This window comes from Deinococcus humi (assembly GCF_014201875.1).
Lineage (GTDB): Bacteria > Deinococcota > Deinococci > Deinococcales > Deinococcaceae > Deinococcus > Deinococcus humi.
In genome coordinates, this window is sequence record NZ_JACHFL010000001.1 from 56,310 (window position 1) to 111,397 (window position 55,088).

General features: G+C 66.4%; 55 protein-coding genes and 1 pseudogene (2 of these 56 cut by a window edge). 29 read left to right on the plus strand and 27 right to left on the minus strand.

Going from position 1 to position 55,088, the window contains the following annotated elements; all coding sequences use genetic code 11:
• On the minus strand, positions 1-13 hold the 5' portion of the coding sequence (locus HNQ08_RS00270; RefSeq protein WP_184126918.1) for an undecaprenyl-diphosphate phosphatase. It extends 824 nt beyond the left edge of the window; the window shows 13 of its 837 coding nt (coding positions 1-13); it begins with the start codon at positions 11-13; its stop codon lies beyond the left edge, outside the window.
• A 65-nt stretch (positions 14-78) separates the two neighbouring features.
• Here HNQ08_RS00270 and HNQ08_RS00275 point away from each other — a divergent pair, with 65 nt between their 5' ends.
• Positions 79-882 (plus strand): aminoglycoside phosphotransferase family protein, encoded by an 804-nt coding sequence (locus HNQ08_RS00275; RefSeq protein ID WP_184126920.1) that lies wholly within the window; start codon positions 79-81, stop codon positions 880-882.
• A gap of 91 nt (positions 883-973) precedes the next feature.
• Here the strand turns inward: HNQ08_RS00275 and HNQ08_RS00280 are convergent, their stop codons facing one another.
• Positions 974-1,897 carry a ferritin-like domain-containing protein gene (locus HNQ08_RS00280; protein ID WP_184126922.1) on the minus strand — a complete coding sequence of 308 codons (924 nt, stop codon included), beginning with the start codon at positions 1,895-1,897 and terminating at the stop codon, positions 974-976.
• A gap of 203 nt (positions 1,898-2,100) precedes the next feature.
• Here HNQ08_RS00280 and HNQ08_RS00285 point away from each other — a divergent pair, with 203 nt between their 5' ends.
• The 5 genes from HNQ08_RS00285 to HNQ08_RS00305 all read left to right on the plus strand — a co-directional run bounded on the left by HNQ08_RS00285 (position 2,101) and on the right by HNQ08_RS00305 (position 6,905).
• A complete protein-coding gene (locus HNQ08_RS00285; RefSeq protein WP_184126924.1) occupies positions 2,101-2,439 on the plus strand; it encodes a histidine triad nucleotide-binding protein in 339 nt (112 codons plus the stop codon).
• The gene (locus HNQ08_RS00290) at positions 2,439-3,134 is read left to right on the plus strand and encodes an HAD family hydrolase (protein ID WP_184126926.1); all 696 of its coding nucleotides are present in this window, start codon (positions 2,439-2,441) and stop codon (positions 3,132-3,134) included. The genes HNQ08_RS00285 and HNQ08_RS00290 overlap by 1 nt, the downstream gene beginning before the upstream one ends.
• 164 nt (positions 3,135-3,298) lie before the next feature.
• The gene (gene cax / locus HNQ08_RS00295) at positions 3,299-4,477 is read left to right on the plus strand and encodes a calcium/proton exchanger (RefSeq protein ID WP_184127701.1); all 1,179 of its coding nucleotides are present in this window, start codon (positions 3,299-3,301) and stop codon (positions 4,475-4,477) included.
• Positions 4,478-4,487: 10 nt separating this feature from the next.
• Entirely contained in the window at positions 4,488-5,849 is a 1,362-nt protein-coding gene (locus HNQ08_RS00300) for an FAD-dependent oxidoreductase (RefSeq protein ID WP_184126928.1), read from the plus strand.
• Positions 5,850-5,912: 63 nt separating this feature from the next.
• Entirely contained in the window at positions 5,913-6,905 is a 993-nt protein-coding gene (locus tag HNQ08_RS00305) for an NAD(P)/FAD-dependent oxidoreductase (protein WP_184126930.1), read from the plus strand.
• On the opposite strand, the gene HNQ08_RS00310 is transcribed toward HNQ08_RS00305, so the two are convergent.
• The gene (locus tag HNQ08_RS00310; RefSeq protein WP_184126932.1) at positions 6,902-7,615 is read right to left on the minus strand and encodes an HAD family hydrolase; all 714 of its coding nucleotides are present in this window, start codon (positions 7,613-7,615) and stop codon (positions 6,902-6,904) included. The genes HNQ08_RS00305 and HNQ08_RS00310 overlap by 4 nt on opposite strands.
• Before the next feature lie 93 nt (positions 7,616-7,708).
• On the opposite strand from HNQ08_RS00310, the gene HNQ08_RS00315 reads away from it, so the two are divergent.
• The 3 genes from HNQ08_RS00315 to HNQ08_RS00325 all read left to right on the plus strand — a co-directional run bounded on the left by HNQ08_RS00315 (position 7,709) and on the right by HNQ08_RS00325 (position 11,039).
• Entirely contained in the window at positions 7,709-8,656 is a 948-nt protein-coding gene (locus HNQ08_RS00315) for a serine/threonine protein kinase (RefSeq protein WP_184126934.1), read from the plus strand.
• Positions 8,653-9,555: a DNA polymerase III subunit delta gene (holA, locus tag HNQ08_RS00320; RefSeq protein ID WP_184126936.1), complete on the plus strand. Its 903-nt coding sequence runs from the start codon at positions 8,653-8,655 to the stop codon at positions 9,553-9,555. The genes HNQ08_RS00315 and holA overlap by 4 nt, the downstream gene beginning before the upstream one ends.
• 347 nt (positions 9,556-9,902) lie before the next feature.
• Positions 9,903-11,039, plus strand: a complete 1,137-nt coding sequence (locus HNQ08_RS00325) for an acyl-CoA dehydrogenase family protein (RefSeq protein WP_184126938.1) — start codon at positions 9,903-9,905, stop codon at positions 11,037-11,039.
• A 48-nt stretch (positions 11,040-11,087) separates the two neighbouring features.
• Here the strand turns inward: HNQ08_RS00325 and HNQ08_RS00330 are convergent, their stop codons facing one another.
• The 5 genes from HNQ08_RS00330 to icd form a co-directional block, all read right to left on the minus strand.
• On the minus strand, positions 11,088-11,531 hold the full coding sequence (locus HNQ08_RS00330; RefSeq protein WP_229789515.1) for a hypothetical protein: 444 nt from the start codon (positions 11,529-11,531) through the stop codon (positions 11,088-11,090).
• Positions 11,524-12,012: a Panacea domain-containing protein gene (locus HNQ08_RS00335; RefSeq protein ID WP_184126940.1), complete on the minus strand. Its 489-nt coding sequence runs from the start codon at positions 12,010-12,012 to the stop codon at positions 11,524-11,526. Before HNQ08_RS00335 ends, HNQ08_RS00330 begins: the two co-directional genes overlap by 8 nt.
• Before the next feature lie 77 nt (positions 12,013-12,089).
• Positions 12,090-12,857 carry a class I SAM-dependent methyltransferase gene (locus HNQ08_RS00340; RefSeq protein ID WP_184126942.1) on the minus strand — a complete coding sequence of 256 codons (768 nt, stop codon included), beginning with the start codon at positions 12,855-12,857 and terminating at the stop codon, positions 12,090-12,092.
• Positions 12,854-13,123, minus strand: coding sequence for a hypothetical protein (locus HNQ08_RS00345; RefSeq protein ID WP_184126944.1), 270 nt, complete (start codon positions 13,121-13,123; stop codon positions 12,854-12,856). Before HNQ08_RS00345 ends, HNQ08_RS00340 begins: the two co-directional genes overlap by 4 nt.
• 223 nt (positions 13,124-13,346) lie before the next feature.
• Positions 13,347-14,591, minus strand: a complete 1,245-nt coding sequence (gene icd, locus HNQ08_RS00350) for an NADP-dependent isocitrate dehydrogenase (protein WP_184126946.1) — start codon at positions 14,589-14,591, stop codon at positions 13,347-13,349.
• A 214-nt stretch (positions 14,592-14,805) separates the two neighbouring features.
• Here icd and HNQ08_RS00355 point away from each other — a divergent pair, with 214 nt between their 5' ends.
• The 11 genes from HNQ08_RS00355 to deoD all read left to right on the plus strand — a co-directional run bounded on the left by HNQ08_RS00355 (position 14,806) and on the right by deoD (position 23,887).
• A complete protein-coding gene (locus tag HNQ08_RS00355) occupies positions 14,806-15,054 on the plus strand; it encodes a hypothetical protein (RefSeq protein WP_184126948.1) in 249 nt (82 codons plus the stop codon).
• 145 nt (positions 15,055-15,199) lie between these two features.
• A complete protein-coding gene (locus tag HNQ08_RS00360) occupies positions 15,200-16,132 on the plus strand; it encodes a carbohydrate ABC transporter permease (RefSeq protein WP_184126951.1) in 933 nt (310 codons plus the stop codon).
• Positions 16,125-17,051 (plus strand): carbohydrate ABC transporter permease, encoded by a 927-nt coding sequence (locus tag HNQ08_RS00365; RefSeq protein ID WP_184126953.1) that lies wholly within the window; start codon positions 16,125-16,127, stop codon positions 17,049-17,051. The genes HNQ08_RS00360 and HNQ08_RS00365 overlap by 8 nt, the downstream gene beginning before the upstream one ends.
• Before the next feature lie 34 nt (positions 17,052-17,085).
• Positions 17,086-17,475 carry a hypothetical protein gene (locus HNQ08_RS00370; RefSeq protein ID WP_184126955.1) on the plus strand — a complete coding sequence of 130 codons (390 nt, stop codon included), beginning with the start codon at positions 17,086-17,088 and terminating at the stop codon, positions 17,473-17,475.
• A complete protein-coding gene (locus tag HNQ08_RS00375; protein ID WP_184126957.1) occupies positions 17,472-18,857 on the plus strand; it encodes an FAD-dependent oxidoreductase in 1,386 nt (461 codons plus the stop codon). Before HNQ08_RS00370 ends, HNQ08_RS00375 begins: the two co-directional genes overlap by 4 nt.
• Before the next feature lie 252 nt (positions 18,858-19,109).
• Positions 19,110-19,658: a DinB family protein gene (locus HNQ08_RS00380; RefSeq protein ID WP_184126959.1), complete on the plus strand. Its 549-nt coding sequence runs from the start codon at positions 19,110-19,112 to the stop codon at positions 19,656-19,658.
• Complete coding sequence (locus HNQ08_RS00385) at positions 19,655-20,173, plus strand: histidine phosphatase family protein (protein ID WP_184126961.1); 519 nt, start codon at positions 19,655-19,657, stop codon at positions 20,171-20,173. The genes HNQ08_RS00380 and HNQ08_RS00385 overlap by 4 nt, the downstream gene beginning before the upstream one ends.
• Positions 20,170-20,949, plus strand: coding sequence for an alpha/beta hydrolase family protein (locus tag HNQ08_RS00390; RefSeq protein WP_184126964.1), 780 nt, complete (start codon positions 20,170-20,172; stop codon positions 20,947-20,949). The genes HNQ08_RS00385 and HNQ08_RS00390 overlap by 4 nt, the downstream gene beginning before the upstream one ends.
• Before the next feature lie 10 nt (positions 20,950-20,959).
• Complete coding sequence (locus HNQ08_RS00395) at positions 20,960-21,964, plus strand: DsbA family protein (RefSeq protein ID WP_184126966.1); 1,005 nt, start codon at positions 20,960-20,962, stop codon at positions 21,962-21,964.
• Positions 21,961-23,148 (plus strand): alanyl-tRNA editing protein, encoded by a 1,188-nt coding sequence (locus HNQ08_RS00400; protein WP_184126968.1) that lies wholly within the window; start codon positions 21,961-21,963, stop codon positions 23,146-23,148. The genes HNQ08_RS00395 and HNQ08_RS00400 overlap by 4 nt, the downstream gene beginning before the upstream one ends.
• A gap of 28 nt (positions 23,149-23,176) precedes the next feature.
• On the plus strand, positions 23,177-23,887 hold the full coding sequence (gene deoD / locus HNQ08_RS00405) for a purine-nucleoside phosphorylase (RefSeq protein WP_184126970.1): 711 nt from the start codon (positions 23,177-23,179) through the stop codon (positions 23,885-23,887).
• 66 nt (positions 23,888-23,953) lie between these two features.
• Here the strand turns inward: deoD and HNQ08_RS00410 are convergent, their stop codons facing one another.
• Together HNQ08_RS00410 and HNQ08_RS00415 are read right to left on the minus strand one after the other, a co-directional pair.
• Complete coding sequence (locus HNQ08_RS00410; protein ID WP_184126972.1) at positions 23,954-24,622, minus strand: hypothetical protein; 669 nt, start codon at positions 24,620-24,622, stop codon at positions 23,954-23,956.
• A gap of 8 nt (positions 24,623-24,630) precedes the next feature.
• Complete coding sequence (locus HNQ08_RS00415; RefSeq protein ID WP_184126974.1) at positions 24,631-25,911, minus strand: RsmB/NOP family class I SAM-dependent RNA methyltransferase; 1,281 nt, start codon at positions 25,909-25,911, stop codon at positions 24,631-24,633.
• A 333-nt stretch (positions 25,912-26,244) separates the two neighbouring features.
• Between HNQ08_RS00415 and HNQ08_RS00420 the strand changes: the two genes are divergently transcribed.
• The 4 genes from HNQ08_RS00420 to HNQ08_RS00435 all read left to right on the plus strand — a co-directional run bounded on the left by HNQ08_RS00420 (position 26,245) and on the right by HNQ08_RS00435 (position 31,900).
• Positions 26,245-27,303 carry an HD domain-containing phosphohydrolase gene (locus tag HNQ08_RS00420; RefSeq protein ID WP_229789520.1) on the plus strand — a complete coding sequence of 353 codons (1,059 nt, stop codon included), beginning with the start codon at positions 26,245-26,247 and terminating at the stop codon, positions 27,301-27,303.
• A gap of 54 nt (positions 27,304-27,357) precedes the next feature.
• Complete coding sequence (locus HNQ08_RS00425; RefSeq protein ID WP_229789523.1) at positions 27,358-28,254, plus strand: phosphotransferase; 897 nt, start codon at positions 27,358-27,360, stop codon at positions 28,252-28,254.
• Positions 28,255-28,364: 110 nt separating this feature from the next.
• Positions 28,365-30,710, plus strand: a complete 2,346-nt coding sequence (gene recG, locus HNQ08_RS00430) for an ATP-dependent DNA helicase RecG (RefSeq protein WP_184126978.1) — start codon at positions 28,365-28,367, stop codon at positions 30,708-30,710.
• A 347-nt stretch (positions 30,711-31,057) separates the two neighbouring features.
• Positions 31,058-31,900 carry an SDR family oxidoreductase gene (locus tag HNQ08_RS00435; protein WP_184126980.1) on the plus strand — a complete coding sequence of 281 codons (843 nt, stop codon included), beginning with the start codon at positions 31,058-31,060 and terminating at the stop codon, positions 31,898-31,900.
• Between the two features lie 61 nt (positions 31,901-31,961).
• Here HNQ08_RS00435 and HNQ08_RS00440 read toward each other — a convergent pair whose 3' ends face one another.
• Positions 31,962-32,876 carry a hypothetical protein gene (locus HNQ08_RS00440; RefSeq protein ID WP_229789525.1) on the minus strand — a complete coding sequence of 305 codons (915 nt, stop codon included), beginning with the start codon at positions 32,874-32,876 and terminating at the stop codon, positions 31,962-31,964.
• Positions 32,877-33,250: 374 nt separating this feature from the next.
• A complete protein-coding gene (locus HNQ08_RS00445) occupies positions 33,251-33,814 on the minus strand; it encodes a gamma carbonic anhydrase family protein (protein ID WP_184126983.1) in 564 nt (187 codons plus the stop codon).
• A gap of 351 nt (positions 33,815-34,165) precedes the next feature.
• Between HNQ08_RS00445 and HNQ08_RS00450 the strand changes: the two genes are divergently transcribed.
• Complete coding sequence (locus HNQ08_RS00450; RefSeq protein ID WP_039684733.1) at positions 34,166-34,441, plus strand: cold-shock protein; 276 nt, start codon at positions 34,166-34,168, stop codon at positions 34,439-34,441.
• Between the two features lie 153 nt (positions 34,442-34,594).
• On the opposite strand, the gene HNQ08_RS00455 is transcribed toward HNQ08_RS00450, so the two are convergent.
• The 9 genes and pseudogenes from HNQ08_RS00455 to gluQRS form a co-directional block, all read right to left on the minus strand.
• The gene (locus HNQ08_RS00455) at positions 34,595-36,172 is read right to left on the minus strand and encodes an L-glutamate gamma-semialdehyde dehydrogenase (RefSeq protein ID WP_184126985.1); all 1,578 of its coding nucleotides are present in this window, start codon (positions 36,170-36,172) and stop codon (positions 34,595-34,597) included.
• 193 nt (positions 36,173-36,365) lie between these two features.
• Complete coding sequence (locus HNQ08_RS00460; protein WP_184126987.1) at positions 36,366-36,539, minus strand: hypothetical protein; 174 nt, start codon at positions 36,537-36,539, stop codon at positions 36,366-36,368.
• Positions 36,540-36,717: 178 nt separating this feature from the next.
• Positions 36,718-37,068 carry a hypothetical protein gene (locus tag HNQ08_RS00465; protein WP_184126989.1) on the minus strand — a complete coding sequence of 117 codons (351 nt, stop codon included), beginning with the start codon at positions 37,066-37,068 and terminating at the stop codon, positions 36,718-36,720.
• A 71-nt stretch (positions 37,069-37,139) separates the two neighbouring features.
• Positions 37,140-38,657 (minus strand): DUF4127 family protein, encoded by a 1,518-nt coding sequence (locus HNQ08_RS00470; RefSeq protein ID WP_184126991.1) that lies wholly within the window; start codon positions 38,655-38,657, stop codon positions 37,140-37,142.
• A 98-nt stretch (positions 38,658-38,755) separates the two neighbouring features.
• Positions 38,756-39,622 (minus strand): DUF2167 domain-containing protein, encoded by an 867-nt coding sequence (locus tag HNQ08_RS00475; RefSeq protein ID WP_184126993.1) that lies wholly within the window; start codon positions 39,620-39,622, stop codon positions 38,756-38,758.
• Positions 39,623-39,700: 78 nt separating this feature from the next.
• A pseudogene (locus HNQ08_RS00485) lies at positions 39,701-41,488 on the minus strand (diguanylate cyclase).
• A gap of 62 nt (positions 41,489-41,550) precedes the next feature.
• Positions 41,551-42,351: a tryptophan synthase subunit alpha gene (gene trpA, locus HNQ08_RS00490; protein WP_184127005.1), complete on the minus strand. Its 801-nt coding sequence runs from the start codon at positions 42,349-42,351 to the stop codon at positions 41,551-41,553.
• Complete coding sequence (gene trpB, locus HNQ08_RS00495; protein WP_184127007.1) at positions 42,348-43,610, minus strand: tryptophan synthase subunit beta; 1,263 nt, start codon at positions 43,608-43,610, stop codon at positions 42,348-42,350. The genes trpA and trpB overlap by 4 nt, the downstream gene beginning before the upstream one ends.
• A 71-nt stretch (positions 43,611-43,681) precedes the next feature.
• Positions 43,682-44,596: a tRNA glutamyl-Q(34) synthetase GluQRS gene (gene gluQRS / locus HNQ08_RS00500; RefSeq protein WP_184127009.1), complete on the minus strand. Its 915-nt coding sequence runs from the start codon at positions 44,594-44,596 to the stop codon at positions 43,682-43,684.
• A gap of 58 nt (positions 44,597-44,654) precedes the next feature.
• Here gluQRS and HNQ08_RS00505 point away from each other — a divergent pair, with 58 nt between their 5' ends.
• From HNQ08_RS00505 to HNQ08_RS00520, 4 genes are all read left to right on the plus strand, one after another.
• On the plus strand, positions 44,655-45,407 hold the full coding sequence (locus HNQ08_RS00505; RefSeq protein WP_184127011.1) for a TSUP family transporter: 753 nt from the start codon (positions 44,655-44,657) through the stop codon (positions 45,405-45,407).
• A gap of 107 nt (positions 45,408-45,514) precedes the next feature.
• Positions 45,515-46,102, plus strand: coding sequence for a peptide-methionine (S)-S-oxide reductase MsrA (msrA, locus tag HNQ08_RS00510; protein WP_184127013.1), 588 nt, complete (start codon positions 45,515-45,517; stop codon positions 46,100-46,102).
• 127 nt (positions 46,103-46,229) lie between these two features.
• Positions 46,230-47,120 carry a UbiA family prenyltransferase gene (locus HNQ08_RS00515; protein WP_184127015.1) on the plus strand — a complete coding sequence of 297 codons (891 nt, stop codon included), beginning with the start codon at positions 46,230-46,232 and terminating at the stop codon, positions 47,118-47,120.
• Positions 47,105-48,469, plus strand: coding sequence for a phytoene desaturase family protein (locus tag HNQ08_RS00520; RefSeq protein WP_229789528.1), 1,365 nt, complete (start codon positions 47,105-47,107; stop codon positions 48,467-48,469). Before HNQ08_RS00515 ends, HNQ08_RS00520 begins: the two co-directional genes overlap by 16 nt.
• A 61-nt stretch (positions 48,470-48,530) precedes the next feature.
• On the opposite strand, the gene HNQ08_RS00525 is transcribed toward HNQ08_RS00520, so the two are convergent.
• The 6 genes from HNQ08_RS00525 to HNQ08_RS00550 form a co-directional block, all read right to left on the minus strand.
• The gene (locus HNQ08_RS00525; protein WP_184127017.1) at positions 48,531-50,282 is read right to left on the minus strand and encodes a S8 family serine peptidase; all 1,752 of its coding nucleotides are present in this window, start codon (positions 50,280-50,282) and stop codon (positions 48,531-48,533) included.
• A gap of 469 nt (positions 50,283-50,751) precedes the next feature.
• Positions 50,752-52,323 carry an L-glutamate gamma-semialdehyde dehydrogenase gene (pruA, locus tag HNQ08_RS00530; protein ID WP_184127019.1) on the minus strand — a complete coding sequence of 524 codons (1,572 nt, stop codon included), beginning with the start codon at positions 52,321-52,323 and terminating at the stop codon, positions 50,752-50,754.
• Positions 52,316-53,215 (minus strand): SDR family oxidoreductase, encoded by a 900-nt coding sequence (locus HNQ08_RS00535; RefSeq protein WP_184127021.1) that lies wholly within the window; start codon positions 53,213-53,215, stop codon positions 52,316-52,318. The genes pruA and HNQ08_RS00535 overlap by 8 nt, the downstream gene beginning before the upstream one ends.
• Positions 53,212-54,144 carry a proline dehydrogenase family protein gene (locus tag HNQ08_RS00540; protein ID WP_184127023.1) on the minus strand — a complete coding sequence of 311 codons (933 nt, stop codon included), beginning with the start codon at positions 54,142-54,144 and terminating at the stop codon, positions 53,212-53,214. The genes HNQ08_RS00535 and HNQ08_RS00540 overlap by 4 nt, the downstream gene beginning before the upstream one ends.
• A gap of 58 nt (positions 54,145-54,202) precedes the next feature.
• Positions 54,203-54,880: a GntR family transcriptional regulator gene (locus HNQ08_RS00545; RefSeq protein WP_184127025.1), complete on the minus strand. Its 678-nt coding sequence runs from the start codon at positions 54,878-54,880 to the stop codon at positions 54,203-54,205.
• A 60-nt stretch (positions 54,881-54,940) separates the two neighbouring features.
• Positions 54,941-55,088, minus strand: the 3' end of a protein-coding gene (locus HNQ08_RS00550; protein WP_184127027.1) for an MgtC/SapB family protein. Its footprint extends 323 nt past the window's final position; only the last 148 of its 471 coding nucleotides appear in the window; its start codon lies beyond the right edge, outside the window — the gene reads right to left on this strand; the stop codon is at positions 54,941-54,943.

Consider the following 55,088-nt stretch of genomic DNA (forward strand, 5'->3'; position numbering starts at 1 on the left):
AAAGGGCGTCCATAACCGACAGAGTGTAAGGCCTGTCACGCGGGACAAGGCGTCCTCCGAAAGGTGCAGACTGGGAGAATGTCGTTCGGGCCGTACCTGACCTACTGGGGTCTGCAGCCGGATGGCCCGGCGATCCAGACCCCCAGCAGCGACCTCCTGCCCGTGAGCTATGGTGCGATGGCGGCCATGCTCAAGATCGCCCACGACGACGAGGAACGGCGCGGAAACGGCGTGATGGTCTGGTGGGCCGGCCGGGGCGCCGCCCGGGTCTACCAGCACGACGGCGCGGCCCTGCTGATGGAGCGACTGGACGTTCACCCGTCCTTGCTGGAGATGGTGGCCGCTGGGCAGGATGACGAGGCGACGCGCATCCTGTGCCGGGCCGCGGCAAGCTTGCCCCGCGCGCGGCCCTGGCCTGAACTGCCCACGCTGCGGCGCTGGTTCAGGTCCCTGGAAGCCGTGGCCCCGGCGACAGGTGGGGTCTTCGCCACGGCCCTCGCCACGGCGCACGAACTGCTGGACGCGCCGCAGGAGGTGGGTGTGCTGCACGGCGATATCCACCATCAGAACCTGCTGCACAGTTCCTTTGGGGGCTGGCGGTTCATCGATCCCAAGGGCATCCTCGGCGAGCGCGGCTTCGACTCCGCCAACATCCTGTGCAATCCCGACCTGGGGACGGCCACCGTACCGGGACGGCTGGCCCGGCAGGCCCGGGTCATCGCGAACACGGCAAACCTGGAACTGGAACGCGTACTGGGGTGGGCGCTGGCCTACGCCGGCCTGTCTGCCGCGTGGCATCTGGAGGCCGGCGAGAGCGAGCTGGCTCAGACCACGCTGGAAGTGGCCCGGATCGCTGCGGCAGAACTGGGCCGGACCATCTGAGGCGGGTGCCATCAGAAACGGCCCACGTTGCGCGCAGGCCGCCCCTCAGTTCGGTGATTTGCAGGCAGGGCGGTGCCCCGCGTCCCCAGCCTTACTTGATGGCGCCGTTCAGGCCGTTGGGGTAGAAGCCCCCCTTGCCTGCGCCAGGAGCCAGGTAAACGATGTTCAGCACTTCACGGGTACTGCGGCCGTAAGCCACGCCATTCTTGTCGGCGGGAGCAATCACGGCGTTCCCGGCGTTGTCGGTCAGGCCCATGTCCTTGCCGCCGCCCACCTTGCCGCGCAGGTTGCTGATGGCCTGCACGACCTGGCCCACGTACAGCCCCGCCGCCGCCGTGATCTGGCGCTGCTGGTACAGCATGGTGCGGATCGCGCCGCCGTGGTAGGCCTCGACGGCCAGAATGCCGGCGGCGGCCTGCAGGTAGGCGGGGTTGGTGATCAGCGTGGCCGCACCGGCGTAGGCGGTGACACCCACGTCCTCGAAGATGAACGCGCCGTGCAGGAAGAACAGGTCGTTGGCGTAGGGGTTGAAGCCCGTGATGGCTCCACCGCTGGCCGCGCTGCCCGCCGCCTTGAACGCGGCGTCGAGGTCAATCACCGGACGCATCACCGCACCCTTGCCCAGCGCGCCGTGCAGGAACTTGACGTGCGACAGCTCGTCCTCGGCAATGTCTTTGGCCAGCGCCTGCACGTTGCTGTCCTTGAACTGCATGCCGCGCGCCATGTCAAGGCCGGCAGGCAGGCGGATGGCCGCGTCGCCGCCAATCTTCTTCAGTTCACCCAGACGGCCCACTGCGGCCAGGTAGAAGGCCGCTTCCAGGTATTCCAGGTTCAGGGCGAAGTTCAGCACGTCGCCGTCGATGTCCTTGGCGGGGGCGGCCAGGGCAGGAGCGGCGAGGCCCATCGCGGCCATGCCCAGGCCCGCTTTGCCCAGGAAGCCCAGGGCGGCGCGGCGGTTGAGGTTGGATTCGGTGGTCTGACTGTTGGTGGTCTGGCTGGGGTTGGTGTCGGTCATGGCAGTGCTCCTTGGGGACAAGAGGGCGGGACGGGACAGCGCGCCGGGGCGTGTCCTGGACGGGTTGGAGCGCGGGAGGAATGCAGAAGTGCAGCTGGTCTCTCCTGACTCATCCGGATATATGCAGCGGCCCCACAACTGGATCAGGCAGCGTCAGAACATGAACGGCGCATAAAGGTCTGCCGCCTCGCTAGAGTGGGCGCATGACCGCCTCCCCCACCTTGTTCGAGCGCATCATCGCCCGTGAGATTCCCAGCGACATCGTGTACGAGGACGACGATTACATTGCCATCCGTGACATCGCGCCCAAGGCCCCGGTCCATCTGCTGGTCATCCCCAAGAGGGTCAGTGCCCGCCTCGACGAGATCACCGACGCCGGGGAAATGGGAGCCCTGTGGCTGACCGCCGTGAAGGTGGCCCGGCAGCACGCCGAGGACTACCGCCTGCTGGTCAACTCCGGTGAGAAGGGCGGTCAGGTGGTGTTCCACACCCATATTCACATTCTGGCGGGCTGGGAGAACGGCCCCGAGAGCGACACCTGATGCCCCAATTTGATGCCATCCTCTTTGACCTCGACGGCGTTCTGGTGGACAGCGAACTGCAGGCCAACACCGTCTGGGTGCAGCTCCTGGCCGAGCAGGGACTGGATATCGATCTGCCCACGTTCATGGCGAACGCGGTGGGCGGCACGCATGTGGTGCTGTTCGAGTGGCTGAAGAACAGTTATGGCTGGACGCGCCCCGAAACCTTCGTGCCTGAACTGGATGCCCGCCTGCATGAGGCTTTTGGCAGCACACAGGCCATTGAGGGCGCGGCCCGGACGCTGGCACTGCTACGAGAGGCGGGGCTGCCCTTCGCTGTCGCCAGCAACAGCCTGCGCAGCCGCCTGAAGCGCAAGCTGGAAGCGTCGGGCCTTGCCCCGCTGGTTGGGGAGCACGCCTACGACCCGGCCCATGTCGGCGGACGCGGCAAACCCGCCCCGGACCTGTACGCCTACGCCGCAGCTCAACTGGGCGCGGACATCACCCGCTGCCTGGTGATTGAGGACAGCGTGACCGGCCTGAGCGCGGGTGTTGCAGCTGGCGCAACAGCTTGGGGGCTGCTGGCCGGAGGCCATGTCCATCCGGACAACGCTGCCCATCTGACCGGGGCAGGGGCGAAGAGGATCCTCAGAACACATAAGGAATTGCAGGGAGCGCTAGGGTTGGTAGGAGCGTCCCTGACTCAGCCCGGCTGACTGCCACAGTCCCTGGGCGGCCACTCCGGCACGGCAAGGGCGCATGAGAGGTCTGTTTAGGAGGCTTGCTGACCAGTCCGGCGGGCTCTCCTCTGAAGCAATTCTCAACCTTTTTCGCCCCCGTCCCCAGACGCGCCTACACTGCGCCCCATGTGGTGCGCGCCGTGTGGATGAACCTGTTGCTGGCCTTCATTCCCATCAGTCTGCTGCTGGAGTGGGTCTTTAAAGCCCCCCCACTGTGGATTTTCGCCACAGCAGTGATTGCCATCATCCCGCTGGCGGACCTGCTGCGGCAGGGCACCGAGCAGATCGCAGCGAGGGCCGGGCAGACCATCGGCGGTCTTCTGAATGTGACCTTCGGGAATCTGGCCGAACTGATCATCGCCGTCTTCGTGCTGCTGGGCGGCAACACGGTGGTGGTTAAGGCGCAGATCACGGGCAGCATCATCGGGAACGCGCTGCTGGGACTGGGTCTTGCCATCCTGATCGGCAGTTTCGGGCGCAACCGGCAGAAATTCAACCGCGAGAATGCCGGGCAGCTCAATTCCATGCTGTTCCTGGTGGTCATCGCCCTGCTGATTCCGGCCCTGTTCGACTACACCGAGCGCCTGCCCGATTTCCTGGCGGGCAGCACGCAGGCGCGCGGCAATCTGGACGAGTACCTCAGTCTGGGCGTGGCCGTCGTCCTGATCACGGTCTACGCCCTCAATCTGGTCTACACCCTGGTCACGCACAAGGACGTGTTTGCGCTGGAGGGCGGAGAGGAAGGCCACGGCGGCGCGTCCCCCTGGCCCGTGTGGAAGGCTGCCGCCGTGATGGTGGGGGCCACCGTGTTCATCGCCGTGGAATCCGAAATGCTCTCCGGCGCCCTGGAGGCCACCAGCACGCAGCTGGGCCTCAGCCCGTTCTTTCTGGGGATCATCGTGCTGGCGGTGGTGGGCAACTTCGCCGAGTACATCGCGGGCAGCTACTTCGCCCGCCAGGGCAAGCTGGGGCTGGCCATCAACATTGCCGTGGGGGCCACCATTCAGGTGGCGCTGTTTACCGCGCCAGTGCTGGTGATCATCTCCTACCTGATCGGCAAGCCGATGAATCTGGTCTTTTCCAGTCCGCTGGAGCTGGCCGCCATCGTGGCGGTGGCCCTGACCGTGACCACCGTGACCAAGGACGGCGAGGCCACCTGGTTCGAGGGCGTGCTGTTGCTGAGCGTGTACCTGTTGCTGGCGCTGGCCTTCTTCTTCGTCACGCCCAGAATCGGGGGGGAGGAGACCGCCCTGCCCGCACCTGCGCGCACCCTCATTTCGTCCAGCCTTCCTGTCCACCCCCCGCTCCTCAGGCTCTAAACTCGCGCCCATGAGCCATTCCTTTACCCCCGAACGTCCGCTGCGCGTCGCCGTGATCGGCAGCGGCCCCAGCGGCGTGTACGCTGCCGAGGCGCTGATCAAGCAGAGCCAGATTCCCACCGAGGTGGACGTCTTCGACCGCCTGCCCACCCCCTACGGCCTGGTGCGCTACGGCGTCGCGCCGGATCACCTGACCATCAAGAGCGTGACCAAGGGCTTCGAAAAAACCTTCAGCGATCCGCGCGTGCGTTTTCTGGGCAATGTGGAGTTCGGCACGGACCTGACGCACGACGACCTGAAGGCACATTACGACGCCATCATGTACACCGTGGGCGCCAGCGGGGACCGCCGCCTGGGCATTCCCGGCGAGGATCTGAGCGGCTCGATGAGCGCCACCGAATTCGTCGCGTGGTACAACGGCCACCCCGATGCCGCCGCCCGCGAGATGGTCCTGAGTGCCACGGGCGTGGCGGTGGTGGGCGTGGGCAACGTGGCTCTGGACGTCAGCCGTATCCTCTTGAAGACGGTGGAGGAGCTGCGGGCGTCGGACATCGCTCCGCATGCGCTGGACGTACTGGAGCACAGCCCGGTGACGGACGTGTGGATTTTGGGACGGCGCGGCGCAGCGCAGGCCAAGTTCACCACCAAGGAGCTGCGCGAATTTGGCGAGCTGTCCGACGCCGAGCCGGTGGTGCGGCCCGAGGAGGTGACGGTGGACGAGCACGCCGAGGCTGCCATCACCGACAACGTGGTCAAGAAGAATCTGGAAGTGATCCGCGACTTTGCGGGGCGCACGCCGGAGGCCAAGCCGCGCCGCGTTCACCTGCGCTTCCTGGTGTCCCCGGTGGAAATCCTGGGCGACGAGGACGGCAACGTGGCGGGGCTGAAGATCGAGCGCAACACGCTGGACGACGCGGGCAACGCGGTGGGGACCGGCGAGACCGAGGTGCTGCCGGTGCAGATGGTGCTGCGCTCGGTGGGTTACCGGGGCGTGGCCTTGCCCGGCGTCCCCTTCGACGAGAAACGCGGCGTGATTCCCAACGAGGGCGGGCGGGTGCTCGGTCGCAGCGGCGAGTACACCTCCGGCTGGATCAAGCGCGGCCCCAGCGGCGTGATCGGCACCAACCGCAAGGACGCCACCGATACCGTGGCGCACCTGCTCGCGGACGCCGGGGCCGGAATGCTGCCCGCCGCCGCGCAGGCCACCCGCGCCGAGATTGACGCCCTGCTGGGCGAACGCGGTGTGGACGTGTACACCTTCGCTGACTGGCAGGCCCTGGACACCCACGAGCAGACGCAGGGCCAGGCACAGGGCCGTCCCCGCGCGAAGGTGGTTCACAGGCACGAGATGCTGGGCCACCGGCGCAAGTAAAGCCTCGGGCGGACACCGAGCGTGGGCATTCGTCTCCGCCAGCTTTGTCATACTTTTCCCCTGATGACATCCCAGCATTCCGACATCGTGGTGATCGGCGCTGGCCCCGCCGGTCTCCACGCTGCCTTTTACGCGGCGTGGCGCGGCCTGCGGGTACGCGTGCTGGAAGCGCGGAGCGAGCTGGGCGGCCAGCTCAGCGCGCTGTATCCCGACAAACGCGTCTACGATGTTCCGGGCCTCCCAGGAGCACGCGGGGCTGAAGTGGTGGCGCATCTGCGGCGGCAACTGGATGGGCTGGACGTGGACGTGCGGATTAACACCGTGGCTCGGACACTCACCAGCGACGGAACAGGCTGGAAGATCGGCACGGACCGGGAGGTTTTCACGGCGGGCGCGGTCATTCTGGCGGCGGGCCTGGGCGCTCTGCTGTCCCGTGCGCCACGCATCCCAGGCGCGGACTCGCATCCGGATGTCCGGACCGATCTTCCCGACTTCGAGGAGCTGAGTGGACGGCGCGTGCTGATCGTGGGCGGTGTCCCGCAGGCAGCCAGGGCAGCACTGAGGCTCATGGAAGCTGGCGCGAGGGTGACGCTGACCCACAGCCGGGCCGGCTTCCGGGGCGATCCAGGGTCCTTGGCCCAGCTGGAAGAGGCGAGAACCGCTGGACGACTTGAAGTCCTGGCTCCCGCTCGCCTAATTGCGCTCACGCCGCAGGGGGCCGAGTTGGAGGTGGAGGGTGAACGGCGTGACCTTCAGGTCGAGACTGTCCTCAGCCTGGGCGGCTACCTGCCTGACCTCTCCCCCATTCAGTCGTGGCCGCTGGACTGGCACGGCGAGTACGTCCCGGACGGCCCCGGCGGGAGCACCGTGCTGGAAGGCGTGTATGTGGCGGGCGATCTGGCGGGGTCGGGCGGCGACTTCAAACTGATCTCGGTGGGGCTGGCGCAGGCCGCCGTTGCCGCCAACCACGCCGCGCACCACGTGCGGCCCGAACTGAAGATCAGACCAGGGCACAGCAGCGACAGACGCCCCCCAGGGGGAGCGGACGAGCCCTAGGAGCGGTTCTCAAGCAACTGCCCGGCTTCGTCCACCCCTGCCGCTTCCAGCAGGCCCACCAGGCCCAGCGAAAAGCCGTCGTTCAATCTGGGCCATTCTGGCGGAAAGGGCTGAGTCTGGGTCACGTCGTTGGGCACCATCACCAACTTGAACCCGGCGGCGACGGCGGCGGTTCCACCGTTCAGGCTGTCCTCGACTGCCAGACACTCCCCGGCACGCAGCCCCAGACGCCGGGCGGCCAGCACGTACAGTTCGGGGTCCGGCTTGACGCGCTGCACATCGTCGCGTGTGCACAGCACTGTGAACAGGTTCAGCAGGCCGTGCTGCTCCAGCCAGCGCGTCACCCAACGGCGGTCGCTGCTGGTCGCCAGGGCCAGCGGCCATCCGGCGGCATGCAGGCCCTCGAGCACCCCCCGCACGCCGGGGCGCAGTTCCTGCTCGCCGATGTCGGCCACGATGCGGGCATGCAGATCCAGGTGGACGTTCTCACGGTCAGCCTGCACCTCCTCGGGGAGACCGGCCCAGGGATCGAAGGCGTCCCAGGTGCCGATGCCGCGCTGCCAGTCGGCCAGCGCCAGCTCACGCCCGTGTTGCCGGTACAGCTCCTGCCAGTGGTGAAACTCGCGAGTCTCGGTGTCCAGGATAGTGCCGTCGAAATCGAACACGACGGCCCGCAACACGTCGGAAGAGCGGGCAGAGGAAGGAGACATGCGCAGCAGTCTAGTGGGGAACCGCTCGGCGCGGCTTGAACGTCACTTCAGAACCGCCAGGGCAGTGGCCGGAGCTGCCAGGGGGCAGGTTGAATGATCCCGGGCCAAAGCATCCGGACGATCCTACTGACTTTTGGAAAGCATTTAACCTACAGTGGGACGGTGCAGGAGTTGACCATTTTCCAGGAGCTTGAATCGCGGACGCCGCTGGCTGAACGGGCCGGCGTCCTGAGCGAGTCGGCCCAGTGGCGTGGCCTGCCGGTGTTCGTGAAAACATTGATGGTGGACGATCCCGACGCCCAGGCCCGCTTTCACCACGAGGGCCGGGTGGCTGCCTCCCTGAATCATCCGGGGATCGTGCCCTTGTTGGCAGTCTCGCCCAGGCAGCTGATTTTCCCGTTCGTGGAGGGCGGGACCCTGCGTGAGCGGCTTGAGTGCGGCGTCCTGGACGTGCAGGAGGCCACCGAAGTCGTCATGGGCCTGCTGCACGCCGTCGTGTACCTGCACCGCCAGGGAGTGACCCACCAGGACCTGAAGCCGGAAAATGTGCTGCTGCAGAGCGGGCGCGCGGGCCAGGACACGGTGAGGATCATCGACTTCGGCATGAGCCACGCCCGGCACATGCCGCTGGACATTCACAGCGGCACGCGCATGGGCACGCCGCATTTCATGGCCCCGGAGCAGTTCTATGGCATGCGCGGCGACATTCGCAGCGACCTGTACTCGGTGGGCGTGCTGCTGTTCGACTGCCTTGCTGGGGGGCCGCCCTACGCCGATGCCCTGGGCTGGCTGGCCGGAATCCACACCGACCGGGCCGAATTGCCCGGTCCGGCGGCGCTGCACCCGCTGCTGCGCTCCGCACTGTCACGCGATCCGGCCCAGCGGCCCCACAGCGCGGGCGCCATGCTGCGCCTCCTGTGCTTGGCCCGCCAGGAACTGGGCCTGTCAGACCTGGAAAATCCAGGGCCAGCAGACCGGGCCACGCCGGATGGCGAAGATCTGGTTCTCCCGGGCACGGCGAAAGGCAGCAGCAAGCCATGACCCTGCTCGCCTTCACAGGCAACCGTTTTCTAGCTGAGGAAGCCCTGCGCGAGACGCTGACCAGCCGGGGCCTGAATCCGCGCGAACTGCCCCGGCTGGGCGGCGAGGACGTGACGGCCCAGACCCTGGGGCCTCACCTGTCGCCCGGTCTGTTCGGGGACGGCGGCGTGATTGTGGACTTTGAAGGGGTGAAGCCCGACAAGGCGCTGCTGGAACTGCTGGCGGGCGCGGCGGTGACGGTGGCCGTGCTTGACGAAACCGCCCCCGCCACGCGCACCAAGCTGTACCAGTCACGCGGCGAGCAGATCGTGTCTGCCGCGCCCAGCAAGCCTGGCGAGGTCACCGGCTGGGTGGTGCAATACGCCAGAAAACAGAAGCTGCCGCTAGACAGGGAAGCCGCCGCCTACCTGGCCGAAGTGTTCGGAGCCGATCTGGCAGGCATCGCGGGCGAGCTGACCAAGCTGGCTCTGCTGGACGGACCTCATACCAGAGAAGCCGTGCAGCGCGTGGTGGGCCGCGAGCCGCCGGGGGACAGTTTCGCCATGCTGGGCGCGGCCACGGCGGGCCGCCCCGGCGAGGCGGTGGGACAGCTCCGCCGCCTGCTGGCCTCCGGCGAGGACCCCTTTAAACTGATGGGCGCGGTGGTCTGGCAGTACAGCCTGGTTGCCCGCTGCGTGGCCCTGTTGCAGGAAGAAGGCCGCGTCACCGAAGCCGCGGCGGCCCAGCGCCTGGGCGTCAAACCGTATCCAGCCAAAAAAGCCCTCGATGTGGCCCGCAGGCTCAATGAGGCCAAAATTCGCGCCCATCTGGGCCGGATCCTGGACGCGGATCTGGCGATGAAACGTGGCCTGGACGCCGGAGTCACACTGGAACGCCTGATTGTGCAACTGAGCGTTTGAAGGCTCTATGTGATCCCGCACTCTCCACTCTGAAGAGCATTCAGCGTCTTTGCCCCTCCAGCGATGCCGCCACGCACCTCTATCGTGGGCCAGATCGTGGGTGCCCGTGGCGGCTGCCCTTGCCGGGGAAGGGATCTCTGACGCTGTGAATGTTCAGTCCTGGCTGGAGTCCCCCACCGTACCCTGGGCGTGTCCCGGTAGGCCATCGTGACCGAGTGGTGATCGGCAGAAATGGACATGCTCTGGGCGGCGGCCCACACCAGTGGGCTCCCGAGATGATAGAATTGAACCGAGTCTAATTAAGCTCTACCCCCTCTCAATCCGGTCCTTTCCAAGGAGTGTCCAGCATGGATTTCACCCTGAATGACGAACAGCGCCAGCTTCAGCAACTCGCCCGCGACTTTGCGCGCAGGGAGATCATTCCGATTGCCGCAGAATACGATCAGAAGGAAGATCTGCCGTGGCAGGTGGTGGAAAAGGCATTTGAGGTCGGCCTGCTCAATCCCAGCATCCCCGAACACGCGGGGGGCCTGGGCCTGGGCATGTTCGACGAGTGCCTGATCGGCGAGGAGTTGGCCTACGGCTGCATGGGCATCTACACCGTGCTGATGGCCTCAGAGCTGGGTATTGCGCCCATCCTGATTGGCGGCACTGAGGAGCAGCAGGCCCGCTTTCTGGGGCCCCTGACCGAGAAAGCCGGGCTGGCGGCGTTCGCGCTGTCCGAACCCGGCAACGGCTCGGATGCGGCGGGGATGGCCACGATGGCCCGCGACGACGGTGACGCCTGGATTCTGAACGGCACCAAGATGTGGATCAGCAACGGCGGTGTGGCCGAGTTCAACGTGGTCTTCGCCACCACTGACAAGGCAGGCGGGCACCGCGCCACGGTGGCGCTGGTGGTCCCGAAAGATGCCCCCGGCTTCAGCCACAACAAGATCAAGCACAAGATGGGCCAGCGCGCCAGCCTGACCAGTGAACTGGTTTTCGAGGACGTGCGCGTGCCCAAGGAAAATCAACTCGGCGGCCTGGGCGACGGCTTCAAGATCGCCATGAAGACGCTGGACAAGACCCGCATTCCGGTGGCCGCCGGGTCCGTGGGGATCGCCCGCCGCGCCATGGAAGAGAGCATCAAGTACGCCAAGGAGCGCGAGGCCTTCGGCAAGCCGATCACCGAATTTCAGGCCATCCAGTTCAAGTTGGCCGAGATGGCGATGGGCATCGAGACGGGCCGGTTGATGTACCAGAAAGCCGCGTGGCTGGTGGACCAGGGCAAGCCGCACGGTTTCGAGAGCGCCATTGCCAAGGCATACTGCTCGGAAATGGCCTTCAGCGCCGCCAACGAGGGGATTCAGGTCCACGGCGGCTACGGCTACGTCGGCGAGTATCCGGTAGAAAAGCTGCTGCGCGACGTGAAGCTGAACATGATCTACGAGGGCACCAACGAGATTCAGCGTGTGGTGATCGCACGCAACTTGCTGAAATAAGCACTTCTCACCCGGTGCTCTGTTCCCCGTCTTACGGCGGGGGCTTTTTTATCGCCGGTCCACTTCCGGTTCCCGTTCCTCGGCCCGGTTGGTCTGCGGGTACAGCCAGCGCAGGAAGACCAGGAAAAGTCCGATCACCGTCGCCGTGCTGGTGGTCAGGAAGGCCACCAACACGCTGCTGTCCAGACGGAAAGGCCGCCCGCCCAGTTCGCCCCAGCCCGCGGCCAGGGTCAGGGTCACGTCCGCAATCAACCAGCCCGCAGACAGGATGAACACGATGGCCCCCACACCCAGCCGCAGGAGGCGCTGATCCACTGCCTCGCGGTAACGCAGCTGGCGGGTCATCCTCTCCAGATCAGCGTTGGAGGCCGGAGTGCGGCGTTCGCTTTCCAGGCCCTGCTGCACGGCCCGCTCAATGGCGGACTGAACGGTTGTGGACGGGGCTGGTGGGGGTGCTGGCGCGTCGCCGAGCCGCTCCAGTGGTTCAGGCACTGCGCGCCAAGCTGGTGTAGTACTCGCGGGTGATCTCATCGGGAATCAGGTTGTCCTGCAGCCCGTAGGTCTGGGACCACGGGCTGCCCGCACGGTGGGTCAGGCGCGAGAGTTCGCCGCCCTCCATGCCGCCGTAACCGCTCCAGACGCTGCGGATCACCTCCAGCGCCTCGCTGTCTTGTGTCAGGTCAGGTTCGCCGGGCGCGACGGGCAACGGCTCGGAGATCGGCACCCGGCCGCGCTCACCCCAGTGCTGCCACAGCCTCCGCACCACCGGACCGCGTTGCCAGGCATGCACCGTGTTGTACATCAGCGGACGGCCCAGCAACGCCAGCGTGTAACCGTGGGCGATATACACCAGCTTGTGCACCTGCATCTGCGTCAGAGCGCGGCCCTCGGCGCGGGCCAGCTCCAGAAAGGTGTTCGCCACCACCTCGGCAGCGTATCCGGTGCGTTTGGGATCGTCGATGGCGATAGTCATGGTGTCTGTCCTCCCTCCTTTCTGATCAACTCGTTCTGACCACAGCGTAACACTGCCGGTGGAAAGAGGCCAGAGCTTCAGTCCAGGCGACCCAGGTAGGCGTAGGTACGGTAGGTCAGTGTGACGTGACCCTCCTCCGCATAGGCCTCGAAGGCGCTGTCCAGTTGCCGCGCCACCACCGCAAACTGGGGATCGCTGGGTGCAGGCAGATAGCTGACGCTGCCGGCCAGAGCATGCAGGCGCTCACGGGTGAAGCGAACCGGATTATCAAAAACCTGCACCGCGAAGCCGCCCGGCATCAGCAGGGGCAGCTCGTGCTCTGGCACACGCGAGAGCAGCTCGCCGTCCTCGCGGCTGAAGGCGGTCACGACTTCGCGGTAGGCGGCGTTGAACCCGGTGTCCACCCCGCGCCAGTCGTTCCAGACCAGCAACACCTGCCCGCCGGGGGCCAGCACGCGCCGGAACTCCCGAACGGTGGGGGTGGGAGCAAACCAGTGCGCGGCCTGGGCAGCGGTGATCAGCCGGACGGAGGCAGACTCCAGAGCGGTGGCCTCGGAGGTGCCATTATACACGGCCAGACGGCCCGCCGTCACTTCCCCAGCCAGCGCCACTTCGAGCTGGCCACGCATCTCTGGATTAGGTTCCACAGCGTCCAGGGCAAAAGCTGGCCCCATAGCGTGAGCCAGCAGCAGACGGGTGAACAATCCTGTCCCAGCGCCCACATCCGCCACACGGCCAGAAAGCAGACCGAGGCCCGCCAGCCACTCTCCCAGCGCTGAAGGATACGTCGGACGGGCGGAGGCGTAAACCTCGGCGCGGCCCAGAAAGCGGTCCGGGTTGGTCACGCCCTGACCTTCGGCTTCTTCACCCGGATCTGTTCAACAGGGGCGGTCACTTGCGACGATGGCCGCCAGGCACTTGCCAGAAAGTAGGCCAGTCCACCCAGCGTTCCCGCAAGGATCAGGAAGCCCAGCAGACGCCACAGCACCGCTGCCGTTCCCACCACGAAGGCGCCCAGCCCCACCAGCAGTTGCCCCAGCAGCCATACCAGCGAGAGCGCCGCTACAGCCAGCAGCACGACGCCGATGATCGCCAGAATCAGTCTTGCCATGGAAGCAGAATAGGGCAACAGGGAACGGTGAGTTGCTGTAAGGAGAGGGCTTTCTGTCGCGGTTCCACGGGCGAACGGTCCGGTTCAAGCCCTCCGCCCGCCTCAACTGAGGAACAGACCTTGCTGCAAAGCGACGGAGTTTGCGTTCCATCCCAGCCGTCGCACAGACAGCAATAAAAAGAGGCCGGGAGCTTCACGCCCCGGCCTCCCCATCGCTGTGACTTTATGCCATGTTTCCAATGATCGCGTCGGCAAATTCACTGGTCTTGACTTCCTTCGCGCCTTCCATGTTGCGGGCGAAGTCGTAGGTCACGACCTTCTGGGCGATGGTGGCGTCCAGCCCCTTGAGGATCATGTCGGCCGCTTCTGTCCAGCCCATGTAACGCAGCATCATCTCGCCGGACAGGATCACGGAGCTAGGGTTGATGACGTTCTTGCCCGCGTACTTGGGCGCGGTACCGTGGGTGGCCTCGAAGATGGCGTGGCCAGTCACGTAGTTGATGTTCGCCCCCGGCGCGATGCCGATCCCGCCCACCTGGGCAGCCAGCGCGTCGCTGATGTAGTCGCCGTTCAGGTTCAGGGTGGCGATCACGTCGTATTCCTTAGGGCGCAGCAGGATCTGCTGCAGGAAGTTGTCGGCGATCACGTCCTTGATCACGATGCCGTTGGGCAGCTCGCACCACGGGCCGCCGTCGATTTCCTTGGCGCCGAATTCGTTCTTGGCGAGTTCGTAGCCCCAGTCGCGGAACGCGCCCTCGGTGAACTTCATGATGTTGCCCTTGTGCACCAGGGACACGCTCTTGCGGTCATTGTCGATGGCGTACTGGATGGCGGCACGCACCAGACGTTCGGTGCCCTCCCTGGACACGGGCTTGATGCCGAACGAGCTGCTTTCGGGGAAACGGATCTTGGTCACACCCATCTCGTTCACCAGGAAATCGCGCATCTTGGCGGCTTCAGGGGTGCCGGCCATGTACTCGATGCCAGCGTAGATGTCCTCGGTGTTCTCGCGGAAGATGGTCATGTTGACGTACTCCGGGTGAACGAGGGGGCTGGGCACCCCTGCGAAGTACTGCACCGGACGCACGCAGGCGTAGAGATCCAGCTCCTGGCGCAGCGCCACGTTGATGCTGCGGATGCCGCCGCCGACGGGGGTGGTCAACGGTCCCTTGATCCCGAAGAGGTATTCGTTGAAGGTATCAACGGTTTCCTGCGGCAGCCACTGGCCCTCGCCGTAGACCTCCACACTCTTCTCGCCCGCGTAGACTTCCATCCATTCGATCTTGCGCTCACCGCCGTAAGCCTTCTCGACGGCAGCGTCCAGCACCCGCACGCTGGCCTTCCAGATGTCGGCCCCGGTGCCGTCGCCTTCCACGAAAGGAATGATGGGATGATTGGGGACGTTCAGTTTGTCACCCTGCATGCTGATCTTCTCGCCCTGCTCGGGCCGCTGGATATGGCTGCTCATAACCTGCAATCTAGCGCCTCGCGGTCATGAGGAGAGGAAATCCCACTGTTACCCTCTAAGTTTGAGCCGAGTACAGGACCGGAAATGAGAGCATGTCCCCAACAAGCATTGGGGACAGATATCGGCCTCTGAAGGTTGATCTCACACCGCCCAGGCAGAAGGGGAGCATGGTTAAGGGACCTTAACGGGAATCCATTTTCAGGAGGTCCTTTGCATGAGTGACGACAAAAGCGCGGCTGGCAACATGCTCGACGCGGCCAAGGCCAAGATCAATGAGGGGGCAGACCGCGCCCGTGCCGCCGCACACGATCTGCAATCCAAGGTAGGTGGCAGCACCCTGGAGAACATGGGCGACAAGGCCAAAGCGACCGAGGACCGGGCCAAGGCCGAAGTCCACAACGCCGAGGCGAATGCCCATTACAGCGAGGGCAAACGTGAGGCCAAGGACGGCGACGGCCATTAAAGCCTGAAGCCCCGCTTCAGAGTTCAGCCCCTACCCCACGCGGGTGGGGGCTTTTCCGTGAGCAGACATGGGTGGCCTGAACGGCATGAGACCCAGACGACCGGAAAGCATCTCCCCTGCCCCCACACCGTTTATTCTTGCCCCCATGACCACAACTCCCCGGCGGGTGTCGCGCCGAGAACAGCACCGTGTCGGCGGCACGGGCGCGAAAGTCACCGCGCGCAACACGCTGATTGCCTACGCGTTTCTGCTGCCCTTCCTGATTCTGCTGGTGATCTACCACACCTGGCCGGTCATTTTCGGGACGTATCTGGCGTTCACGAAGTACAACATCATCTCGCCTCCACAGTGGGTGGGACTGGCGAATTTCCGGGAGCTGATGGCCGACGAACAGTTCTGGTCAGGGCTGACCAACAGCCTCAAGTACATTCTGATCGTGCCAGTCATTCAGATCGTGGCACTGCTGGTGGCGCTGCTGGTCAATCGACCCATGAAAGGAATCGGCTTTTTTCGCACGGCGTTTTACGTGCCTGTCGTGACCAGTTTCGCCGTGGTGGGACTGATCTGGAACTGGATGTACCAGCAGGAGGGACCAGTGAACGCGGTGCTGGGGTTCCTGGGGCTGCACCGGGGCGGCAGCTTTCTCAACAATCCGGCCACCGCGCTGTACGCCGTGATGTTCGTGACGCTGTGGAAGGGCATCGGCTATTACATGGTGCTGTACCTGGCGGGGCTGCAGAGCATCAGCCCGGAGCTGGAAGAAGCCGCCACCATTGACGGCGCGTCCCGCCCCCAGGTCTTCTGGAACATCACGCTGCCGGGGCTGAGGCCCACCATCCTGGTATGCAGCCTGCTGTCCACCATCAGCGCCATCAAGGTCTTCGAGGAGATCTACGTGATGACCCAGGGCGGCCCCGCCGGAAGCACCTACTCGGCGCTGTTCTACACATACTCACGGGCCTTTCAGGATTTTCAGTACGGGCTGGCCGCCGCCGCCGGGATCATCATCGCCGTCATTTCCATCATTTTCGGGCTGATTAACTTCCGGCTGACGCGTGGGGGGAAAGCCGATGCTTGAGACGCGCCCCGCCCCCGCCCAGCCCGATTCGTTTGCCGCCACCGCTGCCCGGCTGAAAGCCAGACGTCAGCAGCGCCGCCGCCTGACCGATTTGCTGGCCTACGCCGTGCTGATCGTCATCGCACTGATCATGCTGTATCCGTTCTACTGGACCCTGATCACCAGTTTCGAGCCGACGGGCAACATCTACGAGGCCAAGATTCTGCCCAGAGCAGTCGGCATCCGCAACTACGCCGAGATGTGGAAGGGCACCACCGTTCCGTTCTGGCGGCTGATCCTGAACAGCCTGATCATCTGCACGCTGGGCGTTTCTCTGACCGTGACGCTGGCGACGCTGGCCGCCTACCCACTGGCGAAGATGCGTTTTCCGGGCCGTGACCTGATCTTCTACGCGATCCTGGCGCTGATGGTGCTGCCCAACGAGTCCGGGCTGATCGTCAATTACATCACCACCATCAAGCTGGGGCTGCTGCAACAGACCAACCCGGTGATCGACGCCATCCGGCAGTACATGGCGGTGGTGCTGCCCGGTCTGGCGAGCATCGTGGGGCTGTTTCTGCTGCGGCAGGCGTACCTGGGCATTCCGCTGGAGCTGATCGAGGCCGCCCGCATCGACGGCGCCTCCGAGCTAACCATCTGGCGGCGCATCATGTTGCCGCTGGCGACCCCCACCATTGCCGCCTTCGCCATTCTGGAATTCGTGGCGTACTGGAACTCGTTCCTGTGGGCTCGGATCATGCTGCCCGACAAGAACCTGCTGCCGCTGTCGGCGGGCCTGCTGGAACTCAGCGGGACCTTCTCCACCAACAGCCGAGCGGTCATGGCGGGAGCGGTCATCACGATCATTCCCATCCTGATCGTGTTTGCCTTCGGACAGAAGTACTTCCTGAAGGGCCTGGAGGGGGCGGTGAAAGGATGAGGATAGGACTAAACTGGCATGTCACAATTCGGGGATGAAGCTAGTTCTGATGGGTGTAGCGGTGACCGCCCTGCTTGGCGCGTGCGGGCAGGTTCAACAGCGCATGGACCTGATGGATGTCAGAACGGTTGAGTTTCCGGCCAGCGTCGCCGCCGACGCTCCGATAGACATCGTTGTAGAACTCGGCTGGGGCTGTACCCCCGACTCACCTTTTGGCCAATTCACAGCCACCCGCACGGCCAAAGAATTGAAGTTGCAGGCGTTTACTAGGACCTATACAAAACCCGCGACCAACCCCCCGCCCTGCCCGCCCGTTTATTTCTACGGGAAACGCACCTACACGGACCCCGGCACCCCCGCCCGCAGTGACCCTTTTGAAGTCATCGTGAACGGCAAATCCTACGGAACCGTCCGCATTCAATGACCCTTTCCTACCAGACTCTCTCCCAGACCTGGGATGTGATCGTCGCTGGGGGCGGCACTGCTGGCGCCATCGCCGGAATTGCCGCCGCCAGGGCCGGAGCACGGGTGCTGGTGGTGGAGGCCCAGGGCAGCCTGGGCGGCACCGGCACCAACGCTTGGGTCACGCCGCTGATGCGAAACGTCTCGGCCGGCGAGAACCTGAACCGAGGCCTAACCGACGACTTGAAAGCCCGCCTGCTGGCACGCGGCGACGGCGCCATTGACCCTGGCGGCAACGACAACTGGTTCAATCCCGAAGGCATGAAATTCGTGCTGGAGGGGATGTTGCTGGTGGCGGGCGGCGAGGTGCTGTACCACACGCACATCGTTCAACCACTGATGGCTGAAGGCGGGGAATTCCGACAAATCACTTCTCTCGTCATTCACAACAAGGGCGGCCTGCAGGCGCTGAATGCCGCCGTCTTCATCGACGCCACCGGGGACGCCGACCTGGCCATCCGCGCGGGCGTCCCCTTTCACGCGGGCGATGAGGACGGCGTGCATCAGGCCATGAGCCTGCGCTTCACGCTGGCGGGGGTGGACACGGCGCGGCTGTGCGCCTTCCTGAACAGCAACGGGCAGGGGCAGACCGGTGAGCACTTCATGCATTTCTGGATGGTCTGGGGCAAAAACAGCACGCTGGAGCCGCTGTTCCGGCAGGCGGTGACGGACGGCGTGCTGCTGGAACGTGACGGCGACTACTTCCAGGGTTTCAGCATTCCGGGCAGGCCGGGCGAGATCAGTTTCAACTGCCCGCGGATCCGCGCTGATCTCCATGACGGAGCCGATCCCTGGCAACTCAGCGCGGCGCAGACCGACGGGCGGGAGGCGATTGACCGCCTAACCGCCTTTTGCCGTGCTTCCCTGCCCGGTTGCGAGACCGCCTTTGTTGGCGTGGTGGCCCCGATGGTGGGCGTGCGCGAGTCGCGGCGCATCGTGGGCGAGTACACGCTGACGCTGGAGGACATTCTGGACTGTGCCCGCTTTCCAGATTCGATCTGCCGCAACCACTACCCGGTGGACATTCACAGTGTCCGGGGCAGCACGAAGCTGCTGCACGAGCGCGACGGCACCGCGCCGTATTTTGCGAAGGACGCCTACCACGAGCTGCCGTACCGCGCCATCGTCCCCGTCGGGGTCTCCAATCTTCTGGTGCCGGGGCGGGCGGCGAGCAGTACCTTTGAAGCCCAGTCGGCCATCCGCGTGCAGCAAAACTGCCACAGCATGGGTGAGGCTGCCGGAATCGCCGCTGCCTGGGCCGCACGCGACCACGACGGACAAGTGCGCGGCATCGATACGAACGCGCTTCAGACGGAACTGAGGAGGCTGGGAGGAAACATCTGAGCGGCGCCAGGATGGACTGACGCTCATGGATCAAGAGCAGATGCGTCGGTGGACCAGCGCTGGAGTGCCAGAACATCCCAACAACTGGACACGGCGGACACGGACACTGCTGCCCTGTTCCGGTGGCCCCGTGAAGACCCAGGAGTGACGCCAAACGTTATCCAGAGGGGCATGCCGGCGCGAATTTCCGTTCAAGCACGCTACGCCGCAAAGCTGATGCCGCACCTCAAGGCGGCTCTCTACACTTCGTCCATGAGTCGAGCTGAAACCCTGAAGTCCGAGCGTGCCTACCGCATTGAACCCGAAGCCCGGTACACACCGCAGATCGGTGCACTGGCCGAGATGATGAACTACGCCCGCCTGACCACACTGCAGGCGGTGGAGGGCCTGACCACGGAGCAACTCGACGCCGTGCCGGAGGGCTTTTCCAACTCTATCGGGATGCTGCTGTCACATATCGCCGCCGTGGACTGGGTCTACCAGATGATGTCGTTCGAGGGCCGCGACATTGGAGAGGGGGACGGGGCGATTCTGGGAGGGCTCACCCTGGGCAAGGAAGGCACTCCGCCACCTACTGGGCAGAGCCTCGAAACCCTGCTGAACGAGCTGGCAGCCTCCCGCACCCTCACGCTGGAGACCTTTGCGGCCAAAGACGACGGGTGGCTGGCCTCCCGCCTGCCCGTCCCGTACGACGATATGAACCAGCACTGGGCCTGGTTTCATGTCATGGAGGACGAGTTCAGTCACCGGGGCCAGATCAGGCTTCTGCGCAAGCATGTCGCGCCGGGCAGGAAAACATGAGCCCAGGATTTTTGCTCATCCGACACGCCAGAGCGGCGGGTCAGGCTCCCGACGCGCCACTCACTGAAGAAGGCCAGAGGGCCGCGCAAAACTTGATCGTCCAACTTGGGCACCGCAACATCACCCGCATCGTCAGCAGTCCGTGGGTGCGGGCGGTGGACACGGCGCGGCCTCTGGCAGAGGCGCTGGGCCTGAGCCTCGAAACCGACGGGCGGCTGACCGAACGGGTCTTGAGCGGGCAGGATCTTCCCCATTGGCAGACCGCTTTGAAAGCGAGCTTTGCCGTTCCTGCCCTGAAACTGCCCGGCGGTGAATCCGGCAAGGCCGCCAGGTCACGTGGACTGGCCGCCCTGCATGATGCCCAGCAACGGGACGGCCTGAGCGCCGTCTTCACCCACGGCAACCTGCTGGCGCTGCTACTGGGTCTGGATTACGAAGGCTGGGCGGGATTAAGAAACCCGGATGTGTGGCAGTTCAGCCTGGACGGACAGGCTTCGCGTATACCCTTGGAATGACCCGCCCCTTCCATCCCGCCGATCCGCCCGCCGCGCCCATGGCCAATGGCCTGCCCTACCGCACCGAACGCCACCTGCTGGCCGGAGTTCCCGCGCTGCTGGAGCTGCCCCCGGAAGGTCAGGACGTGCTCGCGGTGTGCCTCGTCTACCATGGGGCCTGGGCCGCCAAGGAAGGCAAGCTGGGCGTGTATTCCACGCTGGCCACCCAGGGGACGGCGGTGGTCATTCCCGACGCCCCGCTGCACGGTGAACGGCAGGCCGACACCCCCACTGGCCTGAATGCCCGTGAATACGTCTGGGACAGTGTCTGCCGCTCGGTGGCAGAGGCCGGGGCCCTGCTGGACGCGCTGGCAGAGCTGTACGGCCCGCTGCCCGCCGTCGTCGTCGGCTCCAGCATGGGCGGCTACGTGGCCCTCACGCTGGCCCGCCAGGAGCGGCGCGTCAAACGGGCGGCGGCGCTGATCACCTCCGGCGTGTGGGACGAGCCGGAAGTCAGGAGGCCAGAACTCCAGGCGTTCTTGAATGAACATCGCCCTGTGACCCACGCCGACGATTTTCCCCCCACGCCACTGCTGCTGGCGAGCGGTGACAGCGATCCCACCTTTCCGCTGGACGCGCACCACGTGCCGACGGCACAGGCCCTGGGTGCGGCGTATGAACGGGCGGGGCAGGCCGATCTCTTCCAGCAACAGCTCTTCGCCGGCGTGGGCCATTACACCAGCGGGCGCATGCGGGACGCGGCGGTCGCATTCCTGACCCGGACAGGTGTGCCGTAGCATGGGCACCATGCCACTGCACACAACGTTCGACGGCCTGAAACTGGCCCTCCTGCTGACGGCGCTGGGCCTGGGCGGGGCGGCAGCACAGGTGGGCCAGCCCCTGGCGCCGTTCCTGAAGAGCCCGCAACTGGCCGCTGCCAAACAGGGGGCCGGGGGCCTGTTGACCTTCGCTGACGGCTCCAGCGCCGTCCTCCAGAGCCAGGGCGGCTATCTGACGGGCGCGAAGATTAGCGTGGCGAACCCGGACTCACAGAAAGCAGCGGTGCGGGCCGCCGAGCTGACTGGCCTGCTGAGCGGTTTCGGGGCCGGTCTGGCCGAGCCCATGCTGGGGTTTCTTACCCGCGACGATGTGGTCAAGGAGCTTTCGACCGGTCTGACCGTCGGCGCGGAGCCCTTCGCCATCACAGTCAAAACGGACGCCCGGCTCCTCACGGTGGACCTGAAACTGGAGCGCGTACCGGACGGGACCTTCGCACCCACCACCAACGCCCTGCCCGCCCGCACAGCTGGAGAGGCCAATGTCGTGCTGCGCGTGTACAGCGACTTTCAGTGCCCGTACTGCCACCAGTTCGAGAGCGAGGCGCTGCCCGCCTTGCTGCGCGCGCTGCCGGATGACGTTCGCATCGAATTCCACCAGTTTCCGCTGGAGAGCATCCACCCGCTGGCCCGCCCCGCTGCCGAGGCCAGCGAATGCGCCGCCCAGCAGGGCAAGTTCTGGGCCTACAAGGACGCGCTGTTTCGTGATCGTTCGTGGCTGGCAGGCAGTGCAAACCAGGTGTTCACCGCCCTGGCCGCCGACACGGGGCTGAAAGCCGAAGCCTTCAAGACGTGTCTGGCGATGCGCGGTGGTCGGGCGGCGGTGGACGCCGGACTGGCAGAGGCCGAACGCCTGGGCCTGGATGGTACGCCCAGCGTGTTTGTCGGCCCCTATAAGGCAGCGGACCCCTACGACGCGGCAGCTCTGCTCGACCTGATCAGCTTTACCCGCGCGGTGGAGGGCCGCCGGCCTTGACCCGGCCCCTCTACCATCAGGATCCGGCGTCGCTGTCGTTCTCGGCCACCGTTCAGGCTGCAGGTGGCTCAGAACTCGCGCTGGACGCTACCGCCTTCTACCCGGCGGGCGGCGGGCAGAGCGCCGATCACGGCGTCCTGCGCTGGCTGGACGGAGAGGCCCGCGTCACCGACACCCGTAAGGACAAGGCGACAGGGTTGATCTGGCACACCCTGGACGGTTCCCCTCCCAGCGTCGGCACGCAGGTGACCGGTGGGGTGGACGCGGCGAGGCGCTGGCGGCACATGGCGCGGCACAGCGGCGAGCATCTGCTGGCCCAGGCGTTCGTGCGGATCAACCCCGCCTTTGCCGTGGACGCGGTCAACATGACCCATCCCGAATGCACGCTGGATCTGCGCGGCGATCCCACCGAAGCCGACGTGCGCGCCGCCGAGACGCTGCTGCGCGAGACGCTGGCCCGCCAGCACCTGACCCTGGACACGCCCACCGTATCCGAGGAACAGTTGACCCATTACCCCCTGCGGCGCGAAACGAAGGTGCGCGGGCAGGTCCGGCTGGTGATTTTCCGGGACGGGGATGGCCAGCCCTTCGACGTCAGCGCCTGCGGCGGCACGCACGTTCCGCAGGCCAGTCTGGCGGCGCCGGTGGTGGTGCTGCGCACCGAGCGCATCCGGGGCGGGGTGACCCGTGTGGTCTTCATGGCGGGCGAGGAGGCCAGCGAATACCTGGGCGGCGTCTACCGCGAAGCCCGCGCACTGGCCCAAACCTTCAGCGTGCCGGTGGAGCGGCTGGCCGAGCGGGTGGAGGCGCTGCGGAGTGACCTCGCCGAGTCGAAGGCAGGGACGCTGGACCTGCGCGAGCGGCTGGCCCATGCCCTGACGAACGCCACGCCGCCCGATGCCTGGGGTCTGCGAATGCTGGAACTTCATGACCCGGCCCTGCTGCTGCCTGTCCTGACCGATCTCTCTGCCGGAGAGGTGCGGGTGGCCCTGGCGGAGGGCGGACGCTGCGGCGTCGCCAGCGCACGGCAGGACATTCACGCGGGCGAGGTGTTGCGGGCGGCGCTGGCCGTGACCGGGGGCAAGGGGGGCGGACGGTCCGATCTGGCGCAGGGCAACACGCTGAAGCCGGACGAGTTCCTGGCAGCCGTGCGCGCCGCCTTGGCCCCCTCGCCCTCCTCCTGATCGCCCGGCCCTGCTAACCTGTGTCCCCATGAGTATTCACCTGAACGCCGAACCCGGTCAGATTGCCGAAACCGTCCTGCTGCCCGGCGACCCGCTGCGCGCCCAGCACATCGCGCAGACCTTTTTCGAGAATCCCGTCCAGCACAATAACGTGCGCGGCATGCTGGGCTTTACCGGCACCTACAAGGGCCAGCGCGTCAGCGTGCAGGGCACCGGCATGGGCATCGCCAGCTCGATGATCTACGTCAGCGAATTGATCACCGACTACGGCTGCAAGAATCTGGTGCGTGTCGGCACGGCGGGCAGCTACCAGGAGGACGTGCATGTGCGCGACATCGTGCTGGCCCAGGCCGCCAGCACCGACAGCAACATCAACCGCATCCGTTTCGGCGAGAAGACCTTTGCGCCCATCGCAGATTTCGGGCTGCTGATGCGCGCCTACCAGATCGCCCAGGCGCGCGGCTTCACCACCCATGTCGGCAACATCATGAGCAGCGACACCTTCTACCACGACAATTTTGACCAGTACAAGATCTGGGCTGACTACGGCATTCTGGCCGTGGAGATGGAAGCCGCCGGACTGTACACCCTGGCCGCCAAACACGGCGTGAAGGCGCTGACCATCCTGACCATCAGCGATCATCTGATTACGCACGAGGTGACCACCTCCGAGGAGCGGCAGCAGACCTTCGATCAGATGATCGAGGTGGCGCTGGATGCGGCGCTGGGCCTGGAATAGGTTCCGGGAGTCACAAGAGAACGGGGCCACCGCTTGAGGCGGTGGCCCCGTTCTCTTGCAGCAAGCTCAGTACAGGTCATCGGCCCCGAAGGTCGTGCTGTTCAGGATGCTGTAGCCCAGGGCCGTCGCCGCGTCATTGCGGCTGCCCAGCGTGGTCATGACCGCGCGGCCCAGCGCCTCGTAGCGGTCCACCAGCGCCTTCCATTCCTGCGGTTTGTACAGGCTGGACTGTTCGTCAGGGGCTGGTTTGTAAGCGCGCAGGGTGGCGACGAACGTGAGGTGATCGGCGGTGGCCTGCGCGATCTTCTGACCGTAAAGTTGCCCGGTCCGGGCCCCCAGCGAACTGCGGGCGAGGGCCGACAGACCCTGCAACTGCCCTTCAAGTTCAGGATACATACGCGGAACAGCGTGGCTGTACAGCGTGCCGCCGCCCGCGCGGATGCCTGCCAGCTGGCCCTCCAGCGCCCGCATTTCGCGGTATTGCTGGCGCAGACCGTCAATCCGGGCGCTGAGTTTGGGGAAGGCCGTCAGCTCTTTTCTCAACCGGGCCGCGCGGCACTCGGCCCAGTTGAACGAAGCATTGTCCTGATCGGCCTCACTCCACTGGCCGATGGTCAGGGTGGCATACCCCCCGTCGTCCACCAGATTCGCCAGGGCGCAGTTCGGCGCGGTCTGAGCGTGGGCGGCGAGGCTCAGGGTCAGCAGGGCGGGCAGCAACCAGCGGGCAGGGGTCATGGCCCAGCTTAGCCGACAGACGAATCGGCGCGTCTACGCAGGCGGGCAATAAAGAAGCCGTCAATACCCCCCTCTGGCACGGTCAGGAGACCATTTCCGGCGGGAAGATGCGGTACCTCTACCTCCGGCACCTCCTCGGCGACAAAGTCGGGGTGCGCGGCAAGGAATCCGGCCACCACCTCCGGTCCTTCCTGCGGCGTGACCGAGCAGACCGAGTAGACCAGCGTCCCGCCTGGGGCCACCAGCGCGGCGGCATTGGGCAGCATCCGCGCCTGTAAGGCCGCCGCCGCCGTCACCGCGTTCTGGGTCAGGCGCAGCTTGATCTCGGGATGACTGCGCAGGGTGCCGCTGCCCGTGCACGGGGCGTCCAGCAGGACATGGGCGGCGGGCGGCAGGTCCAGTGGCGTGGTCAGGTCATGGGTCAGGAATTCGGCCTGCAGCCCCAGGCGACTCAGATTGGCGCGGGCCTGCTCGTGTTTGTGGGGCAGCAGGTCCACACTGGTCACCTGCGCTCCGCGCGCGGCCAGCATGGCGGCCTTGATTCCCGCGCCGCCCGCCAGATCCAGGACACGCTCGCCCTCCACCTCGCCCAGCGCGTCCACGCAGGCCAGGCTCGCCGGGTTGATGGGCTGGGCCCAGCCGCGCCCGAAGGCCTCGGTTTCTCGCAGGGGGCGGGACAGTTCCACCCGGTCCGTGCCCTGCGGACCAGGCGTGAGCCGGCTGCCCTCGGCCTCCAGGGACTTCAGGCCCGCGTCGGACACGCTCAGCCACAGCGGTTGTGGGGTGAGCAGATCGGCGAACACCGTCTCGGCAGCCGCGCCGTACACCGAACGATAGGTATCGGCCAGCCAGCCGGGCAGTTCGGTGCGTGTCAGCTGCGACGGCGCGGGGGCCTCGATGCGGCGCAGCACGGCATTGACCAGCGCCGGCGGGGCCAGCCGTGCACCGCGCGCCAGATTGACGTACTCGCTGACCACTGCGTGCGGCGGCGTGTCCAGGTACAGCTTTTCAAAGGCCCCGGCCAGCAGAAGCGTCCGGATCTTGGGGTGGGTGTCCCCGGTCAGCATGGGGGTCAGGGCCGTGTCCAGGCTGGGGAAGTGGCGCAGCGTGCCGTACACGATATGCGTTGCCAGCCCCGAGTCACGGCCTGGCAGGTGGGCCTGCTGCAGGGCGGCGTCCAGCGCGGGGGCGGCAAAAGTCTCGCCCGCCAGCACACGCAGCAGCACCCGCACGGCCAGTTCGCGGGCAGGGTTGAAGGATTCGGGTCTGGGCCGGGGCGTAAAGGTCATCCAGGGCCAGCATACGGGCTACGGCGGGGAGCAATGCCGGACGGGGGCGCAGGGCCCCAGCAGGCAGCGACCAACAGAACAGCCCTCCCGTCTTCACTTGGGCGGGAGGGCCAGAACTTTACGGGCGGGTTGTCGATGCTCCCGCTTCTGGAAGGCCCCGCCCGAAAGTGATCCCAGTGTGGACCCCTGCCGGAGACAGCACATCAGCCGAAAGTCGCAGGCCAGCTAGGTCGAATGGCCGATCCACAGGCGCCATCCCCGGCCTTCCAGGCAGAGAGAGCGCCTGCACAGGGGCGCCGCCATCCCCCGATCAACGGCTATACTGTCCGCAACGTGTTCCGACGCCCCCGCACCCCACAGCCGCCCCCGCTCGCGTCCGCCGAGGCGCGCGCTCCGTCGTCCAGCGCTCCTGCCGGTGATATGGAGGCCGTGCGCGTCCTGAATGAACTGCTGGCACGGCCCACGCATGAGGGCGTGCTGGAAGGCGCGCTGAGCTACGCCAGCTTTCTGCTGGGCGGCAACCTGCGTGGCTACGCCCTGACGCACCGCGCGCAGGGCCAGGACCGGGCGGCACCGGACCGGGTGGCGGCCGTGTTCGGGTATCCCAAGGCGCTGGTCGGAACACCACTGTCGGGTCCCTGGGCGTCGCTGCGCACGCGCGTGCTCAGCGACGGGTCACGCGAGTTGTACGAGGCCAATCCGCCAGAGCTGCACGGCGTGCTGGACACCTGCGGAATGCGCGACGTGGCGCTGTCGCTGGTGGTGCCCATCAATGACCGGGGGCGCAACATGGGGGCGCTGGTGCTGGACCGCAACTCTTCCGAGGACATCGGCCATGCCGCCCAGGAGCTGGTGACCCGCTGGGCCACGGCGGTTGCGCCGCTGCTGGGGCTGCTGGAGAGCCGCGAGAACTGGCGACTGGCCGCACGGCAGGTCAGCAGCGCGGTGGTGGAGGCTTTTGAGAGTCAGGAATTCGACGCGCTGGGTCACGGCCAGGCCGTCGCCGAGGCCAGTGTGAAGCTCGGCCGCGCGGTGGGGCTGGCGGAGCGCGAACTGGACGAGTTGTGGTTCGCGGCCACACTGCACGATCTGGGCAAGATCCACGGGGAGAAGGGACACGCCCAGGTCGGCGCGAACTTCCTGCACGGCGTGCCGCATCTGGCCCAGGCGCAGAAGGCCATCCGTCACCACCACGAACGCTGGGACGGTCAGGGTGAACCCGACAAGCTGGTCGGCGAGGACATTCCACTGTACGCGCGGATTCTGGCCGTCGCCAACGCCTACGTGCGCCTGGGCGACATCGAGCGCCTGCGTGGTCAGGCCGGCAAGGGGCTGGACGCCCGTCTGGTCGGCCTCATGGAAAAGGTCAGCGCCGAGCCACCTGCAAAATGAACTGCGTGTCCGGGACCAGTGTGCTCGCGGCTGGACGGCCCGGGTGAGGTGGACGTGACCCTGCGCCCCACCTCACCCGGCACAGCGCGGCCCCAGCACTTCCCGGAACTGGAAGCCCGTTACGGCCCCCTGACCCCGATGGATTCGGGCATGCAGAGCCGCGTGTACCTCACCCCCGACGGCGCAGCGGTGGTCAAGGTGTACCGCAATCAGAGGGGGCAGCACCGCACTGAGGCGCAGAACATGGTGCGGGCGGGCATGGGTGACTGGCTGCTGGACGTCACCGAGGCCGATGGCGTGGAGGTGCTGGTGATGCGCCGCTTCGCGGGCCATCCCCTGCGCGCCGCCGACGTGCCGCGCGCCCTGCCACAGCTGGGTCAGATCGTGGCCACGCTCCACACCCAGCAGGAGGGCCGCGTCAATCTGGACACGGTGCGCGAGCGGCTGACCCGCTTTCGCCGCGCCCTGGCCGCCTACCCGTTGGCTGACCTCTTTGACGCCGTGGAAGTGCCCCTGGAAGGCGGCCTGCTGGATCAGCCTGCCGCGTTTTGCCACCTGGACATGTGGCACGACAACATCCTGATCTCCAATCCGCCCGGCGCGCAGGAGACAGGTCAGGAGGCTGCGGACCAGAACGGGGCGGGTCAGGACACGGTGCTGCTGATCGACTGGACACGCGCTGACTGGGACGATCCTCTGCGCGATCTGGCGCTGCTCAAGACCGGCACGCTGGACCTGCTGGGGGCCGAACGCAGCCTGGAGGCGGCCCTGAGCTTTCTGCCGGACCGCGCCCCGTCCACCCTGACCCGTTACCGCGCGTACCTGGCCCTGACCACCCTGCATGACCTGTACTGGTTCTTGATGAACGAGCCCTATGAATTTGACGCCCAGAAGGAGTTCAAGGTGCCGCGCGCGCGCCACGCGCTGGCGCGGCTGCCGGAAGGGAGCTGAGCCCACGGGCGCGCTTACCGCCCCCACAGTTCACCGCGAAGCCCATCACCGAACCCCAGCCGCGCCTCTGCTAGCCTGCGGCCCAGCGGTTTGATGGGGGGTGAAGCAAAGTGGCAACAGTGGCAGAATTGCGTGAACGGCTGAGGCGGCCCCTGGCCGCCGAGCTGGCGGGTGGGTGCCAGAACCGCGTGGTGGCGGGCGGTGTGGACAAACTGCTGGCCTCGCCCCTGGGCAATCCCTTTCCCAAGGTGCGCGAGGTGCTGGGCGGCTACGGCGAACTGGGCGTGGCCGAGCGAGAGGCGGCGTTAAAAACGGCGCTGGCGGCGCTCTCGGACGAGGAGAAGAGCAAGCCCGCACGCACCCCACGCCCCGCCGCCCGTCAGGCCGTTCCCACCGCCGCGCCCGGCGAACGCCTGCCCATCGATGCCCCGCTCTCGAGGCTGGACACCGGCCCTGGCGGCGCACGCAAACTGCAGACGCTGGGCCTTCATACCCTCAGAGACGTGCTGCACGCCTACCCGCACCGCCATGAGGACCGCCGCGCCCTGCCCGATCTCTCAGCGGTGGAGGAGGGTCAGAAGGTCACGGTGGAGGGCCGCGTCGTCGCCAAGTCGCGCCGCAGCCCACGTCCCGGCATGCTGGTCATTGACGTGACACTGGAAACGCCCTCGGGTGGGCGGGTCAAGGCAACGTGGTTCAACCAGCCCTGGGTGGAAAAGCAGCTGCGCGAGGGCGCGGCGCTGGTGCTGACCGGACGCGTCAAGAAATTCGGACGCAGCGTGCAACTGGGCGTGGAACACCTCGAAACGCTGGACAACGCCCAGGACAGCCTCAGCACCGGACGCATCGTGGGGGTGTACGACTCTCGTGAAGGCATCTCGCAGGAATTCCTGCGCCGCGCCGCCTTCCGGGCGCTGGGGGCCGCGCCGCTAGACGACTACCTGCCGGTCCACTGGCGCAAGAAGTATGGGATCACCGATCTGGCCGACGCACTGTGGGGGCTGCATTTTCCGAGTGACGAGGCACACCTGAGCCGGGCCACCGCCCGGTTGCGCTTCGACGAGTATCTGTTTCTGGAACTGCGGATGCTGCTCCAGGGCGAGGACTCGGTGTTGCAGGGCAAACGCTTCCAGGCCACGGGCGACGACATCAACCGCTTCGAGGCCGCCCTGCCCTTCCGTTTCACCAACGCCCAGCGCCGGGTGCTGCTGGAAATCACCGACGATATGCGCGGCGATCAGCAGATGGCCCGGCTGGTGCAGGGCGACGTGGGCAGTGGCAAGACGGCGGTGGCGGCCTGCGCGCTGTACCTGGCAGTGCGCGACGGCTACCAGGGCGCACTGATGGCCCCCACCGAGATTCTGGCGCGGCAGCACTACGCCAACCTGCGCGGCTACCTGGCCCAGCTGGACGTGCGCGTGGGCCTATTGATCGGCGCGATGACCCCCAAGGACAAGCTGGAGATGCAGACCCGCATCGCCCAGGGCGAGGTGGACGTGGTGGTGGGCACCCAGGCGCTGATTCAGGAGAACGTGCGCTTCGACAACCTGGGGCTGGCGGTGGTGGACGAGGAACACCGCTTCGGCGTGCAGCAGCGGCGCAGACTGCTCGCCAGCCGCCCGGACGTGCTGGTGATGTCGGCCACCCCCATCCCACGCAGCCTGGCGCTGACCGCATACGGTGACCTGGAGCTGAGCATCATCGACGAGCTGCCGCCCGGACGCACCCCGATTGAAACCAAGCTGCTGCAGGACACCCACCGCACCCAGGCCTACGGCTTCGTGATGAAGCAGATCAGGGAAGGGCAGCAGGCCTTCGTCGTCACGGCGCTGATCGAGGAAAGCGACACGCTGGAACTGCTGGCCGCCACGCAGCTGGCCGATGATCTCAAGACCATCCTCCCCGAGGCGCGGATTGACCTGTTGCACGGGCGCATGAGCGCCGCCGAGAAGGACCACGTCATGGACCGCTTCCGCGCCCACGAGTTCGACATTCTCGTGTCGACGACCGTCATCGAGGTGGGCGTGGACGTACCCAATGCCACCGTCATGGTGATTGAGAATGCCGAGCGCTTCGGGCTGGCGCAGTTGCATCAGTTGCGGGGGCGGGTGGGCCGTGGCAGTCAGCAGAGCTACTGCGTGCTGATCGCCGGGGAACACAGCCAGAAGACCCGCAAACGCCTGCGGATCATCGAGGGCAGCACCGACGGCTTCGTGATCGCCGAGGCGGACCTGAAACTGCGCGGCCCCGGTGAGCTGCGCGGCACCCGCCAGAGCGGCATTCCGGACCTGCGGCTGGCCGATCTCGCCAACGACACCGAGGTGATCGAGCGGGCACGCGAACTCGCCAAGCACATCCTGGCGCACGATCCCCGGCTGGAGCATCCCCGTCTGCAATATCTGCGGAGCGAGTTGCAGAACCGCAGCGAGAGCGTGGCCTACCGCGAGGTGATCTGAGGCCAAATCCGCAACAGAGCGAGGGCCCTAATACACCGATGCATAAGGTTTGGTGGCCTCACCCTCCACAGCGCTGCCCCCACTGCACAGGCCAAGAAGAGACCAAGAGCTTCTCATCCGGCGGTGACAACCCTGTGACACCCCATGGCCTACTCTACTGTCACAGCGCACAACTTAAAGGTGGACCGGGTGAAGTCCACAGCGCAGAGGGACCAGGTCGAAAAAGGATCGGGTCCTTTCTTTTTGATCTCGGAGAACCGCCCTTCCGTCTGGCGTGCCCAAACGCTGTGTTACCGACACCCTGCCCGTATGCTGGACCGATGGCAACTTCTGGTGACAGACAGAGCATGAAAGGCAGGTCCGTGCTGGTCACGGGCGCGACGGGTGGCATCGGGCTGGAGACGGCGCGGGAACTGGTACGCCGGGGGGCTGACGTGACAGTGCTGGGCCGCAATCCTGACAAGACAGCGCGTGTGGCGCGGGAGGTCGGGGCCGCCGGAACGCTAATCGCGGACCTCGGGGAGATGGCGCAGGTGCGGCGGGTGGCGGCCGAATTCCGGGACCGGGTGGGCCGTCTGGACGTGCTGGTCAACAACGCGGGGGCCTTTTACACCGAGCGCCAGGAGACCCGCGAGGGCACCGAGCTGACCTGGGCGCTCAACCACCTCGCCCCATTCCTATTCACCCGTGAGTTGCTGCCGCTGCTGCGCGCAGGGAACGCTCCCCGGGTGGTCACAGTGTCTTCCGGCGCACATGTGATGGGCCGCATCCGTTTCGACGATCCCGAGTTCCGGCGCAGCTATAGAGGCTGGGCCGCCTACAGCCAGAGCAAGTTGGCGAACATCCTGTTCACACGTGAGCTGGCCCGGCGCGAGCCATGGTTACAGGCCAACACCCTGCACCCGGGCTTCGTGTCCACTGGCTTCGGACAGGACAATCCAATGTTCTCATGGATCAGCCGTCTGGCCCTGACCCCGGTGGAGGGCGCGCAGACCAGCATCCATCTGGTGGCAGAGCCTATTCTGGTGTCGGGGCGCTACTTCGTGGAGTCACGCGAGACGCTGCCCGCCCCGCAGGCCCTGGACGACGGCGCGGCCCTGCGACTGTGGCGGCTGAGCGAGGACTTCGTAGATGGCGAGGCTCAGCGGCCCCCGGAAGCAGCCCAGAACGGCCAGCAGGCCGCCAGCTGACCCGGGCAGCAGAAATGGCGAGAATCTGGCATCCTCGCCCTGCCGCTTTGTCTTTCTTCGCCTAGACCTCGCGGATGTACCCGGTCTTCAGGAAACTGTGGACCATCGGCTCCAGATCGTGTAACGCGGCGTCCGAGCGCATGGCGTATTCGGCGGGCGTCAGCTTCTCGCCCAGCGCCCGCAGGAAGGCGATCCCCGGCGCACCGTACTCGCCCTTGAACACCTGATAGACGTCGGTAATGGCATTCATGCCGTCGCGGCCCCGCAGCGTCAGGTTGTAATGGTGGTGCGCCCAGCCGGCCAGGCTGCGTGGCAGGATCAGCGTCTGTGGGCGCAATGGGGCCGGGAAGGCACCCTCGTAGGGCAGGGTGGCGGGCAGCGTCGCCACGATTTCGCCGCGCGAGTAGAAGATCGCGCCAGTGGGCCGGGCGTGCAGACCGGTGAAGTCCTCGGTGAGATTGAACTTCCAGGCCCGCGAGCCGATGCCGCTCAGGACATGGGCATACGCCGCGCTCAGCGGGTGGGCACTGAGTGACGCACCCTGTTCGTACAGGTTGAGCAGTTCGCCCAGTGCCTGCTCCCCGGTGGCGCTCGCGGCGGCGGCGGTCACGGTACGGCCCTCGAACAGCAGCACGTAGGCAGTCTGATCGCCCAGCACCGCGTACAGGTAGCCGTACCAGGAATGCTCGTGCAGAAACTTGAGGAAAGCGTGTAGATCGCAAAAGCTCTCGTTCAGCCCGGCATAGGTGGGGGGCGAGTGCGGCAGGAAACGCGCCAGGAACGGCGACGCACCGGGGAACATGGGGGTCAGCTCCGGGATCAGCTCTGCAAGCTCCTCGGTGGGCGCACCCGGGGACTGGGCAGAAGTGGGCTGTGCGGCAGTGGACTGGGCAGACCCAGGCTTCGCCTCGGGAGTCTGGGCCGCGGGCACGTCCTGCGCCGGAGTTTCCGGTGATGCGGCAGGGCGAGGGGACATAGCCTGAGCGGAAGGGGTCACCCGGATCGTCGGGCCGGTGGAAGCCTCCGAACCGGCTGCCGGGGAAGACGCGCTCTGGGATGCAGTTGGAGTCGTCCTTGCCGGCGTCTGCGCTGACTGCCCTGGAACGGACTGGCCAGATGCCGGAGCGGAACGTGGAGGCAGGCCTGGCGTCGGTGTGTTCCTGGCGGTCAAGGGCTGGGGCTGCGTGGGCTCCGGGCGCGCCTGGTTAGCGCTTTGCTGTTCAGGATCTTGCGGGTTCTGAGGCAGATTGGAATCGTCGGTCACGGATGGTTCACCAGTTCCTTCAGGGCTTTGGGACGCTGAGGTGCGCTTGCTTCGGTGTAAGGGACATTTTCGGCAACTGGACCGTCTTAATGGTCGAAGGTTGGATTTTTTTCAATGTCTGTGGTGCGGGGTTCTATAGTGTTGGGCTCAATCACCCGAAGGTGTTCATTGTAACGGGCCGCGTTCTGAACGTAACGGGCGGCTTGTTCTCGGCCGCCGACGGGCCGCACGATGCGGGCCGGAACGCCCAGTGCCAGCATACCGTCCGGGACGTGTACGCCCTCGGCCAGCAGCGCGCCTGCGCCAAGCACGGCTCCCGCGCCCAGACTGGAGCCGCTGAGCATCACCGCGCCCATGCCCACCAGACTGCCCGGGCCACAGATTGCGCCGTGAACGACGGCCCGGTGGCCCACTGTGACACCCTCCGCCAGCACACACGGGTGCCCCGCGTCGGTATGCAATACCGCGCCGTCCTGCACGTTGCTGCCCGGCCCCACGGTAATGGCCTCGATGTCGCCGCGCAGCACTGCGCCAAACCACACGCTGGCCCGCTCGGCAATCCACACCTGCCCGATCAGCTCAGCGCTGGGCGCGACGAAGGCGGTGGCCGCAACCTGAGGCACAAGTCGATCGAGGGCATAGAGCGGCATGTCTTCCTCCAGTGCCGGGAAAGGGCGGGAACGGCAACCAGCGGCAGCACCGCCCAGGCGAATGGGAATGGTCTTGAGGTCAAGCTAGCACGCTGCCGCATATCTGCCGACAGCCGCAACGTCAAGAGCAGGACGCCCTGAGGTGACCCTATTTACACCTAGTCCAAAATCACGGCTGCTCTGCGCCTGTCAGGCCATTTGACTCCAAATAACTGACCGTAAACCTTCACAGTTCTACATCTGAGGGTCAGAACGTGCGATAATGCACCTGTCTCAAGCCCCGCGCCATTGTGCGGTTGCAGCCCAGAGGGCAGCCAACCGGGCGGCGGACTTGGAGATGCAAGGAGAGTTATGGCTCAAGGACGAGTAAAGTGGTTTAACGTTGAGAAAGGCTACGGTTTCATCGAGCACCCGGGCAACCCCGACGTGTTCGTGCACTACAGCGCCATCCAGAGCGGCGGTTTCCGCAAGCTCAACGAGGGCGACGAAGTGGAATTCGAAGTCGAAGCTGGTCAGGGCAACAAAGGCCCCCAGGCCAAGAACGTGGTCGTGACCAATGCTGCGCCTGCCCCCATGGGCGGCAACGGCGGCATGGGCGGCAACCGGGGTGGCGGCAGCCGCTGGTAAACCCCTGATCTCCTGATCAGGACTTCAACTTTTCTTTCTCTTGCGGGCGCTCTCGGGCGTCCGCTTTTCGTGTGTGCCGGACCAGCGCCTCTCGCGCCCCCACAGTAAAGAGCAGGCGCCGTTGCCGACACCTGCCCACAGGGTCCAGAGAATTCAGTACCGCTGCGCGATGGTCTTGGTCTGCAGGAACCAGAACAGGTAGTCAGGGCCGCCCACCTTGGCATTGGTGCCGCTCATGCCGTAGCCACCGAAGGCGTGCGTCCCCGAAAGCGCCCCGGTGCATTTGCGGTTCAGGTACAGGTTGCCCACCTGAATCAACCTGCGGGCCTCGGCCAGCTTGTGCGGATCGCGGCTGTAGAAGGCGGCGGTCAGACCGTATTCGCTGTCGTTCGCCAGTTCGATGGCATGGCGCCAGTCGCGCGCTTTCGAGAAGGCCAGGACCGGTCCGAAGATCTCCTCCTGAAACAGGGAATCGGCGCTGTCCACGTCCGCGAAGATCGTCGGCTGGACATAGCCCCCCTCGCACTCGCCCAGCTGCGCCCGCTCGCCGCCCAGCACCAGCCGGGCCGTCCCCTGGCCATCCCGCACGTATTTCATGATGCGTTCGGCGCTGCCCTGGCTGATGACCGGCCCAAGCGGGGCGTTGTCTTCCGGCAGGCCCACTTTCACCTCGGCGGCCAGCGTCCTGACCCGCTCCAGCAGGTCCTCGTAGACGCTTTCCTCGGCAATCACGCGGCTGCAGGCGCTGCATTTCTGGCCCGCGTAGCCGAAGGTGGACTGCACGATGCCCACAGCAGCGGCGTCCAGATCGGCGTCGGCACAGACCACTGTGGGGTCCTTGCCGCCCATCTCGGCCATGACGCGCTTGAGCCATTTCTGGCCGGGCTGCACCTTCGCGGCGCGCTCGAAGATGCGGCATCCAATCTCGCGGCTGCCGGTGAAGGCCACCATGCGGATGTCCTTGTGATCCACCAGCGGATCGCCCAGCACGTCGTCGGTGCCGGTGACGAACTGGATCACGTTCCGGGGCAGTCCGGCCTCGAACAGCAGCTCCACCATCAGCAGGCTGCTCAGGGGCGTTTCGCTGGCCGGTTTCCAGATCACGGTGTTGCCCGCCGCAATAGCGCCCAGTGCCATGCCCAGAGGGATCGCGCTGGGAAAGTTCCAGGGGCTGATGCAGGCCACCACGCCGATGGGCTCGTACACGGTGGTGACGTGCTCGTCAGGCATGGGATAGACCGGCTTACCCGCCGCCCAGCGCAGCGTCTCGCGGGCAAAGACCTCAAAGTGGTCCACCGATTCGGCCACCTCGCCGTCGGCCTCGGCCCAGTTCTTGCCGTTCTCCAGAGTCATGACGGCGTTGAATTCCATGCGCCGCGCCCGCAGCAGTTCGCCCGCCCGCTTGAAAATGGTGGCACGTTGTAACGGGTCACTGAAGCGCCACGCCTCGAAGCCGGTTTTCGCCGCGGCAATGGCGTCTTCCAGTTGCTGCGGCGTGGCTTTCGGGAAGTGCCACACGGTTTCGCGCGTATCGGCGGGGTTGCGGACCTCGAAAGTCTCGCTGCTCTCCACCCGCTCACCGCCGAGGTACAGGGGAAAGCGTTGCCCGACGTACCGCTCGCGCACCTGCCGAAAGGCCGCGCGTTGCAGTTCGGCCACGTCCTGCTGAGCGAAATTGAAGTAGGGCTCATGCTCGAAGGGCAGAAAACCGCCCGCCAGGGTATCCATCATACGTGCCTCCTTGTGCTTAAGGCTGAGGCTAACATGCCGCCCAGAGCTGGCAAAGCGGCGCTGTCACGCGCTTAATTCCTTTCGAAAGCGGCCGTGCGAAAGGATGCTCCTCCCCATCCCAACCTGGCAAACGCCAAGTCGCCAACGCGACGCATCCATCCGTGGCAATCGCCACCTGCACAGAAAAGCCGGATCAGGCCAGCGCGGTGCTGACTTCCGATTGGTCCGGCAGCTTCATCCGAAAATGCAAGGTTCCCGGCCCGAAATCCTGATTCACTGCCCAGATCCGGTCAATGTTCAGAGTCTGCGTGGTCGCTCCCCGGACGGCAACTGTCACGCTCTGACCGCTGGCGTTGATCACACGCATGTCCGGGCGAGGGATGGTCAGGCACGGGCCCAGTGTGCAGAGACCAAACAGCGCCGCTCCCACCGCCAACCGCGCAGGGGTGGCCGGTACGTTTGCGGCTGGCCGATCTCAGGGAAAAGAGTGGGGAGCGTCGGAATTGACTCACGAGACTATTCCGACGCACCAGGGCAGCGCAGCCTTATTGCACCTGGATGCGCCCACCCTGCCCCACCACGAAGGATGGACGGCTCCGGGCGGTCTCGGGGACGTGGGCTACCGACTGGCGCTGTCCACCTGCCGCGTGCACGGTCAGCCGGATCGGCTTTCCAGTCGTGCGGTCCAGCGGCACACGCCAGGTCTGGTGGGGCCACAGGTGGGCGCGGTGCAGGCAATCGCCCCCGTTCTGGCAGACCGTCAGGCCGCCGATCACCACGCCGCTGCGATTCGCCACCTGCACCCCCGCCGCCTGAAACAGCAGCAGGTACAGCCACAGCGCCAGGGTCAGGAAAGCCAGTGCGGCGGCGGCGGGCAGGGCCAGACGGTCATTCATGACCCCAAAATTACACACGCCGGTCTGCCACGCGTCATACAAATGGCTCAGTGTTCAGCAGAGCTTCCAGTCTATCCAGTGGCCATGGACGAGTGAACCCTGAGGGGAAAGACCCCTGTGAAGAGCCGGGGCCACGCTAGATGCGCTGCGCCCACCTCCAGCGCCAGCCCACTGTCCGCAAAATGCCGCTCCCACAGGGCCTTGATCTGCGGTGTCATGAGTTCGCGCAGCTGGGTTTCCGCCACGGTACGCGCCTCGCCCAGATCGAAGGGGCTGGGGTTGTCCAGGAAATCGCGGACCTCCGCACGGGCGAACGCCTGATACAGCGCGTCATCCACCATCCGTGCAAACAGCGCCTCGGCGTGGGCTGCAGGGTCCATTACGTGCGCCATGAGTTTGCCGAAGGCGATGGCCGTCCCCAGCGTGTTGCCCGCCGTGTTCCACGCGCTGAACCCCGCGAGTCTGTTCAGCGGCAGCCCCTGGATCAGCGCCCACAGCCGCCGCTCGGCCCCGTTGGGGTAGGCGATGTCGGCCAGCGAGACTGTCTGCCCGGCTTCCAGAGCCTCCTGCAACGTGTCCACGAAGGCAGGGAGGTGACGGTGCGGCGTGTCCACCGTGGCGAAGTCCGGCTGCCGGTTCGCCTGGCGGGTGCCGGGGGTATTGACCGCCAGGACGAAGTCGGCCTCGGCAGGGGTGTCGGCCAGCACGCAACCCGCTGCCCGCAGGTGGGCCCGCACCAGTTCCCCGGCAGGACGGTCCTCGTAGATCAGCTCCGCGCCCGCACCGCCCAGGCCGCTGTAACGCACCCAGACCCGCGCCGCCTGCGGAGCCAGTGCCCGGGCCAGCAGCGCGCAGGGCACCTCGTCGGCACCCGGATAGATGTCCAGGCGTGACCACACGCCCAGTTCGTCTGCGCGTGCCTCCAGCATTCGGCGGTCAAAGGCGGCCAGACCGTACGGGGTGGTGTCGTCCAGCGTCAGGCACAGGTGGGTCAGGACACCCTCGGAGAGCAGGTCCAGCGCGGCCAGATGCAGAGCGCGGTTGCGTTCACGGGTGCCCGTCCAGTCGGCCAGAATCTCGGGGGGCAACGCGGCGCGGGCCGTCTCCAGCGCCCCGGCCTCCGCATCGCCGTGACGGGCGTGGCGGTCAAAGGCTGAGCTGTAGGCCCGCAATTCTCGCCCCCACTGGCCGTAGTATGGTTTTTCCTCGTGCGGATCGTTGTCGTGGGCCACCCGCACGATTACCCCGAAGGCGAGGATCTGAAGCCCCGGCACCTGCCGTTTGACCTCCCGCAACACAGCGAGCCGCCCCAGCGCCGTCTCCAGTGGGTCCGACACCCGCCTGGCCGGGATCATGCCGCCCAGACACAGGGTTTCCAGACAGACGATCACGATGTCCGCCTGGCCTGCCTCCTGCAACAGCCAGTCTCTTAGTAAAGCTGTGTTTCCCGGTGTGAAGAATGCTGGCAGTGCCCCCTCTGGTGGCACCCGCACGGTCGCCCCGGTCATGACGGCGAGTTGCGCAGGCAATTCCAGCGTCTGCGGGCGGGTATCGGGGGGGATCAGCAGAACGCGGGCAGAGGACGGCATCGGTTTCAGCGTATTACAGGCAGGGGTTGGGGGCCGCAGGCTCTAGGCGGGCGAGCCGCGATCCTGTCACCCTTGAGAAAGCGAAACGCTCCCCCGCTTCAGGCCGAGCGACGTCTGAACAGGCGCCCAAGGGCCGCGAAAGCCCCCAGCAGCAGCACCCCACCCTTCTTGAGCAGCAACAGGCCCCCCGCCAGCAGGCCCACCTTCTTGGCGGCCGCCACACCCAGCAAACCGGCAACGCCGTAGGTGGCCAGGCGATCTGTACCCTCCGTGTAATCCTCGTAGCGGTGACCCGAAGTGAAGCTGACCTGTTGCAAGACGCGCTGCATGTCGCCCTTGACCTGCGGCAACTGATCCATTCCAGCCACGGCGTTCAGCTCCAGGACGCTGTCACGGCCCAACACGCGCACGGCGTAGTTCAGGGTATGCTCGCCGCCCTCTGCGGTCTCGTCCGGCCCGTGAAAGGCCAGTTCCTTGGCCCAGTACATCTTGTGGGTGCCGGCCTCGTAATGGGGCGCGTCGGCCCAGCCGATCAGGTCCACCGTGCCGTACCCTGCCTGTTCACGCTCGGCATTGGCGGCGGCTGTGTCCCGCTGAAGATCGTGCATGATCCGGTCGTAATTGGTCCTGGCGGCGTCCTTGTCGGTCACATGGCCGTCCAGCGACTCGGTGATGACCACCCCCCAGCCCTCCTGCGTATCTGGATCCAGCCCGGCCGGAACGATCATGCCCACCACGTCCTCGGCAGAGCCCGGCGGGTTGCCCCACAGATCCACGATCACCCGCCCCGCATCGGTGCGGTCCAGAAAACGCAGATCGCTCCCGGTGTCGAGGCTGACCTTGCCGTTCAGCAGCGGCACGACACCGCTCCTGTAGTGCAGGAGTGCGTCGGGTGAGGGCGTGGCGGCCACAGTGTGGCCGAGAAGGAGCAGCAGGCCCAGAGGCAGAGCTGAGTGTAATTTCATCACTCTCTCACTTTAGGAGTGAGGGGATCCGGGTGGGTGCAGAGTTGCGGTGGCCCCCGCCGGGGGTAGTGCCCGGGGTCACCCCGACATCAGCGTCAGCCAGGATTCTGGATGGAGAGGCGCAGCCTCCACCACGCGGTTGCGGCCCTGGCGCTTGGCGCTGTACAGGGCCTCGTCGGCGGCGCGCACCAGGGCGGCAGGCGTGGACAGTGGGGCGGCGTATTCGGCCACCCCCAGCGACACCGTGAGCTACCCCAGTGAGATGCCCGCGTGCGTCAGTGACCAGCCCGCGATCTCGGCGCGCAGCCGTTCGGCCAGGGCACTGGCCACCGCCAGATCGTGGCCGGGCAGCAGCAGCGAGAACTCCTCGCCGCCGGGCCGGGCGGGCGTGCTGCCCGGCGGGGCCATGTCGCGCAGCGCGGCGCTCAGGCGCACCAGGGCGGCGTCGCCGGCGTCATGGCCGAAGGTGTCGTTCAGGCGCTTGAAGTGGTCCACGTCCAGCACAATCAGGGATAGTGGCTCACCGCTGGCGGAGGCGTGGGCCGTCTGCGCGGCAAGTTCGTCTTCCAGGCGGCGGCGGTTGAACAGCCCGGTCAGCGGATCGCGGATCGACTGCTGGAGCAGGCGATCTTGCAGGCGCAGTCCGGCCAGGGCCAGCGACACCTGCCGGACAATGCCAGGCAGCAGGAGGCGCAGGTCTGCGGAGACTTCAGTCCCCTCCACGGCGGAACGCAGCCGCAAGATGCCCAGCGTCTCCCCGTGCGAGAACAGCGGCACGCAGGTATAAGTGCCGCCCGGCCCGCCCAGGCACGCCGGGGCCAGTCGTTCCGTTCCTGGCGAGATCACCTCGCCCCGGCGCAGTGCCCAGCAGCTGTCCGGTGGGGTGGTCGAGCCTATTTCACCGCCCCAGATGGCGAGTGGCAGCAGCTGGTTGCGCGAGGCGTTGTGGTGCACCAGGGTGCCGCGCGTGCCTGGCAGCAGTTCCGGTAGGGCGCGTTCCAGAATGCGCGCGCCCTCTTCCAGGCTGCGGGCCGCCTGCATCCAGTCACCGAATTCGCCTAGACGGGCCATCCAGTCGTTGCGGGACGCCAGTCCATCTGCGTGCGCGCGTGACTGCTGCCGGGCCAGCGCCAGCGCTCCGCTCATGTGGTTGAAAGCACCGGCCAGTTGCTGGATCTCCGCTGAGCCGCGCTGTTCGACATGCACCCCCGCCTCTCCCACCGACAGGCGGCGTGCCGCGACGGTGAAGCGCCCGAAACTGCTGGAGAGCTGGTAGGCGCTGAACAGCGTGGCCAGCAGGCTAGTGAACAGCGCCACACCGCCCACACCGACAAGGGTCAGGCGCAGGCGGCGCAACTGCGCAGAGGCCACCGCTTCCAGCGACTGCAGGTCCCGGGTCTGTTCGGCGCTGGGAGCGCTGACCTCGGCGCGGATGCTGTCGAGAATCCTCTTGCCCTGGCCCGTCTTGACCAGCGCGGCGGCGGCGGCGCTGTCCCGCCGGGCCAGGAGTTCGGGCGCGGCCACCTCGCTCTGCCAGCGGCCAACCAGCATCCGGATGCGGCCCGCGGCCTCAGCGCTGCTGTCCCGCTCCAGCGCGGCCAGTTCCTGTGGCAGGGCCGCCTGGGCCGCGTTGTACGGCTCCAGAAAGCGGGGCTCCCCGGTGATCACATACCCGCGCAAGCCGGTTTCAAGGTCCACCACATGCTGCATGACCTTTGCCACCGAGACAAGCCGGGCACGGGTCTGGGCGGCCCGCTCGCTGGCCTGAACACGGGCATCGAGCGTGGACGAGAGGAGCAGGAAAGCCGCCACCAGCAGCACCCAGAAGGGCAACTGGGAGAGCAGGAGCAGGCGGCGAAGATTCATGGCTGCGCCCACTGTAAGAGCCCCATACGGCCGGGCTTTCTACAGTGGGCGCGGATTCAGGTTCAGCGCACGCAGCCGTCGGCCAGCGTGTTTGTCAGTGTGGGCACGTCCCGCCCCTCGCGCACGGCGTTGATAAAGGCGCTGCCCACCACCACGCCGTCGGCCAATGCTGCCACCTCGTGGGCGGTCTGGGCGTCCTTGACGCCAAAGCCCACGGCAATCGGAACGTCGGTATGCTGCCGGGCCAGGGCCAGCATGGCGGGCACTTCGCTCAGCGCCGTCCCCTCGCGCGCACCGGTCACGCCAGTCACACTGACGGCGTACACGAAGCCCGTGCAGGCCTGCGCCACTAGTCGGATGCGCTCCGGCGTGCTGGTGGGCGCGATCAGAAAGGTAACGGCCAGCCCGTACTCAGCGGCCAGATCGGCGATCTCGATGTCCTGATCGGGGGGCAGATCGGGGAGGATGAGGCCGTCCACCCCGGCCTCCTGCGCCAGCCGCATGAACTCGCGCGGGCCGACGGCGTAGATGGGATTGACGTAGGTCATGATCACGATGGGCTTGTCGTGACGGGTTCGCAGTACGCGCACCAGCTCAATCGTGCCGCGCGTGCTGGTGCCGCCCGCCAGCGCCTGCTCGCTGGCCTGCTGGATGGTGGGGCCGTCGCCCAGCGGATCGCTGTAGGGCAGCCCCACCTCCAGCAGGTCAGCGCGGGCCAGCAGCTCGTCGGCCAGTGCGGGGAATTCGGCAGTAGACGGATACCCGGCGGTCATGAAGGGAATGAAGGCGGCGCGGCCTTCCGATCTGGCCTTCTCGAAGGCGGCCCGGATGCGGGCCACACCCCTGGACTCCACAGCGGTCATGCCAGCACCTCCTGACGCTCGGCATTTCCAGGGGTGTCCTCGGCCTTCGCCTGCAGACGCATCACCTCGGCCACGTCCTTGTCACCGCGTCCGGACAGGTTGACCACAATAATTTGCTCAGGGGACAGGGTGGGGGCCAGCTGAACGGCGTGGTAGATGGCGTGCGCGCTCTCCAGCGCTGGAATAATGCCCTCCAACCGGGTCAGGAGCTGCAGTCCTTCCATCGCCTGCGCGTCGGTGACGGGCACGTACTCGGCCACCCCGGTCTCGCTGTACAGGCAGTGCTCCGGGCCGATGCCGGGATAATCGAGGCCCGCGCTGATGCTGTGCGGCGGGGTGATCTGGCCCTCGTGGTCATGCAGCAGGTACATCATCGCGCCGTGCAGCACGCCGATTCTGCCGCCGGCCACCGAGGCGGCGTGTTTGCCCGTCTCCACGCCCTCCCCCGCCGCTTCCGTGCCGATCAGACGGGGACGCTGGCCGTCCGGCAGGTAGGCGTACGGCGCAAAGATGCCGATGGCATTGCTGCCGCCGCCCACGCAGGCGATGATGACGTCGGGAACCTCACGGCCTTCGAGCGCTTTGAGCTGCCACTTGGTTTCCTCGCCAATGACCGACTGGAAATCTCGCACCATCGCCGGGTAGGGGTGCGGTCCCACCACGCTGCCCAGAATGTAGAAGGTGTCGCGCACATTGGTGACCCAGTCGCGGATGGCCTCGTTGGTGGCGTCCTTGAGGGTGCCGGTGCCGCTGGTCACGGGGATGACCTCGGCCCCCAGCAGGCGCATGCGGAAGACGTTCAGTTCCTGGCGGCGCATGTCTTCCTCGCCCATGTACACCACGCAGTCCAGCCCCAGCAGGGCCGCGGCGGTGGCGCTGGCAACGCCGTGCTGCCCGGCCCCCGTCTCGGCGATCACGCGGCGCTTGCCCATCCGCACAGCCAGCAGCGCCTGTGCCAGACAGTTGTTGATCTTGTGCGCCCCGGTGTAGTTCTGATCCTCGCGCTTCAGGTAGATCTTTGCGCCGCCTGCGTGTTCGGTCAGGCGCGCGGCCAGATACAGTCCGCTGGGGCGGCCCACGAAATCGCGCAGCAGCCGTTCCAGCTCACTCAGGAAGCCCGGATCGATCTTGGCCTCACGGTAGGCGGCTTCAAGATTGTCCAGAGCGGGGATCAGCGTTTCGGGCACGTAGCGCCCACCGAAGCGCCCGAAGCGGCCGCGCTCATCCGGTTGCGGATAGCTGGGGAGGGTGAGGGTCATGGTCCCAGCGTAGGATTCTGTCGACCAGCCGTGGAGGGGAAACTTAGACAACCTGTCTAAGTTTGTGACAACTATTTCATTGAGTGAAAATGCCCAGTCTCGCGCCACAGCGGGATCAACTCTGCCGCCGTAATCTCGTCTGGGACAGCGATAAAGGACGGTTCATTCAGGCTCCGCGCCAGTTCGGAGAGGACCCTTCCCGGCGATTGCCCGGCTTCGCGCAGCGCCATCACAGGGGGTGCACCGTCCCGCTTGGCCAGACGCTCGCCCCGGAAATCGGTCATCAGGGGAACATGCAGGTAACGGGGCGTCGGGAATCCCAGCGCCCTCTGCAAGGCCACCTGACGCGGCGTGGCCATCCACAGGTCCGCGCCGCGCACGATGTCGGTCACGCCCATCGCGGCGTCGTCCACCACCACCGCGAGGTGATAGGCGAAGACGCCGTCGTTGCGCCGCAGAACGAAGTCCCCCACCTCTGAGGCGAGCGACTGGCACAGGGTGGTCCCCGTCAGCTCGTCGGAAACGCAGACCGTCCTTTCCGGCACGCGCCAGCGCCGGGCGGCTGGACGGTTCAGGTCACTGCCAGCCAAGACACTGCCGTCGCGGCAGAGGCCCGGATAGACCGCCTCCTCCCCATGCGGCGCCCCGGCGCTGTCCTGAATGGCAGCGGCAATCTCCTTGCGGGTACAGGTGCAGGGATAGGTGTCCAGACGGCCCAGGGCCTCGGCGTACAGGGGCAGCCGCTCCGATTGCAGGTATTCCGCGTCCCAGTCCAGCCCCAGCCATTCCAGATCACGGTGGGTGGCATCGTAGGCCCACCCCCGGACTCGCCCGGTGTCCAGATCCTCGAAACGCAGCAGGTGACGGCCCCCGTGCGCGCGCGAATGCAGCCACGCCAGCAGCGCTGTGCGGGCGTTGCCCAGGTGCATGGCCCCGGTCGGGCTGGGGGCGAAACGGCCCACCGGCGGCCCCTCCAAGGCGTTCATGGGGAGAAGGCTAGCAGGATTATCGGCGGCACCCCAGCAACTGCTACAGTCCAGAACCGTGCCCGGTCCCGAAGTCCTCCTGTACGGTCTGCCCCTGGCCTTTGTGGCCGGATTCATCGACGCGGTGGCGGGTGGCGGCGGTACCATCACGCTGCCGACGCTGTTTTTCATGGGCCTGTCCCCGGCGCAGGTGGTGGCGACCAACAAGTTGCTGGCCATCTTCGGCTCGGCCAGTTCCACTTTCCAGTACTGGCGCAGGGGGCATGTGGAACTGGCGCTGATCGTGCGCCTCCTGCCACCGGCTCTAATCGGCAGCGCCTTTGGCGCGTATCTTGTGCATTTCGTCAACCCGGACGCCTTCCGCACCGTGATCGGCGTGGTGATCCTGGGGGTGGGCGCATTGGTGCTGGTCAACAAGCGTTTTGGCCTGGAAGACCGTTACCCCGGCCTGACCGCTCGCACACTGGCCCTGACGCTGCCCGGCGCGTTCATCATCGGCATCTATGATGGCTTCCTCGGCCCCGGCACTGGCACATTTCTGATGTTCATGTTCGCGCTGGCGGGCTTCAACCTGGTGGGCGCGAGCGGCAATGCCCGGACCATCAATCTTGCCACCAATCTGGGCGCGTTCATCTTCTTCCTGATCGGCGGCAAGATGGTTTTCTGGATCGGTCTGCCGATGGGCGTCGCCAACGCCCTGGGGGCCACACTCGGGGCGCGGATGGCGATGCTGCGCGGCAGCGCCTTCGTCAAGTGGATTTACGGGGGCATCGTGCTGGTGGTGGCGGCGCGGCTGTTTCTGGGAGGCTAGAGGGGCGGGTCCAAGGGAGGCAGGCTCTACCAGCATCAACGTTCCGTAAATGCTCAACCGTGCCATTGAACGTTCTTTGCGGGTATGAGCCGCGCCAGAATGCACACATGACAGACGCCACTATTACCCCCACCAGCCAGATCCCGTCACCCGAATCCACGGGGCCGCAGCAGGCCATCCTGGCGGGCGGCTGCTTCTGGTGCACCGAGGCCGTGATGCAGCAGGTGCGCGGCGTGCAGAAGATCGAGAGCGGTTACATCGGCGGCCACACGCCCCACCCCGATTACCGCAGCGTGTGCAGCGGAGAGACCGGCCACGCCGAGGCCGTGCGCGTGACCTTCGATCCGCAGCAGGTCAGTTACAAGGATCTGCTGGGCCTGTTCTTCGCCACCCACGACCCGACCTCTCTGAACCGCCAGGGCGCGGACATCGGCACCCAGTACCGCAGTGCCGTCTTTCCCGTGACGCCTGAGCAGGAGCGCGAGACCCGCGAGGTCATGGCCGATCTGGACGCACAGGGCGTGTTTGACCGGCCCATCGTAACCAGCATCGAACCGGCCACCGAATTCCATGTCGCCGAGGACTACCACCAGAACTATTACGCGGACAACTCGCGCCAGCCCTACTGCGTGGCCGTGATCGCGCCCAAGGTGGCCAAGCTGCGTAAGGAATACGCCGAGAAGCTGAATGCCTGAGCGGTAGCCTGAGGCACGTAGAAATCTGGAGGCTGGGACACGGAGTAGGGTGTCTCAGCCCTTTTGCCGTCTTTGTCCCAGGCCGGGGCATCCACCCCTCTCCCCCTCTCCTACAATGCGGGTGCGAATGCGAGCGCGCGTCCTGACCACATCCAGCACCCTGCCCCTGCGCCGACTGCTGGTCGTGTCGCGCCCCGCACTGTGGATCAACACGGTGGGCACGCTGGTCACCGGCGTGTGGCTGACAGGGCGGTTGTACACCCTGGACCCCGGCGTGCTGGCGCTGCTGCTATATCTAACCCTCCCGTTCAACCTGCTGATCTACGGCCTGAATGACCTCTCGGACCGTGAGGAAGACGCCCGCAGTTCCCGCAAGGGCGGCTGGCAGGGCGCGCGGCTGAGCGTGGCCGAGGGCAGACCTCTGCTCGCCATGACGCTGGCAATCAACCTGCCCGCGCTGGCGCTCCTCGGGGTCATGCTGCCGCCCGCTGCTTCCGCGTTGCTGGCCCTCTCTGCCGTCCTGTTTGCGGCCTACAGCCTGCCACCGCTGCGCCTGAAGGGCCGCCCTTTCCTGGACGGCCTGAGCAACGTGGCGTACGCCCTGCCGCTGGCGCTGCCCGCTCTGGCGCTGGACACCCCTGTGCCGTGGTGGCCGTTGCTGGCGCTGATGGCGTACTCGGTGGGCAAGCACGCCTTCGACGCCGCGCAGGACATCCCAGCGGACCGCGAGGCGGGCACGCGCACAGTGGCGACGGTGCTGGGCGTGCGCGGAACAGCGGCGTATGCGCTGGCGTGGTTCGCGGTGGCCGGGGCGCTGCTGCTGCCGGTGTCGCTGCTGACCGCCGCCGCGCTGTGGCTCACCTGCGGCGGCATGGCGCTGGCCCTCCTGCGTGACCCCACGCCGGGGCGGGCGACTGCGCTTTACCCGCTGAGCATTGTGACCCCGTGGATCGTGGGCGCGGTGGCGGGCGTGAGACTGGTTTATCTGCTGGCGCGCGGGCTGTGGACCGGCCTCTGAAGGCCACGCTCGACGTCGGCATCCTGGGCGGCGGGCTGGCCGGACTGGCGCTGGCAGCCCTGCTGGCAGGCCGGGGCCAGCGCGTCACCGTCTACGAACGGGACCGCGCGGGCGGCAAGCTGCGCCGGGAGAGGGTAGGTGACCTGGATTTCGACACCGGCCCCAGTCTGTTCACGTTCCCAGATGTATGGAGAACGTATCTGCGGCGGCTGGGCGAGGTCGATCCGCTGCATCTGGAGCCGTTGGCGGGCGGCCTGGGAATTCACCACACGCCCTACGGCGCCGTGCCGCTGCCAGTACCACCGGATCATGGATTGCACGCCGCCTGGGAAAGCTACCGTGCCAGGGTTCAGCCCCTGGCACCGCACATCGTTCCGCTGCTGACCACACCCCCCTGGCTGACTGATCCGGCCTTTCTGCGGGCCAGCCGGGCGCTGTTCGCGGTGACTGGCCCCCACCCCACCACCGAGGGCTGGATTCACGCCCGCCGATTTCCACGCGTGCTGGCCCACGCCATCCGCACGCACGCCCTGAACGCGGGCCTCTCCCCTGCCGATGCCCCGGCGCTCTATGCCCTGATTCCGGCGCTGGTGGGGGCGGAAGTGTACCGGCCCGCCGGGGGAATGGGTACATTGCTGGACGCGCTGCTGGGCTTCTCGACCGCTCGCGGCGTGACGGTTCGGGAAGGCCAGGAAGTGCTGAGGCTGGAAGACACCACAATCAGGCTAGGCGGCGGAGAAACGGTCCGGCACGATCTCCTGGTCAGCGCGATCGATCCCTATCGACTGGCAGGGTTGCGAGGTCTGCGGGTCACCTCGCCCCCGTCCAGACGCACAGTGAGTGGGCTGGCGATCTACGCAGCCCTCCCCGAACCCGCACCACTCCCGGTCACTTCCGTCATCCCGCCGTCGAACTTCCAGACCTTTCGCGCCGCCCTGCGCGCCGGAGCCCTGCCGCCCGATACGCTGGCGCTGGTCCACGCCGAGAACCGCAAGCTGGCGGTGCTGCTCACCACTCCCGCCACTGCCCGCCCCCTGGAACTGGACCATCCCTGGGTGCGCGCCCAGCTGGGACGGGTAGAACGGGTTCTGGGGGTGCCGGGGCTGCTGGCCACCGCCACGGACTTCCTGGCGCTGACCCCCGAACATTACGCGGCAGGTGGGCACCCTGGCGGGGCGATTTACGGCGCGGCCCTGCCCTTCTGGCGCGGTGGCCCACTCCACCCGCAGCCCTACCGCCTGACACCTCAGCTGTGGCAGGTCGGCACAGGCGTCCACCCCGGCGGCGGCATCCCAGCGATTCTGGGGGGAGCATTAATGGTCGATCGACTGCTGACCCAGCACCGTTGACAGATGGACCAACGACGTTGGGCCGCCCCACACTGCAGGGCGGCCCAGATCAGCAAGAGCTTTACTTCCCGGTGATCGCCTTGAGCGGATTGACCAGGCCGTAGCCGTAGCTGTTGTCGCGGCCCGCCGTGCCCAGATCGGTGGCGGTAGAGGTCAGCGCACTGACCAGCTGGGTATTGGTCAGCGTCGGCCTGGCCGCCCACACCACCGCTGCCGCCGCCGAGACGTGCGGGGTGGCCATGCTGGTTCCGTCGAAGTACTCATAATCGGCAGTGGTCACGCTGACGGTGCCGCTGGTGGGGAGCTTGCCCAACAGCGCCTGCCCGTCAGTCTGGATCAGGCCAACCACCGGAATGGCGTAGGCGTTGGTCAGCGACATGCCCAGCGGCCCGGCAGCGTTGTTGTAGATCATCACACCGGCCGCGCCGCTGCGCGAGGCGTTGGCAGTCTTTTCCTCGAAGCTGCAGGTGCCGCGTGAAATCAGGGCGATCTTGCCGCTCAGCGCCGGATTGCTGACGCCCGTGCCGCAGAACTCGTTATTGGTGCCGCCCGCCGCGACGATGCCGGCGCTGACAGTGGCCTTGGCGCTCAAATCGGCTCCGGTGACATTGGTAAATGCTGGCACGTTCACGGCGCTGGCGCTGGCCGCCGCGCCCTGGCCCAGCGGCAGGCTCGACAGCACCGCGACTCCCGGCCCCACGATATCGAGCGCGGTGCCGGCGTTGCTGAAGCTGGCCTTGGTATTGGTGTCGTCAATGGCCCCCACCGCCAGCACGTTGGTGTAGGCGGCCGGGTAGCTCACCGTGCTGGCGCCGTCATTTCCGCTCGCCGCCACGATCAGGGCGCCCTTGTTGTAGGCAGCGGTGTAGGCCCGCTGCTCGGTCTGGCTGGCCCGCCCGCCGCCCAGCGAGAGGCTGACCACCACTTTGGTCTCGGCGCCGCCCTGCGACTTGAGCTGTGACACGCACCAGTTGACCCCGTTGATGATGCCGCTGCTGCTGCCCGAGCCGTCGTCGCCCAGCACCCGGGCCATGTACAGGTTGACGCCGGAGGCTGCCCCGCCCACGCCGTTGACATCCTCGCCGGGCTGCAGGCCTCTGGCCCCGGTGCCGGCGCCGTACTGGGCGAAGACGGTGCCCGAAACGTGGGTGCCGTGGTGCGACACGTCGTTGAGGCTATAGGGATCGTTGCGGTTCAGATCCGGCGTGAAATTCCTGAAGCCTTTCAGCCCCCGCTTGAACTCGGGATGGTTGCCGTCTATTCCAGTGTCACCGATACACACCGCCACGCCCGCTCCGGTGTAGTTGCCGGCCCGCAGGTCGGCCACCTTGAGGGCCGCGTCGCCCCAGGTGTATTCGCCGCTGGGCGCATACAGCGCCTGCGCTGTGAGCACCGGCGCCGGGGTGCCGGGTTTGGCAGCCGGGGCCGGGTGGGCACTCTGGCCGCTCCGAAAGCCCAGCGCGTGACGCAGCAGGTCAGGTTCCACGTATTCCACCAGCGGATTGGCCCGCAGTTTGTCCAGCGCCGCGGGCGACAGCTTCACGGCGGCGGCGCTGATGTCGGCCCACTGACTGGTCAGCAGGCCGCCCGCCGCCGTGATCGCCTGCGCCTGAACCACCGCCTGCTGACTGAGGCTCTGTATCCTCAGCGCGTCCTGTTTGAAGCCGATCAGGTACGCCCCGGCGATGACCTCATTGCTGGCGCTGGAGCCAGTCGCTGGAGCGGACCCGACGGGAGCGGCTGTTTGCTGCTGCCCGCAGGCGGCGAGGGTCAGGGCAAGGGTGGCGGCCAACAGGGAGCGTGTATAGGTCATGGTGTTCTCCTGACAGAGGCGGGCGGCTGGAAGAGCCTGGGCAAGACAGCAAGCGCGAATCGGTGAATCCCAAAAAGAGGGCCAGTCTCAATGAAAAGAGACGCCGACCCCGTCGGGGTCACCGGAAACAGCGGTTTGGGGGTTGGTGATGGGGGGCATCTTAGGACCCTGCCCCAACCATCAACCACACCTGTCTAGTTGTGCTGGAGCTGGACCCAGGTTCGTCGCGGTGTCACAGAAGCTCGAGGACACAGGGGCGGCAGGACATGAACCCTGTGATGACCGGCACTGCAGTGCCGTCTGTCCGCCTCGACAGACGATTGCAAAAGCCTGCTTCACGCGTTCTTGTGGCCCTCCAACCTGAACAATCAGGGCGACGGCGCATGGCAGCAGAGGAGCGGTGGGCCCGGGCTGCGGTCCATGTCCATCAGACTCCGCAAACCCAGGCCCACCGCTCCTCCCCTTTCCCTTACCAGCGTTCAGTCACTGTCTTGAGCTGCATGAAGTTCGCCAGGTAGTCCGGGCCGCCGGCCTTGCTGTCGGTGCCGCTCATGTTGTAGCCGCCGAAGGGCTGAACACCCACGATGGCCCCCGTGATCTTGCGGTTGAAGTACAGATTCCCCGCTTCAAACTCCTGCCGCGCCTGCTCCAGCCGTGCGCGGTCACGGCTGCACACGCCGCCGGTCAGGCCGTACTCGGTGCTGTTCGCAATGGCCAGCGCGTCGGCCCAGTCCTTCGCGCGGATCACCGACACCACCGGCCCGAAGATTTCCTCCTGCGCCAGGCGGGCGTCGCGCTTCACGTCGCCGACGATGGTGGGCTGGATGTAATAGCCCTGCTTGCCGCCATGCTCGCCGGGAGCCTCACCGCCCAGCAGCACCTTGCCCTCCTGCGGCGCGAGGTCCAGGTAGCTCTTGACCTTGTTGAAGGACATCTCGTTGACCACGGCGGTCACGTTGGCGTTGTCCTCGCCAGTGCCCATCTTCAATTTGCTGGCACGCTCGACAAAGCCGCCCACCACATCGTCGTACACGGCGTCCACCACGATCAGGCGGCTCATGGCGCTGCACTTCTGACCGTTAAAGCCGAAGGCCCCCTGCACGGCGGCCGTGATCGCCACGTCCAGATCGGCCGTCTCGTCCACGATCATGCCGTCCTTGCCGCCCAGTTCCAGCACCACCTTCTTGATCCACTTCTGGCCGGGCTGCACCTTGGCCGCCACCTCGTTGATGTGCAGGCCCACGGCGCGGCTGCCCGTGAAGGTGATGAAGCGCGTCTTCGCGTGCGTGGTCAGGTACTCGCCCACGTCCTTGCCCACGGCGGGCAGGAACTGCAGCACGCCGGCGGGCAGCCCGGCCTCGAACATGATGTCGGCGACGAAACCGGCGATCAGGCCCGCGTCCTCGGCAGGCTTGGCGATCACGCAGTTACCCGCCACGATGGGCGCGGCCAGCATGCCCAGGAAGATGGCACAGGGGAAGTTCCAGGGAGAAATAGAGATCCCGACGCCAAGTGGCAGCGACATCAGGCCGTTTTCCTCGCCCTCGAACCAGGTGGTTTCACTGCTCCCGAACCCCGAGTACTTCATGGCACTGCGGGCGTAGTACTCCAGAAAGTCGATGGCCTCGGCCACTTCCACGTCGGCTTCGGCGTAGTTCTTGCCCACCTCGATGCTCATCAGGGCGCAGGCTTCCAGACGGCGGGCCTTGAGGATGGTCGCCGCCTTCAGCAGGATGCGGGCGCGGGCGTCCATCTCCCAGGTCTTCCACGTCTCGAAAGCCTTCCATGCGCCGTCCAGAGCGCGTTCGGCATCCTCGACGGTGGCCCTGGCGGTGGTGCCCACCACCTCGGAGGTGTCGCAGGGGTTGACCGATTCCAGTTTCCCCTCGGTGTCCACGCGCTCGCCATTGATGACCAGCGGGTAATGCTTGCCCACCAGCTCGGCGCGCACTTTTTGAAGGGCAGCCTGATACGCCTGCACGTTCTCCGGCTGGGTGAAGTCGATAAAGGACTGGGGACGGTAATCCTGGATTTTAAGCATGGCTTTCTCCTTGAGACGCAGTTCCCTGCAAGAGTGCGGGAAGGGTGTGGGCGAAATCCTCGACGCTGTGGGCTGGACGGCCCAGCAATGTAGGCAGATCGTCCGTGACGTGTTTGGCGAGACCCAGGCGGGCGGTGGCGTAGATGCCTTCCATCACCAGCGTCTCGCTCCGGCCCGCGCCGTGAGCGCGCATCTGGCGATAGAACGTCACGGGGTTGGGATCGGTATAGCGGTAAAGGTGGCCGGTGACGCGGGTGAAGATGCTGGCCACCTCGTGGTAGGTCAGCGCCTGCGGGCCAGTCAGCTCATACGCCCGGTTCTCGTGGCCGCTTCCGGTCATGACGATGGCGGCGGCCTCGCCCACGTCGTTCGCGTCCACGAAGCTGGTGCGCCCGTTTCCAGCGGGCACGGCGATGACGCCCTTCAGGAGCTCCGGCAGGTGCGTGGTGGTCAGGTTCTGCATGAAGAAGCTGGGGCGCAGGAAAGTATAGGCCGCGCCGTTGCCCGCCAGATGCTTTTCCAGTTGCGCATGCGGCGTGAATGGCAGCCTGTCGGCCCCCTGAAGCGACAGCAGCGCGAAGTGCCGCACCCCAGCCCCCAGCGCCACATCCAACGCTGGGAACATATGCTGGCTGACCTGGCTGACCGCGGGTGGGCGCAGCACGAACAGCCTTTCAAGACCGTCAAAAGCGCCAAGATAGGTCTTGCGCCTGCCGAATTCCATGGTCCCAAATTCGATCTGGGACGCGGGGGCGTCCGCGAAGGCACGCCGCGCCCGCTCCGGTTGCCGGGCCAGCACGCGCACCCGCGCGCCTCGCCGCAGCAGTTCGCGCACCAGCGGCGTGCCGATATTGCCAGGCGCTCCGGTAACGCCGATCACTGGAACGCTCACCCCTTGAGCATCCCCCGCAGGATGAACATCACGTTGGCCGGGCGCTCGGCGATGCGGCGCGAGAAGTACGGGTACCAGTCACGGCCATATGGGATGTAGGCCCGCACGCGGTAGCCCGCCGCCGCCAGTTCGCGCTGCAGGTCACGGCGCACGCCGTACAGCATCTGGAACTCGTAGGCGTCCTTCCCGATTCCGTGGGCCAGCGCAAAGTGCTTGACATCCTCGATGATGCTCTCGTCGTGCGTGGCGACGTTCACGTAGTTTCCGGCTTTCATATGGGCGTAGACCAGCTTGCGGTAGCTGGCGTCCACGTCGGCCTTGTCGGGCATGGCCACCGATTCGGGTTCCAGATACGCACCCTTGACGATCCGTAGGTTGGGCCGCAGGTCATCCAGGCTGGCGCGGTCCTCCTCGGTGCGGTACAGGTAGCTCTGCAACACCGTGCCGACGTACTGCGTGCCGAATTCCTCTGCCAGCGTGCGGAACTGAGCCAGGGTCTGATCCACGCGCGGGTGGTCTTCCATGTCCAGGCAGATGAAGCCGCCGTATTCCTTGGCCCTGCTCACGATGCGCCGGCCATTGGTCAGGCCCAGATCCTGGCCGTCCACTGTCTGGCCCTGCCCCACGGCGGACAGCTTGACGCTGGCGTACGGCATCACCCCGGCAGCGTGCGCGGCGTCCAGCAGGTGCAGCACCTTGTCGGCGAACTCGTTGGCCTTGTCCGGCGAGGCCACGAATTCCCCCAGCAGATCCAGGTTGCCCAGGATGCCCTCGGCCTGAAGTTCCTTGACGGCGGCAATCGCGCCGTCCACCTCCTCTCCGGCCACGAAACGCTGCGCCAGGCCCCAGCCCTGCCTGCGGACAATGTCTTCCACGAATTTCTGTCCCGAAACGGTCAGGACGGCCTTGCGGTAGATCTGGTCAATCATGGAAAGCTCCTTGGGAGGGGTCTGAGAGTCGGAAGATGTATGGGGATCCCGTGGCCATTCAGACCCCGGTGCCCAGTTCCTGCAGGACCAGCGCGCCAAAGGTCCGGACGTGAGCGCGGGCAGCCTCGCGGGCCGTGACAGCGTCGCGGTCCAGCACGGCGCCGAGGATGGCGGCATGCTGGGCCGCCGTTTCAGGGTGGGCGTTGTAGGTGCGGGTCTGGTGCTTGATCAGGGCCACGCGCTGCTCCAGGTCACGCGCCAGATCGCCCAGCGCGGCGTTGTGGGCCGCCACGGTGATGGTGCGGTGGAAATTCAGGTCCAGCCGGGTCTGCTGGCGGTAATCCTGCGATTGCGAGGCATTCACGGCGTCCAGCGCTTCCCGCAGAATCTGGGCGTCGGCAGTGCTGTGGGCAGCGGCGGCCAGGGCGGCGGCCAGCCCGTCCAGCTCCTCGCGCACGGTGTAGGTATCACGCGCCTCCTGGGCGGTGACGGTGCGGACCCGCACGCCCTTGTTGGCCTCGGCCACCAGCAGGCCGTCCTGGGTCAGGCGCATCAAGGCCTCACGAATGGGCGTGCGCGACACGCCCAGCCGCTCCCCCAGTTCGACCTCCCCAATGCGCTCGCCGGGGATGATCTCGCCGTTCAGCACGGCGCGGCGCAGGTGTTCATAGACGCCGTCCCGCACCAGCACAGGCCGCGCGAACGCGGCACGCGCAGAATGCTCAGACGGAATCATATGGATATTGTATACAATATTCTGCAAGAAGGGTGAGAGTCCCAGGGCTAGCCATGCCCTCTACTCCTGGTCCTCAGCAGACACTTTCCCCTCCTCCTTGGTCAGTCGGCTAATCACGGACAGCGTGAACAGGAACAGAAGCGTGGCTCCGGTCGCCAGCACATACAGGTGCAGCCCGCAGGCCACGCCCACCGCCGCCGTCGCCAGC

What these genes read in the sequence shown, in the direction of transcription:
- HNQ08_RS00275 (WP_184126920.1), top strand. Translation starts at nt 79, where the DNA reads ATGTCGTTCGGGCCGTACCTGACCTACTGGGGTCTGCAGCCGGATGGC.
- HNQ08_RS00280 (WP_184126922.1), bottom strand. Translation starts at nt 1,897, where the DNA reads ATGACCGACACCAACCCCAGCCAGACCACCAACAGTCAGACCACCGAA.
- HNQ08_RS00285 (WP_184126924.1), top strand. Translation starts at nt 2,101, where the DNA reads ATGACCGCCTCCCCCACCTTGTTCGAGCGCATCATCGCCCGTGAGATT.
- HNQ08_RS00290 (WP_184126926.1), top strand. Translation starts at nt 2,439, where the DNA reads ATGCCCCAATTTGATGCCATCCTCTTTGACCTCGACGGCGTTCTGGTG.
- HNQ08_RS00300 (WP_184126928.1), top strand. Translation starts at nt 4,488, where the DNA reads ATGAGCCATTCCTTTACCCCCGAACGTCCGCTGCGCGTCGCCGTGATC.
- HNQ08_RS00305 (WP_184126930.1), top strand. Translation starts at nt 5,913, where the DNA reads ATGACATCCCAGCATTCCGACATCGTGGTGATCGGCGCTGGCCCCGCC.
- HNQ08_RS00310 (WP_184126932.1), bottom strand. Translation starts at nt 7,615, where the DNA reads ATGTCTCCTTCCTCTGCCCGCTCTTCCGACGTGTTGCGGGCCGTCGTG.
- HNQ08_RS00315 (WP_184126934.1), top strand. Translation starts at nt 7,709, where the DNA reads ATGATCCCGGGCCAAAGCATCCGGACGATCCTACTGACTTTTGGAAAG.
- holA (WP_184126936.1), top strand. Translation starts at nt 8,653, where the DNA reads ATGACCCTGCTCGCCTTCACAGGCAACCGTTTTCTAGCTGAGGAAGCC.
- HNQ08_RS00325 (WP_184126938.1), top strand. Translation starts at nt 9,903, where the DNA reads ATGGATTTCACCCTGAATGACGAACAGCGCCAGCTTCAGCAACTCGCC.
- HNQ08_RS00335 (WP_184126940.1), bottom strand. Translation starts at nt 12,012, where the DNA reads ATGACTATCGCCATCGACGATCCCAAACGCACCGGATACGCTGCCGAG.
- HNQ08_RS00345 (WP_184126944.1), bottom strand. Translation starts at nt 13,123, where the DNA reads ATGGCAAGACTGATTCTGGCGATCATCGGCGTCGTGCTGCTGGCTGTA.
- icd (WP_184126946.1), bottom strand. Translation starts at nt 14,591, where the DNA reads ATGAGCAGCCATATCCAGCGGCCCGAGCAGGGCGAGAAGATCAGCATG.
- HNQ08_RS00355 (WP_184126948.1), top strand. Translation starts at nt 14,806, where the DNA reads ATGAGTGACGACAAAAGCGCGGCTGGCAACATGCTCGACGCGGCCAAG.
- HNQ08_RS00360 (WP_184126951.1), top strand. Translation starts at nt 15,200, where the DNA reads ATGACCACAACTCCCCGGCGGGTGTCGCGCCGAGAACAGCACCGTGTC.
- HNQ08_RS00365 (WP_184126953.1), top strand. Translation starts at nt 16,125, where the DNA reads ATGCTTGAGACGCGCCCCGCCCCCGCCCAGCCCGATTCGTTTGCCGCC.
- HNQ08_RS00370 (WP_184126955.1), top strand. Translation starts at nt 17,086, where the DNA reads ATGAAGCTAGTTCTGATGGGTGTAGCGGTGACCGCCCTGCTTGGCGCG.
- HNQ08_RS00375 (WP_184126957.1), top strand. Translation starts at nt 17,472, where the DNA reads ATGACCCTTTCCTACCAGACTCTCTCCCAGACCTGGGATGTGATCGTC.
- HNQ08_RS00380 (WP_184126959.1), top strand. Translation starts at nt 19,110, where the DNA reads ATGAGTCGAGCTGAAACCCTGAAGTCCGAGCGTGCCTACCGCATTGAA.
- HNQ08_RS00385 (WP_184126961.1), top strand. Translation starts at nt 19,655, where the DNA reads ATGAGCCCAGGATTTTTGCTCATCCGACACGCCAGAGCGGCGGGTCAG.
- HNQ08_RS00390 (WP_184126964.1), top strand. Translation starts at nt 20,170, where the DNA reads ATGACCCGCCCCTTCCATCCCGCCGATCCGCCCGCCGCGCCCATGGCC.
- HNQ08_RS00395 (WP_184126966.1), top strand. Translation starts at nt 20,960, where the DNA reads ATGCCACTGCACACAACGTTCGACGGCCTGAAACTGGCCCTCCTGCTG.
- deoD (WP_184126970.1), top strand. Translation starts at nt 23,177, where the DNA reads ATGAGTATTCACCTGAACGCCGAACCCGGTCAGATTGCCGAAACCGTC.
- HNQ08_RS00410 (WP_184126972.1), bottom strand. Translation starts at nt 24,622, where the DNA reads ATGACCCCTGCCCGCTGGTTGCTGCCCGCCCTGCTGACCCTGAGCCTC.
- HNQ08_RS00415 (WP_184126974.1), bottom strand. Translation starts at nt 25,911, where the DNA reads ATGACCTTTACGCCCCGGCCCAGACCCGAATCCTTCAACCCTGCCCGC.
- HNQ08_RS00435 (WP_184126980.1), top strand. Translation starts at nt 31,058, where the DNA reads ATGAAAGGCAGGTCCGTGCTGGTCACGGGCGCGACGGGTGGCATCGGG.
- HNQ08_RS00440 (WP_229789525.1), bottom strand. Translation starts at nt 32,876, where the DNA reads ATGTCCCCTCGCCCTGCCGCATCACCGGAAACTCCGGCGCAGGACGTG.
- HNQ08_RS00445 (WP_184126983.1), bottom strand. Translation starts at nt 33,814, where the DNA reads ATGCCGCTCTATGCCCTCGATCGACTTGTGCCTCAGGTTGCGGCCACC.
- HNQ08_RS00450 (WP_039684733.1), top strand. Translation starts at nt 34,166, where the DNA reads ATGGCTCAAGGACGAGTAAAGTGGTTTAACGTTGAGAAAGGCTACGGT.
- HNQ08_RS00455 (WP_184126985.1), bottom strand. Translation starts at nt 36,172, where the DNA reads ATGATGGATACCCTGGCGGGCGGTTTTCTGCCCTTCGAGCATGAGCCC.
- HNQ08_RS00460 (WP_184126987.1), bottom strand. Translation starts at nt 36,539, where the DNA reads ATGCGTGTGATCAACGCCAGCGGTCAGAGCGTGACAGTTGCCGTCCGG.
- HNQ08_RS00465 (WP_184126989.1), bottom strand. Translation starts at nt 37,068, where the DNA reads ATGAATGACCGTCTGGCCCTGCCCGCCGCCGCCGCACTGGCTTTCCTG.
- HNQ08_RS00470 (WP_184126991.1), bottom strand. Translation starts at nt 38,657, where the DNA reads ATGCCGTCCTCTGCCCGCGTTCTGCTGATCCCCCCCGATACCCGCCCG.
- HNQ08_RS00475 (WP_184126993.1), bottom strand. Translation starts at nt 39,622, where the DNA reads ATGAAATTACACTCAGCTCTGCCTCTGGGCCTGCTGCTCCTTCTCGGC.
- trpA (WP_184127005.1), bottom strand. Translation starts at nt 42,351, where the DNA reads ATGACCGCTGTGGAGTCCAGGGGTGTGGCCCGCATCCGGGCCGCCTTC.
- trpB (WP_184127007.1), bottom strand. Translation starts at nt 43,610, where the DNA reads ATGACCCTCACCCTCCCCAGCTATCCGCAACCGGATGAGCGCGGCCGC.
- gluQRS (WP_184127009.1), bottom strand. Translation starts at nt 44,596, where the DNA reads ATGAACGCCTTGGAGGGGCCGCCGGTGGGCCGTTTCGCCCCCAGCCCG.
- msrA (WP_184127013.1), top strand. Translation starts at nt 45,515, where the DNA reads ATGACAGACGCCACTATTACCCCCACCAGCCAGATCCCGTCACCCGAA.
- HNQ08_RS00515 (WP_184127015.1), top strand. Translation starts at nt 46,230, where the DNA reads ATGCGAGCGCGCGTCCTGACCACATCCAGCACCCTGCCCCTGCGCCGA.
- HNQ08_RS00525 (WP_184127017.1), bottom strand. Translation starts at nt 50,282, where the DNA reads ATGACCTATACACGCTCCCTGTTGGCCGCCACCCTTGCCCTGACCCTC.
- pruA (WP_184127019.1), bottom strand. Translation starts at nt 52,323, where the DNA reads ATGCTTAAAATCCAGGATTACCGTCCCCAGTCCTTTATCGACTTCACC.
- HNQ08_RS00540 (WP_184127023.1), bottom strand. Translation starts at nt 54,144, where the DNA reads ATGATTGACCAGATCTACCGCAAGGCCGTCCTGACCGTTTCGGGACAG.
- HNQ08_RS00545 (WP_184127025.1), bottom strand. Translation starts at nt 54,880, where the DNA reads ATGATTCCGTCTGAGCATTCTGCGCGTGCCGCGTTCGCGCGGCCTGTG.